The 56651-nt window shown below is 72.0% G+C and carries 53 protein-coding genes and 1 pseudogene; 27 read left to right on the plus strand and 27 right to left on the minus strand.

Going from position 1 to position 56651, the window contains the following annotated elements; genetic code table 11:
* Window positions 1–161 precede the first annotated feature (161 nt).
* A complete protein-coding gene (locus ABGB16_RS20605) occupies window positions 162–512 on the plus strand; it encodes a hypothetical protein (RefSeq protein WP_347669719.1) in 351 nt (116 codons plus the stop codon).
* A gap of 8 nt (window positions 513–520) precedes the next feature.
* On the opposite strand, the gene ABGB16_RS20610 is transcribed toward ABGB16_RS20605, so the two are convergent.
* The 3 genes from ABGB16_RS20610 to ABGB16_RS20620 form a co-directional block, all read right to left on the minus strand.
* On the minus strand, window positions 521–2206 hold the full coding sequence (locus ABGB16_RS20610) for a glycoside hydrolase domain-containing protein (protein ID WP_347669720.1): 1686 nt from the start codon (window positions 2204–2206) through the stop codon (window positions 521–523).
* Between the two features lie 291 nt (window positions 2207–2497).
* Window positions 2498–2791: a hypothetical protein gene (locus ABGB16_RS20615; protein WP_347669721.1), complete on the minus strand. Its 294-nt coding sequence runs from the start codon at window positions 2789–2791 to the stop codon at window positions 2498–2500.
* The gene (locus ABGB16_RS20620) at window positions 2785–3105 is read right to left on the minus strand and encodes a hypothetical protein (protein ID WP_347669722.1); all 321 of its coding nucleotides are present in this window, start codon (window positions 3103–3105) and stop codon (window positions 2785–2787) included. The genes ABGB16_RS20615 and ABGB16_RS20620 overlap by 7 nt, the downstream gene beginning before the upstream one ends.
* 172 nt (window positions 3106–3277) lie before the next feature.
* Here ABGB16_RS20620 and ABGB16_RS20625 point away from each other — a divergent pair, with 172 nt between their 5' ends.
* From ABGB16_RS20625 to ABGB16_RS20640, 4 genes are all read left to right on the plus strand, one after another.
* A complete protein-coding gene (locus ABGB16_RS20625; protein ID WP_347669723.1) occupies window positions 3278–3634 on the plus strand; it encodes a VOC family protein in 357 nt (118 codons plus the stop codon).
* A gap of 196 nt (window positions 3635–3830) precedes the next feature.
* Window positions 3831–6224: an excinuclease ABC subunit UvrA gene (locus ABGB16_RS20630; protein ID WP_347669724.1), complete on the plus strand. Its 2394-nt coding sequence runs from the start codon at window positions 3831–3833 to the stop codon at window positions 6222–6224.
* 122 nt (window positions 6225–6346) lie between these two features.
* Window positions 6347–6793, plus strand: a complete 447-nt coding sequence (locus ABGB16_RS20635; protein ID WP_347669725.1) for a helix-turn-helix transcriptional regulator — start codon at window positions 6347–6349, stop codon at window positions 6791–6793.
* Window positions 6794–6798: 5 nt separating this feature from the next.
* Window positions 6799–7209, plus strand: coding sequence for a VOC family protein (locus ABGB16_RS20640; RefSeq protein WP_347669726.1), 411 nt, complete (start codon window positions 6799–6801; stop codon window positions 7207–7209).
* A gap of 24 nt (window positions 7210–7233) precedes the next feature.
* On the opposite strand, the gene ABGB16_RS20645 is transcribed toward ABGB16_RS20640, so the two are convergent.
* Window positions 7234–7893 (minus strand): TMEM175 family protein, encoded by a 660-nt coding sequence (locus ABGB16_RS20645; RefSeq protein WP_347669727.1) that lies wholly within the window; start codon window positions 7891–7893, stop codon window positions 7234–7236.
* Window positions 7894–8136: 243 nt separating this feature from the next.
* Here ABGB16_RS20645 and ABGB16_RS20650 point away from each other — a divergent pair, with 243 nt between their 5' ends.
* The 4 genes from ABGB16_RS20650 (at window position 8137) to ABGB16_RS20665 (ending at window position 11998) form a co-directional block, all read left to right on the plus strand.
* Window positions 8137–9372, plus strand: a complete 1236-nt coding sequence (locus ABGB16_RS20650; RefSeq protein ID WP_347669728.1) for a S8 family peptidase — start codon at window positions 8137–8139, stop codon at window positions 9370–9372.
* A 69-nt stretch (window positions 9373–9441) separates the two neighbouring features.
* Window positions 9442–10656 carry a S8 family peptidase gene (locus ABGB16_RS20655; RefSeq protein WP_347669729.1) on the plus strand — a complete coding sequence of 405 codons (1215 nt, stop codon included), beginning with the start codon at window positions 9442–9444 and terminating at the stop codon, window positions 10654–10656.
* 185 nt (window positions 10657–10841) lie between these two features.
* Window positions 10842–11447, plus strand: coding sequence for a hypothetical protein (locus ABGB16_RS20660; RefSeq protein WP_347669730.1), 606 nt, complete (start codon window positions 10842–10844; stop codon window positions 11445–11447).
* 179 nt (window positions 11448–11626) lie between these two features.
* Complete coding sequence (locus tag ABGB16_RS20665; RefSeq protein ID WP_347669731.1) at window positions 11627–11998, plus strand: hypothetical protein; 372 nt, start codon at window positions 11627–11629, stop codon at window positions 11996–11998.
* 19 nt (window positions 11999–12017) lie between these two features.
* Here the strand turns inward: ABGB16_RS20665 and ABGB16_RS20670 are convergent, their stop codons facing one another.
* Window positions 12018–12548, minus strand: a complete 531-nt coding sequence (locus ABGB16_RS20670) for a GNAT family N-acetyltransferase (RefSeq protein WP_347669732.1) — start codon at window positions 12546–12548, stop codon at window positions 12018–12020.
* A 113-nt stretch (window positions 12549–12661) separates the two neighbouring features.
* Here ABGB16_RS20670 and ABGB16_RS20675 point away from each other — a divergent pair, with 113 nt between their 5' ends.
* The gene (locus ABGB16_RS20675; RefSeq protein ID WP_347669733.1) at window positions 12662–13312 is read left to right on the plus strand and encodes a pyridoxamine 5'-phosphate oxidase family protein; all 651 of its coding nucleotides are present in this window, start codon (window positions 12662–12664) and stop codon (window positions 13310–13312) included.
* On the opposite strand, the gene ABGB16_RS20680 is transcribed toward ABGB16_RS20675, so the two are convergent.
* The 3 genes from ABGB16_RS20680 to ABGB16_RS20690 form a co-directional block, all read right to left on the minus strand.
* A complete protein-coding gene (locus ABGB16_RS20680) occupies window positions 13313–14686 on the minus strand; it encodes a permease prefix domain 1-containing protein (RefSeq protein WP_347669734.1) in 1374 nt (457 codons plus the stop codon).
* A complete protein-coding gene (locus ABGB16_RS20685; RefSeq protein ID WP_347669735.1) occupies window positions 14683–15057 on the minus strand; it encodes a PadR family transcriptional regulator in 375 nt (124 codons plus the stop codon). The genes ABGB16_RS20680 and ABGB16_RS20685 overlap by 4 nt, the downstream gene beginning before the upstream one ends.
* A 107-nt stretch (window positions 15058–15164) precedes the next feature.
* Window positions 15165–16181 carry an EamA family transporter gene (locus ABGB16_RS20690; protein WP_347669736.1) on the minus strand — a complete coding sequence of 339 codons (1017 nt, stop codon included), beginning with the start codon at window positions 16179–16181 and terminating at the stop codon, window positions 15165–15167.
* Between the two features lie 333 nt (window positions 16182–16514).
* Here ABGB16_RS20690 and ABGB16_RS20695 point away from each other — a divergent pair, with 333 nt between their 5' ends.
* Genes ABGB16_RS20695 through ABGB16_RS20710 form a run of 4 tightly spaced genes read left to right on the plus strand, consistent with a single transcriptional unit; the run spans window position 16515 to window position 21026 of the window.
* A complete protein-coding gene (locus ABGB16_RS20695; protein WP_347669770.1) occupies window positions 16515–18791 on the plus strand; it encodes an FAD-dependent oxidoreductase in 2277 nt (758 codons plus the stop codon).
* The gene (locus tag ABGB16_RS20700; RefSeq protein ID WP_347669737.1) at window positions 18788–19102 is read left to right on the plus strand and encodes an antibiotic biosynthesis monooxygenase family protein; all 315 of its coding nucleotides are present in this window, start codon (window positions 18788–18790) and stop codon (window positions 19100–19102) included. Before ABGB16_RS20695 ends, ABGB16_RS20700 begins: the two co-directional genes overlap by 4 nt.
* Window positions 19099–20322, plus strand: a complete 1224-nt coding sequence (locus tag ABGB16_RS20705) for a cytochrome P450 (RefSeq protein ID WP_347669738.1) — start codon at window positions 19099–19101, stop codon at window positions 20320–20322. Before ABGB16_RS20700 ends, ABGB16_RS20705 begins: the two co-directional genes overlap by 4 nt.
* Before the next feature lie 38 nt (window positions 20323–20360).
* The gene (locus ABGB16_RS20710; RefSeq protein ID WP_347669739.1) at window positions 20361–21026 is read left to right on the plus strand and encodes a TcmI family type II polyketide cyclase; all 666 of its coding nucleotides are present in this window, start codon (window positions 20361–20363) and stop codon (window positions 21024–21026) included.
* A gap of 415 nt (window positions 21027–21441) precedes the next feature.
* On the opposite strand, the gene ABGB16_RS20715 is transcribed toward ABGB16_RS20710, so the two are convergent.
* Both ABGB16_RS20715 and ABGB16_RS20720 read right to left on the minus strand, forming a co-directional pair.
* Entirely contained in the window at window positions 21442–21738 is a 297-nt protein-coding gene (locus ABGB16_RS20715) for a hypothetical protein (RefSeq protein WP_347669740.1), read from the minus strand.
* On the minus strand, window positions 21735–21974 hold the full coding sequence (locus ABGB16_RS20720; RefSeq protein WP_347669741.1) for a hypothetical protein: 240 nt from the start codon (window positions 21972–21974) through the stop codon (window positions 21735–21737). The genes ABGB16_RS20715 and ABGB16_RS20720 overlap by 4 nt, the downstream gene beginning before the upstream one ends.
* Window positions 21975–22180: 206 nt before the next feature.
* Here ABGB16_RS20720 and ABGB16_RS20725 point away from each other — a divergent pair, with 206 nt between their 5' ends.
* The 3 genes from ABGB16_RS20725 to ABGB16_RS20735 all read left to right on the plus strand — a co-directional run bounded on the left by ABGB16_RS20725 (window position 22181) and on the right by ABGB16_RS20735 (window position 23678).
* Window positions 22181–22948: a DUF5753 domain-containing protein gene (locus tag ABGB16_RS20725; RefSeq protein ID WP_347669742.1), complete on the plus strand. Its 768-nt coding sequence runs from the start codon at window positions 22181–22183 to the stop codon at window positions 22946–22948.
* Window positions 22939–23139, plus strand: coding sequence for a DUF397 domain-containing protein (locus tag ABGB16_RS20730; protein ID WP_347669743.1), 201 nt, complete (start codon window positions 22939–22941; stop codon window positions 23137–23139). The genes ABGB16_RS20725 and ABGB16_RS20730 overlap by 10 nt, the downstream gene beginning before the upstream one ends.
* A 272-nt stretch (window positions 23140–23411) precedes the next feature.
* Window positions 23412–23678 carry a hypothetical protein gene (locus ABGB16_RS20735; protein WP_347669744.1) on the plus strand — a complete coding sequence of 89 codons (267 nt, stop codon included), beginning with the start codon at window positions 23412–23414 and terminating at the stop codon, window positions 23676–23678.
* 49 nt (window positions 23679–23727) lie between these two features.
* Here the strand turns inward: ABGB16_RS20735 and ABGB16_RS20740 are convergent, their stop codons facing one another.
* The 4 genes from ABGB16_RS20740 to ABGB16_RS20755 form a co-directional block, all read right to left on the minus strand.
* Window positions 23728–24090 carry a hypothetical protein gene (locus ABGB16_RS20740; protein WP_347669745.1) on the minus strand — a complete coding sequence of 121 codons (363 nt, stop codon included), beginning with the start codon at window positions 24088–24090 and terminating at the stop codon, window positions 23728–23730.
* A gap of 10 nt (window positions 24091–24100) precedes the next feature.
* Window positions 24101–24655, minus strand: a complete 555-nt coding sequence (locus tag ABGB16_RS20745) for a TetR/AcrR family transcriptional regulator (protein ID WP_347669746.1) — start codon at window positions 24653–24655, stop codon at window positions 24101–24103.
* Window positions 24656–25377: 722 nt separating this feature from the next.
* On the minus strand, window positions 25378–25821 hold the full coding sequence (locus ABGB16_RS20750; RefSeq protein ID WP_347669747.1) for a hypothetical protein: 444 nt from the start codon (window positions 25819–25821) through the stop codon (window positions 25378–25380).
* Between the two features lie 315 nt (window positions 25822–26136).
* Window positions 26137–26619 carry a hypothetical protein gene (locus ABGB16_RS20755; protein ID WP_347669748.1) on the minus strand — a complete coding sequence of 161 codons (483 nt, stop codon included), beginning with the start codon at window positions 26617–26619 and terminating at the stop codon, window positions 26137–26139.
* A gap of 156 nt (window positions 26620–26775) precedes the next feature.
* On the opposite strand from ABGB16_RS20755, the gene ABGB16_RS20760 reads away from it, so the two are divergent.
* Complete coding sequence (locus tag ABGB16_RS20760) at window positions 26776–29361, plus strand: tetratricopeptide repeat protein (RefSeq protein WP_347669749.1); 2586 nt, start codon at window positions 26776–26778, stop codon at window positions 29359–29361.
* Between the two features lie 29 nt (window positions 29362–29390).
* Here the strand turns inward: ABGB16_RS20760 and ABGB16_RS20765 are convergent, their stop codons facing one another.
* Together ABGB16_RS20765 and ABGB16_RS20770 are read right to left on the minus strand one after the other, a co-directional pair.
* On the minus strand, window positions 29391–29927 hold the full coding sequence (locus tag ABGB16_RS20765; RefSeq protein ID WP_347669750.1) for a DUF3995 domain-containing protein: 537 nt from the start codon (window positions 29925–29927) through the stop codon (window positions 29391–29393).
* The gene (locus tag ABGB16_RS20770; protein WP_347669751.1) at window positions 29914–30378 is read right to left on the minus strand and encodes a hypothetical protein; all 465 of its coding nucleotides are present in this window, start codon (window positions 30376–30378) and stop codon (window positions 29914–29916) included. Before ABGB16_RS20770 ends, ABGB16_RS20765 begins: the two co-directional genes overlap by 14 nt.
* Before the next feature lie 219 nt (window positions 30379–30597).
* On the opposite strand from ABGB16_RS20770, the gene ABGB16_RS20775 reads away from it, so the two are divergent.
* The 3 genes from ABGB16_RS20775 (at window position 30598) to ABGB16_RS20785 (ending at window position 34602) form a co-directional block, all read left to right on the plus strand.
* Window positions 30598–31473 carry an aminoglycoside phosphotransferase family protein gene (locus ABGB16_RS20775; protein WP_347669752.1) on the plus strand — a complete coding sequence of 292 codons (876 nt, stop codon included), beginning with the start codon at window positions 30598–30600 and terminating at the stop codon, window positions 31471–31473.
* A gap of 363 nt (window positions 31474–31836) precedes the next feature.
* Window positions 31837–32445, plus strand: coding sequence for a hypothetical protein (locus tag ABGB16_RS20780; RefSeq protein WP_347669753.1), 609 nt, complete (start codon window positions 31837–31839; stop codon window positions 32443–32445).
* Window positions 32446–32583: 138 nt separating this feature from the next.
* Window positions 32584–34602 carry a S8 family serine peptidase gene (locus tag ABGB16_RS20785; RefSeq protein ID WP_347669754.1) on the plus strand — a complete coding sequence of 673 codons (2019 nt, stop codon included), beginning with the start codon at window positions 32584–32586 and terminating at the stop codon, window positions 34600–34602.
* Between the two features lie 75 nt (window positions 34603–34677).
* On the opposite strand, the gene ABGB16_RS20790 is transcribed toward ABGB16_RS20785, so the two are convergent.
* The 3 genes from ABGB16_RS20790 to ABGB16_RS20800 all read right to left on the minus strand — a co-directional run bounded on the left by ABGB16_RS20790 (window position 34678) and on the right by ABGB16_RS20800 (window position 41834).
* Complete coding sequence (locus tag ABGB16_RS20790) at window positions 34678–37869, minus strand: hypothetical protein (protein ID WP_347669755.1); 3192 nt, start codon at window positions 37867–37869, stop codon at window positions 34678–34680.
* 272 nt (window positions 37870–38141) lie between these two features.
* On the minus strand, window positions 38142–39542 hold the full coding sequence (locus tag ABGB16_RS20795; protein ID WP_347669756.1) for an MBL fold metallo-hydrolase: 1401 nt from the start codon (window positions 39540–39542) through the stop codon (window positions 38142–38144).
* 186 nt (window positions 39543–39728) lie between these two features.
* The gene (locus tag ABGB16_RS20800) at window positions 39729–41834 is read right to left on the minus strand and encodes a prolyl oligopeptidase family serine peptidase (protein WP_347669757.1); all 2106 of its coding nucleotides are present in this window, start codon (window positions 41832–41834) and stop codon (window positions 39729–39731) included.
* A gap of 482 nt (window positions 41835–42316) precedes the next feature.
* Here ABGB16_RS20800 and ABGB16_RS20805 point away from each other — a divergent pair, with 482 nt between their 5' ends.
* Window positions 42317–42754 (plus strand): hypothetical protein, encoded by a 438-nt coding sequence (locus ABGB16_RS20805; protein ID WP_347669758.1) that lies wholly within the window; start codon window positions 42317–42319, stop codon window positions 42752–42754.
* A 72-nt stretch (window positions 42755–42826) separates the two neighbouring features.
* Entirely contained in the window at window positions 42827–43231 is a 405-nt protein-coding gene (locus tag ABGB16_RS20810; protein WP_347669759.1) for a hypothetical protein, read from the plus strand.
* Window positions 43232–43306: 75 nt separating this feature from the next.
* Here ABGB16_RS20810 and ABGB16_RS20815 read toward each other — a convergent pair whose 3' ends face one another.
* The 3 genes from ABGB16_RS20815 to ABGB16_RS20825 all read right to left on the minus strand — a co-directional run bounded on the left by ABGB16_RS20815 (window position 43307) and on the right by ABGB16_RS20825 (window position 45629).
* The gene (locus ABGB16_RS20815) at window positions 43307–44515 is read right to left on the minus strand and encodes a peptidase M23 (protein ID WP_347669760.1); all 1209 of its coding nucleotides are present in this window, start codon (window positions 44513–44515) and stop codon (window positions 43307–43309) included.
* 185 nt (window positions 44516–44700) lie between these two features.
* Window positions 44701–45078, minus strand: a complete 378-nt coding sequence (locus tag ABGB16_RS20820) for a nuclear transport factor 2 family protein (protein ID WP_347669761.1) — start codon at window positions 45076–45078, stop codon at window positions 44701–44703.
* Between the two features lie 71 nt (window positions 45079–45149).
* Window positions 45150–45629: a hypothetical protein gene (locus tag ABGB16_RS20825; RefSeq protein WP_347669762.1), complete on the minus strand. Its 480-nt coding sequence runs from the start codon at window positions 45627–45629 to the stop codon at window positions 45150–45152.
* Between the two features lie 97 nt (window positions 45630–45726).
* Between ABGB16_RS20825 and ABGB16_RS20830 the strand changes: the two genes are divergently transcribed.
* Complete coding sequence (locus ABGB16_RS20830) at window positions 45727–46041, plus strand: hypothetical protein (protein ID WP_347669763.1); 315 nt, start codon at window positions 45727–45729, stop codon at window positions 46039–46041.
* A 51-nt stretch (window positions 46042–46092) separates the two neighbouring features.
* Here ABGB16_RS20830 and ABGB16_RS20835 read toward each other — a convergent pair whose 3' ends face one another.
* From ABGB16_RS20835 to ABGB16_RS20845, 3 genes are all read right to left on the minus strand, one after another.
* Window positions 46093–47613: a hypothetical protein gene (locus ABGB16_RS20835; protein ID WP_347669764.1), complete on the minus strand. Its 1521-nt coding sequence runs from the start codon at window positions 47611–47613 to the stop codon at window positions 46093–46095.
* Between the two features lie 165 nt (window positions 47614–47778).
* The gene (locus tag ABGB16_RS20840) at window positions 47779–49032 is read right to left on the minus strand and encodes a family 16 glycosylhydrolase (RefSeq protein WP_347669765.1); all 1254 of its coding nucleotides are present in this window, start codon (window positions 49030–49032) and stop codon (window positions 47779–47781) included.
* 179 nt (window positions 49033–49211) lie between these two features.
* Window positions 49212–50246 carry a PHB depolymerase family esterase gene (locus ABGB16_RS20845; RefSeq protein ID WP_347669766.1) on the minus strand — a complete coding sequence of 345 codons (1035 nt, stop codon included), beginning with the start codon at window positions 50244–50246 and terminating at the stop codon, window positions 49212–49214.
* A 708-nt stretch (window positions 50247–50954) separates the two neighbouring features.
* On the opposite strand from ABGB16_RS20845, the gene ABGB16_RS20850 reads away from it, so the two are divergent.
* The 3 genes and pseudogenes from ABGB16_RS20850 to ABGB16_RS20860 all read left to right on the plus strand — a co-directional run.
* The gene (locus ABGB16_RS20850; RefSeq protein WP_347669767.1) at window positions 50955–52040 is read left to right on the plus strand and encodes a zinc-dependent alcohol dehydrogenase family protein; all 1086 of its coding nucleotides are present in this window, start codon (window positions 50955–50957) and stop codon (window positions 52038–52040) included.
* A 491-nt stretch (window positions 52041–52531) separates the two neighbouring features.
* Window positions 52532–53359, plus strand: a complete 828-nt coding sequence (locus ABGB16_RS20855; RefSeq protein ID WP_347669771.1) for a DUF72 domain-containing protein — start codon at window positions 52532–52534, stop codon at window positions 53357–53359.
* Window positions 53360–53460: 101 nt separating this feature from the next.
* Window positions 53461–54188, plus strand: a pseudogene (locus ABGB16_RS20860) (transposase); the annotation flags it as partial.
* Window positions 54189–54564: 376 nt separating this feature from the next.
* Here the strand turns inward: ABGB16_RS20860 and ABGB16_RS20865 are convergent.
* Entirely contained in the window at window positions 54565–54972 is a 408-nt protein-coding gene (locus ABGB16_RS20865; protein WP_347669768.1) for a hypothetical protein, read from the minus strand.
* Between the two features lie 48 nt (window positions 54973–55020).
* Window positions 55021–56409, minus strand: coding sequence for a transposase (locus ABGB16_RS20870; RefSeq protein WP_347669769.1), 1389 nt, complete (start codon window positions 56407–56409; stop codon window positions 55021–55023).
* Window positions 56410–56651: the final 242 nt, after the last annotated feature.

A 56651-nucleotide genomic window follows, 5' to 3' on the forward strand; every position in this document is an offset into this window, starting at 1 on the left:
CACGCGGCGGATCCGCTGGCAGCAACGGCGCCAGAAGCGCCCACTCGTCATCGGTCAGCTCATGCCGTCGAGACACGCCAATCTATCTACCAAAACCCGCCCCGAAGATCCACGAGACACGCCCTAGATCGACGTCCATCAGACACCCTACCCTTCGTCACATGAATATCCGTCGATCGAGCTTGGCGCGGCCCACCCTGGCCTACCTCGCCCTCACCGCCACTCTGCTCACCACGGCCTGCACCGACGACGGCGCCGACGACGCCGCGCCCCCGGCGAGCTCGGCCGCACCCAGCCCGACCGGAGGCGGCCCCACGGCCACCGCCACGGCCCCGACCGCCGCGCCCGGCTGGCTGAACGACCCGGCGCAGGCGAAGGCGGAGGGCAGGGTGGGCGCGGGCGGGAACTGCGGGATACCCGGCAGCTTCGGCCGTGCCGACAAGTGGAGCCCCCCCCCAGGCGCCCCGGCCAGCCGGTGGCGGGCTGTCGTGCCGCCGCCCGCCACCGGCTGACCGTGGCCTCAGACGCGGGTGATGCGGATCGCGTCGGCCACGACGTACCCGGTCCCGCTGGTCCACCGGCTCACGCCCACCTTGTCACCGTCGCCGGCGGCCAGCGTGAACACGCCGAGTGACACCCACTGGCCCCCGTTGACGCGCTGGTTGACGCGAACAGACTGGTTGCCGCCGGTGGTGGCCACGATGTACGGGGTCGAGTCGTTGTATCCGGAGTTGGCCGGGTACCAGACCGAGACCTCGTAGCTCGCGGTCGCCGGCAGGTCCGCCTTGTACCAGGCGACGTCGCTGGCCGAGACCGGGTTGGCGAATCGGTAGTCGGGCCCCATCCGCTGGCTGGAGTAGGTCGAGGTGCCCCAGTTCGCGCTCGCCGTGAACCGGCCCGTGGCGGAGTTGTCGACCGTGACGCTGAACGCCGGCGGTGGCGTGGTGCCGGTCGACACGTCCAGGTAGTCACGGTCGATGTAGATCCGCACGCCGCCCCAGGTTTCGTAGCTGTCACCGGTGTACTGGTGGATGCGCTGGTGGTTGGCGTAGTACGCGTCCGGGCAGTAGTCGCCCGCGTCGGTGTCCGCCACGCCGTTCCACCAGCCGAAGAAGAGATGGTCGACGCGGGTGTAGCGGGAGTCGTTGTACGCGCCGCACAGGTCCCGGACACCGGAGGAGCCGCTGGAGTACATGCCGGACAGGTAGCCGAGCGCGTGCAGCCGTTCGGTCCAGCCGGACAGGTACGACAGCACCGCGGCCCTGCAGGACTCACTCGACGGGTAGTGCTCGATGTCGCTGTAGATCGCGCTTCCGGCGGGGATGCCCAGCGCCTGGGCGGCGGTCACCGCGCTGGTGGCCCGGGCGGCGCCCTGGCTCCTGGCCGTCGCCGGGTCGTACGACATCTTGGGCGTGCGGGTGCCGCACGGGGCCTGGTAGTCCAGCTCGATGGGGATCAGGCGCCAGCCGTTGTTGGTCTGGTTGGTCACCCAGGTCGCGGTCAGGTTGGGCTGGGCGCAGGAGCGGCTGGAGCCGCTGATGTAGACGCCGACCGCGCGGTAGGGCGAGCTGGCGCGCCACGCGTCCATGGTCGACTGGGACGGGGCGGTGCACGTGTCGAAGCCCTTGCCGGTGTACGTGCCCGGCTGCGGCCCGGCCGCCGCCATCGTCACCGGGGCGGACGTCGGCGCCGGCTGAACGGTGTCCAGGGATACCGGGGTGGCGTCCCGGCCGAGGCTGGCGGTGGCCAGGACCCGGCGGACCGCCGCTTCGGTGTCCCTGTTGTGCACGGCCGTGACCAGTACGCCCGCGTCGCGGACCGCGACCTGGATGGCGTCGTCGCGGGACGTCAGCCTGTCCGTGGTCGCCCTGCCCCTGGCGGTGACGGCGGTGTCCGCGGTGAGGCGGTCGGTGGCGACGGCGTCGATCGGCTCGATGATCAGTCCTGCCGTGCGCCCGACCGGGTCGGTGGGGCACCACGGCTCGTCACCGGGGCGGCCCAGGTAGACGGCGGGACGGTCGAACCGGACGCATGCGTGTGGATCGGCGGACAGGTCGACGACCTGCCAGTCGGCGGGTATCACCACGCGGTAGCCGTGGTAGCTGATGGCCCTGCTGTCCCCGGGGGTCGCCGAGGCCGGTGTGGCCACCAGCGCCCAGGCGACGACGGCGGCCGCCACGCCGGCCATGACCTGTTTCGTCTTCATCGGAGCCTCTCGTCGTCAATTTCTTTCGCTCAGGGCGTACCCGTTCGAGCTTTCCTACCATTGACGAGCGTCGTTAGCCAGAGGCCGGGCGACACACCCGCCCAGCCGATGGGCGAGGGGCCCGGCGGGTGGCCGGCGCCGTGATCGACTCCATGGCGGCGACATGAGCGCATCCGCGTCTCGACTCTTCGAGATCTTGGCGAAAATCGGCCCCCGGAGGGGCCGATTTTCACCAAGATCTCCGGCCGACCCGCCAGGCCGGCTGGCGGCGCGGGGCCGCCAGCCGGCGGGTCAGCAGAACCAGCCGTCCTGGACCCAGCCGCGACGGTTGATGTACCCGTAGGCGAAGCCGTAGACGTAGCCGCCGCTGCGGGGCCCCTCGACGAGGAACGTCTGCCCCCGGTAGAGGGTGCCCGTCCAGGCGCCGTTCGGGTCGGTGCGGACGTAGAGGGTCTCGGCGCACACCGTCTCGCGTTCGCCGATCGTGCCGTAGGCGGCCTGCGCCTGCGCCGGGAGGGCGAGGGCTCCCGCCGCCGAGGCGGCGGCCAGCGCCGCGACGACGCGACGGGCTCTCCGGGTCACCATGAGTCGTACCCCCCGATGCACTCGATGCGCATGTAGCCCCAGTCGTTGGGACCGAAGTCGAAGGTCGCGGCCCACCCGTTGTACACCGGGTGCACGTTCGGCGTGTGTCCGATCTTGTCGCCGTACGGCAGCACACGCTTGAGGCCGTACGGACCGCTGGCGGAGTTGTAGTTGGCGTAGAAGCTGGCGCTCTGGCAGATGTTGATGGCGTGCCGGGGCACCACCGTCTCGGCCTGGGCGGCGGTGCCGGCCAGCGGGGCCAGGAGGATTCCGGCGCCGAGCGCGGCGGCCAGGCGCGGTGACGATCGAGGCATATGTCCCTCACCAGGTCTCGGATGAGCGGACACGCTACCAGAAACTTCGACAGTAGTCGATATATCCGGCCCTGCGGCAACCGATCAGGAATCGAGAAGCGCAGGTCACGGCGCCGGAGCTAGCGTGGCGAGACGCACCGGGTCGATCGCGACCCACGACCTCAGGAGTGACATGACCGGCTCTTCCACCCAGGGAATCAGGACCGTGCTGCATCCCGTTTCCGACCTGGCGACGGCCAAGGAGATGTACGCCGCCCTGCTCGGCGTACCGCCGCAGACCGACGGGCCCTACTACGTCGGCTTCGAGGCCGGCGGCCAGCACATCGGGCTGGTGCCGGGCGGCGGGCCGCAGGGCATGACCGCACCGGTGGCCTACTGGCACGTGCCGGACCTGGAGGCGAAGCTGGCCGAGGTGACCGCCGCGGGCGCCACCGTGCGGGAACCCGCACGCGACGTCGGCGACGGCCGTCTGGTGGCCACCGTCACCGACCCCGACGGCAACGTCCTCGGACTGCTTCAGGACCGGTGAGCGCCGACTGTCGGTGAGCCTGGCGCCCCGGCCGGGCGCGCCACCCCGGCCGCCACCGCCGATCAGGTAGACAGGGGGCCGGCGCCGCGACCGCGCCGAGGAGAAGAACCAGACACACCGCTCGAAGCCGGTCAGATCGAGGCAGGCGACGCCGACGGGGACCGCGAAGGCGGCACCGGCCGACAAAGGAGACACGATGAGCACGGCCACGAGGACGGACACGCAGCCGCCTGCGCTGCACGCCGCCGACAGCCACGACCTGATCCGCGTACTCGGTGCGCGCGAGAACAACCTCAAGGACGTCAGCGTCGAGATCCCGAAGCGCCGCCTCACGGTGTTCACCGGCGTCTCCGGCTCGGGCAAGAGCTCGCTGGTGTTCGGCACGATCGCGGCGGAGTCGCAGCGGCTGATCAACGAGACCTACAGCGCCTTCGTGCAGGGCTTCATGCCGACGCTGACCCGGCCCGAGGTCGACGTGCTCGAAGGGCTGACGACCGCGATCATCGTCGACCAGGAGCGGATGGGTGCCAACCCCCGCTCCACCGTCGGCACGGCCACCGACGCCAACGCGATGCTGCGCATCCTCTTCAGCCGGCTCGGGGAGCCACACATCGGCCCGCCCAACGCGTACTCGTTCAACGTCCCCTCGGTGAAGGCCAGCGGCGCGATCACCGTCGAGCGCGGCGCCGGCAGGACGAAGACCGAGAAGGCCACCTTCACCCGCCTCGGCGGCATGTGTCCGCGCTGCGAGGGCATGGGCTCGGTCACCGACTTCGACCTGTCCGCGCTGTACGACGACAGCCTGTCGCTCAACGAGGGCGCGCTCACGGTCCCCGGCTACAGCATGGACGGGTGGTACGGCCGCATCTTCCGCGGCTGCGGCTTCTTCGATCCGGACAAGCCGATCCGCAAGTACACGAAGAAGGAGTTGCACGACCTGCTCCACAAGGAGCCGACCAAGGTCAAGGTCGACGGCATCAACCTCACCTACGAGGGGCTGATCCCGAAGATCCAGAAGTCCATGCTCGCCAAGGACCCGGAGGCGATGCAGCCGCACATCCGCGCCTTCGTGGAGCGGGCGATCACCTTCACGACCTGCCCCGACTGCGGCGGCACCCGGCTCAGCGAGGCGGCCCGGTCGTCGAGGATCAGGGGCATCAACATCGCCGACGCCTGCGCGATGCAGATCAGCGACCTGGCCCGATGGGTCCGCGGCCTCGCCGAGCCGTCGGTGGCGCCGCTGCTCACCACGCTGCAACAGACGCTCGACTCGTTCGTGGAGATCGGGCTCGGCTACCTCAGCCTCGACCGCCCGTCGGGCACGCTGTCGGGCGGCGAGGCGCAGCGCACCAAGATGATCCGCCACCTCGGGTCGTCGCTCACCGACGTCACCTACGTCTTCGACGAGCCGACGATCGGGCTGCACCCGCACGACATCCAGCAGATGAACGACCTGCTGCTGCGGCTGCGGGACAAGGGGAACACGGTGCTCGTGGTGGAGCACAAGCCGGAGACGATCGCGATCGCCGACCACGTCGTCGATCTCGGCCCGCGCGCCGGCACCGAGGGCGGCGAGGTGGTGTTCGAGGGCACCGTCGAGGGGCTCCGGGCCAGTGGCACGCTCACCGGCCGGCACCTGGACGACCGCGCCTCGCTGAAGCCGTCGGTGCGGACGCCGTCGGGGGCGCTGCAGGTACGCGGCGCCAGCACCCACAACCTGCGGGGCGTCGACGTCGACATCCCGCTCGGCGTGCTGGTCGTCGTCACCGGGGTGGCGGGCTCGGGCAAGAGCTCACTGATCCACGGCTCGGTGTCCGGGCGGGACGGGGTGGTGTCGATCGACCAGGGTGCGATCCGCGGCTCGCGTCGGAGCAACCCGGCGACGTACACCGGACTGCTCGACCCGATCCGCAAGGCGTTCGCGAAGGCCAACGGCGTGAAGCCGGCACTGTTCAGCGCCAACTCCGAGGGCGCGTGCCCGACCTGCAACGGTGCCGGCGTCATCTACACCGACCTGGCGATGATGGCCGGCATCGCCACCATCTGCGAGGAGTGCGAGGGGAAGCGGTTCCAGGCATCGGTGCTGGAGTACCACCTCGGCGGCCGCGACATCAGCGAGGTGCTCGCGATGTCGGTGACCGAGGCCGAGGAGTTCTTCGGCGCCGGCGAGGCGCGCACGCCGGCGGCCCACGCCATCCTCGGCCGGCTCGCCGACGTCGGCCTCGGCTACCTCAGCCTCGGCCAGCCGCTCACCACGCTCTCCGGCGGCGAGCGGCAGCGACTCAAGCTGGCCACCCACATGGCCGAGAAGGCCGGCGTCTACGTCCTCGACGAGCCGACCACCGGCCTGCACCTCGCGGACGTCGCGCATCTGCTCGGCCTGCTCGACCGGCTCGTCGACTCCGGCAGGTCGGTCATCGTCATCGAGCACCACCAGGCGGTCATGGCGCACGCCGACTGGATCATCGACCTCGGCCCCGGCGCCGGCCACGACGGCGGCCAGGTCGTCTTCGAGGGCGCCCCCGCCGACCTCGTCGCCGCCCGCTCCACCCTCACCGGCGAGCACCTCGCGGCCTACGTCGGCAGCTGACCGGGATCCCCACGGGCACCGTGGGACGCGTCCTCCCGTCCCGCGGGACCGGCGGCGGCACCGCGGGCGCGCGGGGCGGGTCCACTGGGTCGAGCGGGCGCGCACGTGGCAGGATTTCGCAGGTGACCAGCAGATTCGGGGCGGAGCAACGCCTGAGCGACCTCGTCCGGCTGCGCCGCGTCCGCGACCGGATCGACCGGGAGTACGCGCAGCCGCTGGACGTCGAGGCGCTCGCCCGTGGCGTGCACATGTCGGCCGGGCACCTCAGCCGCGAGTTCCGGCGCGCCTACGGTGAGTCGCCGTACGCCTACGTGATGACGCGGCGCGTGGAGCGCGCGATGGCGCTGCTGCGCCGTGGCGACCTCAGCGTCACGCAGGTCTGTTTCGCGGTCGGCTTCTCGTCGCTGGGCACCTTCAGCACCCGCTTCACCGAGCTCGTCGGGGTGCCGCCCAGCACCTACCGGCGCGAGGCGGCGCGCGCGACGGCGGGGATGCCGTCGTGCGTGGCGAAACAGGTGACCAGACCCGTCAGAAATCGGGAAGCGGTCACGGATCCCCAACTAGGGTGACCGGCATGAAGATCACCATTCACGCGAGCTTCCTCCCGCAGGACGACCCGGACGCCGCCCTGGCCTTCTATCGCGACGCCCTCGGCTTCGAGGTCCGCAACGACGTCGGGTACGGCGGGATGCGCTGGATCACCGTCGGCCCCGCCGATCAGCCCGGCACGTCCATCGTCCTGCACCCGCCGGCCGCCGACCCCGGCGTCACCGACGACGAGCGCCGCACCATCGTCGAGATGATGGCCAAGGGCACCTACGCCGGCATCCTCCTGGCGACCGCCGACCTCGACAGCACCTTCGCCCGGCTGCGGGCCAGCGGCGCCGAGGTCGTCCAGGAGCCGATCGAGCAGCCGTACGGCGTTCGCGACTGCGCCTTCCGCGATCCCGCGGGCAACCTGGTCCGCATCCAGGAACTGCGCTGAGCCGTCCGGCGATCGGGGCCACCGTCACCCGCGGCGTGACCTGGCGACGCCGGCGGCGACGAACCGTGCCAGCGGCAGCGCGACGAGTACCAGCAGCCCGCCGCCCGGCGAGGCGAACGCGACCAGGGTCGCGACCGCCAACGTCGCCGACAGGGCCACCGGCTGCAGCAGCGCCGGCGACCTCCGCGGCTCGTTCGGCGCGCGCAGCCCGGGGTGCCTGCGGACCCACCAGGTCTGGGCGAGCGCGATCAGGCTGACGACGAGCAGGTTGCTGAGGTAGAAGACGGCGGAGTCGGCGCGCAGCCGGGTCTCGACGAACAGCCGTGCGGTGGGGAACGGCAGGAAGACCACCGCCAGCAGCCAGCCGGTGTTGAGCAGGAGCAGCGGCTCGTCGTAGTCGACGAGCCGCTCGTACAACTGCCGGTGGGTGTGCCAGAACAGTGCGATGGCCAGGAACGACACCGCGAAGGAGAGGATGTCGCCCAGGTGCCGGGCGATCAGGTCGGCCACGGACTGCCGGGCGGTGCTGGCGTCGGCGAGGTCGACGAGGGGAAGCACCAGCGCGGTCAGGGCGATGGCCACGATCGCGTCGGTGAGGTTGATGGTCCGCTGCAGCGTACGGTCCCTGCGCCGGTCGTCGTCGGGGCGCCGGCGCGGGCCGGCTCCGACCGAATCGTCGTCCATGCCCTGATTGTGACGACCGAGTCGGCTCCGTCGGGCCGGGCGGGAAATCCGGGCCGGGGCAGTTGAGGGCGCCGGGGGCTGGTGCCGCCCGACCCCGTGGCGGTCAGCCATAGGGCCGCGTTATGGATCCTTTGCTATATCCATCGCCATAGATGGCGCTTGTAGGCTCCGTCCTAATGGTTCGGACCGACTCCCACCGGGACCCCGCCCGTGGGAGCGGCCAGAGCAAGGGAGGACCGGGAGATGACACTCCCCCACACCAGCCGCCGCCGGCTGGCCGCCTTCGGCGTCTTCACCGCCTCGGCCATGGCCGCCGCCATGATCGGCGGCCCGGCCAGCGCGGCCCCGGCCAGCGGTGAGATCCTGCACGCCGACGGCGCCGCCGCGGTCCCGGGCAGCTACATCGTGGTGCTCAAGGACAGCGCCGTCGGCGGTCGGGCGGGCACCCAGGAGGCCGCCGTGGCCGCCTCGGCCCGGAGCCTCGCCGCCCGCTACAACGCCACCCTCGGCCACGTGTACGGCACGGCGCTCAACGGCTTCGAGGCGCGGCTGTCGGAGCAGGCCGCCAAGCGGCTCGCCGCCGACCCGTCGGTGGCCTACGTCGAGCAGAACCAGACCGTGCAGGCGACCGCGACCCAGACCAACCCGCCGTGGGGCCTGGACCGGATCGACCAGCCGAACCGCCCGCTGTCGGCCACCTACAACTACACCACCACCGGCAGCGGCGTCACCGCGTACATCATCGACACCGGCATCCGGACCACCCACACCCAGTTCGGCGGCCGGGCCGTCGACGGCTACGACGCGATCGACGGCGCCCTGCCCGCCGCCGACTGCAACGGCCACGGCACCCACGTCGCCGGCACCGTCGGCGGCTCGACGTACGGCGTCGCCAAGAGCGTCCGGCTGATCGCCGTGCGCGTGCTCAACTGCTCCGGCAGCGGCACCTGGGCGCAGGTCATCGCCGGCGTCAACTGGGTGACCTCGCACCACCAGGCCGGCCAGCCGGCGGTGGCGAACATGAGCCTCGGCGGCGGCCTCACCAGTTCCCTGAACACCGCCGTGGCCAACTCGATCGCCGACGGCGTCAGCTACGCGGTGGCCGCCGGCAACAACGGCGCCAACGCCTGCAACTACTCGCCGGCCTCCGTCTCGACGGCGATCACCGTCGGCGCGACGGACAGCACCGACACCCGGGCGAGCTGGTCCAACTACGGCTCCTGCCTGGACATCTTCGCCCCCGGCGTGAGCGTCCTGTCGGCCTGGTACACCAGCGACACCGCCACCAACACCATCAGCGGCACCTCGATGGCCTCGCCGCACGTGGCCGGCGTGGTCGCCCGCGTGCTGCAGAGCAACCCCACCTGGTCGCCGGCCACGGTGCACTCCCACATCGTCTCCACCGCCACCGCCGGCGTGGTAATCAACCCGGGCACCGGCTCGCCGAACCGCCTGCTGTACCGCTCCCCCTCACTCTGATCCGATGACGATCCGCCGGCCCCGGGGCGACCACACCCCGGGGCCGGTCCCGTTCGAGAGGACCGGACCATGCTCGCTCCTGGTATCCGGCGCCGGCGGACGCTGGCGCTCGCCCTCGGGGCCGCCCTCACGGTCGGCGCCGCCCTGACCGCCGGCCCGCTCCCGGCCGCTGCGTCGGGCCAGATCCGGCACGCCGACGGCCCCACCGCCGTGCCGGGCAGCTACATCGTGGTGCTGCGCGACGGCGTGACCGCCGGCACCGCCTCGGTCGCCGCCACGGCCGACCGCCTCACCGGCAGGTTCGGCGGCACCCACGGCCACGTCTACGACGCCGCCATCCGGGGCTTCGAGGCCCGGCTGTCGGAGCCGGCCGCCCGCCGGCTGGCCGCCGACCCGGCCGTGGCGTACGTCGAACAGAACCACCTGGCCCCGCTGGCCGCCGGCGTGCAGCTCGACCCGCCGTCCTGGGGTCTGGACCGCATCGACCAGCGCTTCCTGCCGCTGGACCAGCGGTACGCCTACCCGAACACCGCGCCCGACGTGCGCGCCTACGTCGTCGACACCGGCATCCGGGCCACCCACGTCGACTTCCAGGGCTCCGTGGGCGGAGGGTACGACGCCGTCGACGGCGCCCTGCCCGCCGCCGACTGCAACGGCCACGGCACCCACCTCGCCGGTACGGTCGGCGGCCACCTGCACGGCGTGGCCAAGGACGTCCGGCTGGTCCCGGTGCGGGTGCTCGACTGCTTCGGCAGCGGCAGCTACGCCCAGGTCATCGCCGGGGTGGACTGGGTGACCCGGAACGCGGTCAAGCCGGCGGTGGCGCTCACGGGCGTCGGCGGCGGCGCCAGCACGGCGCTCGACTCGGCGATCACCAACTCGATCAACTCGGGCATCACCTGGGTCGTCGTCGCGGGCAGCTCGAACAGCAACGCCTGCAACTTCTCCCCCGCGCGGGTGCCGGCCGCGCTCACCGTGGCCGGCACCGGGCCGACCGACGCCCGGATGGGCTCCGGCAACTACGGCTCCTGCCTCGACCTGTTCGCCCCCGGCCAGGGCATCACCTCGACCTGGAACACCAGCGACACCGCGACCAACACGATCAGCGGCACCTCGATGGCCGCCGCCCACGTCGCCGGCTGCGTCGCGATGGTGCTCTCGGCGCACCCGACCTGGACACCCTCCCAGGTGGTCGCCCACCTCCTGGCCAACGCCACCACCGGCGTGGTGGGCAACCCGGGCACCGGCTCGCCCAACCGGCTGCTCTACTGCGGCACCGTCTGACACCCGCCGCCCCGGCGCCGTCTCCGACGGTGCCGGGGCGCGTACCGGCCCAAAGCTGGCGGCCCCCTCGCCGCGCGTGCCGGGCCGACCGCCGGCGCAACCGTCTGGGTCGCGGCCAACGTCCACGGCGGCGAGAAGAGCGGCACCGACGCGGCCTGCGGGTCGACGTGGACGGCGGCAGTCCGGTGGGGTCGGGTCGCCCGGCCGAGGACTTCGTGTTCAACAACGGTGATCCGATCCTGAGTCCGAGCAGCACCGGCGCCAACGTGCTGCGGTACCCGACCGGCGACACGTTCTGGTCCAACGGCTACACCGTGCACGCCGACGCCCTGAAGGGCAGTGTCGCGTTGGTGGAGGAGCCGACCGGGGCCGGCCGGGCGGTGCTGTTCGCGTTCAACCCGCTGTTCCGGGCGTACAACGAGAACGGGCTGCACCTGGTGGCCAACGCGCTGCTGGCCGCGACGACCGGCGCGGCGGCGCGCACCCCCGCGCCGCGGCAGGCGGGCGAGGTCGATCCGGCCCGCTCCGCCGCGGCGGCCGCGCCCGTGCCGGACGACCTGGGCGGCCAGTGGCGGCCGATCACCATCGAGGTGGCCGCCGGGGACCTCGCCCGCACCGAGGCCGTGGTCGACCGGTTCACGAACGCCGCCCGGGTCTCCGTGGCGGACGGCTCGGCGTACCTGGTGATCCCGAACCCGGACGGCCTGCTGGTCGACGAGCACCCGTTCCTGGGCGACTTCGTGCGCGCCCTGCGGGCCGAGCAGGTCCCGCTGCGCTCCGTGGTGGGGTGACGACCGGGGTTCCGGCGGGCCGCTGCCGGGTGGTCTCCACCGCCCACCGCAAGATCCGCGCAGTTTCACGGGAAGTGTGGCCTGGCGCCGCGCCGAGGCCGCATTTTCCGGGAAACTGTCCGGATCTCGGGGCGGCCCCACGCCTCCGGGCCCGCCGCCGGTACCCGAACCTGCGGATCGTGCACCTGTCCAGCCGCACCTACGGCGACTACGCCAACGCCACCCGCGGCAAGGGCGCCTACGAGCAGGCGTTCGCCGTCAAGTGGCTGATCGAGGACCAGATCGCCGGCGATCCGCGGCTCGCGTACGCCGGCACCGGCGCCCCCGCGCCGTGGCTGGCCTGGGGCCCCTACCTGTGGGCGGACGGCCTCGGCGCCGACGACGCGATCGGCGGCGTTCCGGGACGCAGCGACGGCCTCGAGTGGTCCTGCGCCGACTACGAGGGCGACGGCGTCCACCCCAGCCCCTCCGGTGAAGCCAAGGTCGCCCGGGCCCTGGCCGCGTTCTACAAGAACGACGCCACCGCGGCACCCTGGTTCCGCCGGAGCTGACCACCGCCGGCGGGGCGGCTCACCCGGGCGCCCCGCCGGCCCGCCGCACCGGCACCGGCCCCTGCGCCGCCCCCAGGTCCCGGACGTGCCGCAGGGCCGGCTTCCCGCTCAGCAGCACCTCCCCCACTGGGGTGAACCCGGTACGCCGCAGGACCGTCAGCGAGGCCGGGTTCGACAGCGCCGCCTCGGCGGTCAGCCGGCGCAGCCCGTACGCGTCGCGGGCCAACTCGCAGACGCGGCGGACGCCCTCGGTCGCCAGCCCGCGCCCGGCGGCCCGCTCGGCCACCCGGTAGCCCAGCCCGGCGTGGCCGTCGACGGCGTCCACCAGGTTGAACCTGCCCAGCACCTCCCCCTCGTCGTCCAGCAGCACGTGGAAGTGGCACAGGCCGGCGGCCTGCTCCGCCAGCAGCGCGGCGTGCCGCCCGTCGAACCCGGCGAAGTAGGCGTCGCCCCGGTCCGGCACCGACCGCGCGAAGTACGCCCGGTTCTCCCGCTCGAAGCGGAGCAGGGCCGGGGCGTGGTGTTCGGCGAGGCGGTGCAGCTCGGGCATCCCGCCACCCTAGGGCGGGCGTCCACGCAACGGGAACTGGCTCGCCCACCGGGGGCCGGGTCCTGGGACGATCGGATCCGCGAGTCCGGCACGCGGGAAGGCGGTAGCGCAGCATGGGAAAGACGTACGAGCACATCACCGGGCGACTGCGCGACTTCATCGGGGCGCAGCCGATGTTCTTCACGGCGACCGCGCCGCTCGCCGCCACCGGCACGATCAACCTGTCGCCCAAGGGGCTGGCGGGCTCCTGGGCCGTCCTGGACGAGCTCACCGTGGCGTACCTCGACTTCGCCGGCAGCAACGCCGAGACCATCGCGCACCTGCGCGAGAACGGCCGGATCACGCTGATGTGGTGCGCCTTCCAGGGTCCGCCGAACATCGTGCGGGTGCACGGCCGCGGCGAGCCGGTGTTCCGCGACGACCCCCGGTGGGCGGAACTGATCACCCACTTCCCCGCCGTCGACACCGGCTCGCACGGGCTGCGGGCGATCATCGTGGTCCGTGCGGAGCTGATCCGGGACACCTGCGGCTACGCCGTCCCCCTCATGTCGTACGACGAGGACCGCGACCTGCACGCGAGGCGGTTCGCGCGGGAGACCGACGACTCGCTCAGCGACTACTTCGCGGGGAAGGAACACGTCGCCACCAGCATCGACGGGTTGCCGGGCCTGCCCCTCCCGCTGCCCCCGACACCGCCAGCCTCCCCGGGCGGGGAGGCTGGCGGTCGGAGACTGCCCGACGGGGAGACCCGGGTATCGAGCTGATCAGAGGTAGTTGAACACCGGAGGGAAGACCAGGACCACGATCCAGGCCCAGACCGCGTACACCGGGAGGTAGTTGGTCTGCCAGCGCTCCAGCGCGGCGAACGGCTTGTGCCCGCGGACGAAACCCAGCACCAGCCATGCCGACCAGGCCAGGTTGGCCAGCAGGACGACGTTCTCCCCGAGCGCCGCCGCCTTGTTGGGGGTGGTGCCGTACTCGGTGATGCGTCCGGTGATCTCCACCAGCACCAGCACGTCGATGGCCAGCGCGCTGAGCACCAGGGCGAACTGCAGTTTGTCGAACAGGCCGGGCGGGGCCAGCGGGTCGCGGGCCGACATCGAGTAGAGCAGCAGCCCGAGCACCACCACCAGCAGGAGGTCGAACAGGATCAGCGCCTCCCGTTCGACGTCGATGCCGGCGCGCGTCCAGGCGTAGGCGACGAGGAAGGCCAGCAGCGCCGCGGTGAACAGCGGCGTGAACAGCCGCGTGAGGACCGGGGCGATGTTCTCGACGACACTCTGCTTGGCCTCGACGAGCCATCCGGCCACCACCGTCGCGGCGGCGGCCCCGCAGGGAACCAGCCACTGCGAGACGAAGCCCTCCGGGGAGATCCCGATGGCCTCGAAGGTCTGAAACGTGAACGCGGTCAGCACGCCGCCGCCGAGGGCGATGAGGACGTAGTAGACGAACCACTCGCCGGTGAAGCGGATGAAGTCCATACGTCGTCGGGACGAGCGCAGGTCGTCGGCGACATAGGCCAGCCCGACCACGAGCCACAGCGCGATGGGCAGATGGATGCTGGTCAGGACCACCGACTGGGAGTCCTCCGCGAGCGGGTAGGCGTTGGCGGCGACGGCGCCGAGCGCGAACAACGCGAACAGCACCCCGATCACCGCCCTCGTGGCACGACGGCGCCAGGCCAGGAAGGCCGCCAGCCAGGGCAGCGCGAGCAGGCCCGCGTTGGGGCCGTAGAACGCGGCGTCGTCCTGCAGGCTCATCCCGAACAGCTCGGGCACCTTGACGGACGCGGCCGCGCCCACCGCGCAGACGACCATCGCGGTGAGGTCGCGCCGCGACCGGGAATCCGCCGCCGGGTTGTCGGTCTCGCCGGTCAGCACCAGTTGCTTCCACAACCGCTCCGAGTGCTCCCGGGCGAACTCGCGGGACAGCTCGTCCAGGCTGCCCATGCGTTTGACCGCGACCAGGAACGCCTCGTCGGGGCGCAGGCCGGCGGCGACGAGCTCGTCGACGGAGCCCCGCAGATGATCTTCGAGTTCCTCGGTGTCGGGCCGCCGCAGCTCTCGGCGGCGCTGCACGTAGTGGCGCCACTGCGCGAACTGGGCCTCCAGCTCGTCCTGGCCGTCCTGCGCCGTCATGCCTGGCCCCCCATCGGGATCGCTCCGAACGGCCTGAAGTCGCCGGAGCCGACCCAGATCTCCTTGAGCGTGGCCACGACCGTGTCCCACTGGCGGCGTTGCTCCGCGAGCTCCGCCAGGCCCGTGTCGGTGATGCGGTAGTACTTGCGTCGGCGCTCGCCGGTCACCGACTGCCAGCTCGACTCCACGTAGCCGAGGCGCTCGAGCCGGTGCAGCAGCGGGTAGAGCAGCCCCTCGGTCCAGTCCAGCTCTCCACCCGACAGCTCGTTGATCCGTCTCAAAATGGCGTAGCCGTAGCTCTCCCCCTCGGCCAGGATGCCCAACACCATCGGTGTCGCCGAGGCGGCCACGAGATCCTTCGCGACCCTCACCAGACCTCCCCCACATTCCATACCCTAGAACTGCCATGCATAGTACTACTAGGTATCGGCGTGACGCCAGGGCCCCGGTGAGCGGATGGAGAGCTCCTCGATCGTCGTCACGGCCGGTCACCAGCGGCCGGCATGGCCAGGACGACGAGGCCCAGCGCGAGGACGACCAGGCCGCACCACGAGACGACCGGCAGGCGCTCACCGAGGACCGTGACGCCCAGGGCCGCCGCGACGGCGGGCTCGGCGAGGGTCAGCGAGGTGGCCACCGACGCGGAGGTGCGGCGCAGGCCGTACCCGAAGAGCCGGTACGCCAGATAGACGGTGACCAGGGCGAGGTACAGGGCGACCACGGCGCCGCGGGTGGTCCCGAGCCACCGCATGTCGACGAGCGGAACGAGCGGCAGGACCAGCACCCCGGCCGCACCGAACAGCACGCCCATCACCGCGTCGGAAGGGTGTCCGCGCGTGATGAGCCTGCCGCCGATCAGCGAGTAGGCGGCGTACGACAGTCCGGCGCACGCGGCGAGCGCCACGCCTGTCAGGTCCACGGGCGTAGCGCGCCCGGCAAGCTCTGGACCGAGCACCAGGAGGGCGCAGCCCAGCACGGCGGCCGCGGTCGCGCCGGTCCAGCGGGCGGTCGGCCTGGCCTGCCCGGTGAGCCAGGACAGCAGGCCGGCGAAGACGGGCGCGCTGCCCAGGGCGATCACGGTGGCCACCGCCACGCCGGTCCGGGCCACGGCAGGGTAGAAGGTCAGCGGATACCCGGCCACCGCCGGCGCGCCCAGGAGCAGCAGCCACCGCTCGGGGCCGGTGCAGGTGGCGGGCAACGAGCGGGCGCGCCGAGAGGTGAGGAAGAGCAGGATGCCGCCGAGGGTGAGACCGGCGCAGCCGACGGCTGCCGCCGACGCCCCGGATGGGGCCAGAGAACTCGCGGTTCCCGTCGTCCCCCACAGCACGGCTGAGGCGAGGATGGGCGCGGGGTCGCCGCGGAAAGGGCGCCGGCTGGCGGCGACCGGGCGGCTCAGGGTCGAAGAAACAGCGTGATTCAGCACGAACGTGGTCTTCCGTCGTTGGATGGGCCTGGACTCGATCCGAAACGGGCGCACCACGAGAGCTGACCCCACCGGAGGTCGGTGCGTGGGTCAGGGACGAACCGTCGTCGTGTGCGCCCGGTCAGGCGCTAAGCGGCGGCAGAACGACGTGCCAGTAGGTGTTCACCGGGCGATTTTAGCTGTCGGAAACACGAGTGCTGCGGGCGCCCTCGCCGCGTCGGCGGCACGCGGGTGTCAACGGGCTGTCACAGGAGACGCACAGATCCCCACGCGCGGTGACGTCCGGATGACGGCGGGTCCGCAGACTCGCTGCTGAGGCGAGCGGTATCCCGTGCAGCTCAATCCCCGTCCCACCAGGTCCATCGTCTCGCGCACGCCGTCGAAGGGGACTTCATGATCAGGACAATGGTCCGGATGCGCGCTCGCCCAGGGTGCGAACACGCCGTGGAATCCGCGTGGCGGGCGATCGCCGGGCAGGTCGGCGGCCTGGCCGGCAACCTGCGGCGGGAACTGCTCCAGGACGCGGGCGATCCGCGATCGTTCGTCGTCGTCACCGAGTGGGCCGACGAGTCCGCGCTACGCGACTACGAGAACGGGCCGGTCGCCGCGCGCCTCGCCGACGCCGTACGCCCACTGTGCGAGGCGCCCGCGCCGGACGACCGCCGCGCGATGCGCGACCCCGACGGCCACACCCCGTCGATGATCTTCGTCGACGTCGAGGTCACCGTCCCGGCGCCCCGGCGCGCCGAGTTCGAACGCGGGTACGCCGAGGTCACCGGGCGGATGGCGGGGGTGCCCGGGTACCTGCGCGAGGAGCTGCTGCGCTCCCCCGACTCGGACATCCACCACATCTTCGCCGAGTGGCGCAGCGAGGCGGAGTTCTACCGCTGGATCGGCAACCCGGCGCACGCGCAGGAGGAGGCCGGGCCGATCGCCCAGTTCCTCCTCAAGGACTTCCGGCGCCGCCTCTTCCACCCGGCGGCCCCGCCCGACGACAGCCGAGCAGAACCCAGTACGGGCAAGGAGATCGACGTGCACACGACAACGGACGTACTCATCGTCGGCGCGGGGCCCACCGGGTTGACCGCCGCCGTCGAGCTGGCCCGGCGCGGTGTCGACTGCCGGGTCGTCGAGAAGCTGGCCGTCCCGTCCGGGCAGGCCGACAAGGCGATCGGCATCCACTGCCGCACGATGGAGATCTGGGAGGACCAGGGCATCGTGCGGGACGCGATGAACACCGGGATCTGGCTGACCGGCAACATGGTGTTCGTCAACGGCGTCCAGACCCACCGGATGAGCTGGGAGCTGCCGGAGCTGCCGTACGCGCACCTGGGCCTGCCCCAGTACGAGACCGAGCGCCTGCTCACCGAGCGGCTGGCCACCCTCGGCGTGCGCCCCCGGCGGGGCGCCGAGCTGACCGCGTTCACCCAGGACGACGACGGCGTGCTGGCCACGCTCGCGCTGGCCGACGGCGGCACCGAGACGGTACGCGCGAAGTACCTCGTCGGCTGCGACGGCGCGCACAGCAGGGTCCGCGAGCTGCTCGGGCTGACGTTCACCGGCGGACTGGGCCGGTTCCCGCAGCTGTTCATGCTCGGCGACGTCGACGTGGACTGGGACATGCCGGAGGGCCACCTGCTGCGGTTCCTGCACGAGACAGACGGCCGGATGGACGGCATGCTGGTGTGCGTCCCGCTGCGCGGCGAGTCCCGGTACCGCATCGCCACCCTGGCCCCGCCCCGCTTCTTCGCCCAGACCGGCGGGCAGGACGCCCCGCCCGGATTCAGCGAGGAACTCGCCGCGCCCACCCTCGCCGACGTACAGGCCGCGCTGGACCACCTCGCCCCGCCCGGCACCCGCGCGTCGAACCTGCGCTGGTCGTCGGTGTTCCGGATCAGCCACGGCATCGTCGACCGGTACGGCGACGGACGGGTGTTCGTGGCCGGCGACGCGGCGCACCTGCACCCGCCGGCGGGCGGCCAGGGCATGAACACCGGCATCCAGGACGCCTGGAACCTCGCCTGGAAGCTCGCCCTCGCCGTCCGGGGCGTCGCCGCGCCGGGGCTGCTGGCCAGCTACGAGACCGAGCGGCGCCCGGAGGGCGAGGAGATCGTCGGGCGGGCGGTGCGGATGGCCTTCACCGAGGAACTGGACCGCGACGACCTGAAGCGGCAGTTCCTCCAGGAGATGGGCATGCTGCTCAGCTACTCCCGCAGCCCACTCGTCGGCGAGTCGCTGTCCGCCCCGGACGCCCTGCGCGACGGCCCCGGCCCCGGCGACCTCGCCCCCGACGTGGGCGGCCTGCAGCGGCGGGGCGTCGGCCACCCGCTGCGGCTGCGCGACCTGACCCGCGGCACCGGGCACACCCTGCTGGTGTACGCGGACCGTACGGCCGGCGAGGCGGAACTGACGGCCGTGGAGAAGCTGTGCGCCGACGCCCGCCAACTGGCCTGCGGGGAGATCGAGGCGTACCTGCTGGCCAGCCCGGACGCCCAGGTGCCGGCGATGCTCCACCCGCCGGTCGTGCGGGACGCCGCGGGCGGGTTCCGCGCGAGGTACGGCGCCTCCGGCAGCGCCCTGTACCTGATCCGCCCCGACGGGCACGTGGGTTTCCGCAGCCAGCCGATCGACGCCGACGCGCTGCGCAAGAACCTGCACCTGGTGTTCGGGGGTACGCGGTGACCGCCGTGCGGACCGTGCTCGCGATGCGCGCCAGGGAGGGCTGCGAGCAGCGGTTCGAGGCGGAGTGGCTGGCGGCGGCGGAGAAGATCCGCGGCCTGGACGGCTGCCTGCGCCAGGACCTGGTCCGTGACGCCGACGACCCGCGCAGCTACCTGATCATCAGCGACTGGGCCGACCGGGAGCGGCTGGACGCCTTCGGCCGCAGCGAGCACCGCGACCACCTGCTGCGGGTGATCCGCGACCTGCGCGAGTCGGCCCAGCGGAACACCTACCAGGTGCTGCACAGCGTCCGCAGCGAGGAGTCGTCATGACCGAGCCGGTTCTGCCCGCGTCCGAGTACTACACCGACGAGTTCGCCGTCGACCCCTACCCCACCTTCGCGGAGTTGCGGGAGAACGCGCCCGTCTGCCTGGTCAAGGGGCCGCGGTTCGACTCGTACCTGATCACCAGGTTCGACGACGCGAAGGCGGCGCTGACCGACCCCAGGCTGTCCAAGGACCTGTACGGGCCCGGCCAGCACTACCTGCGGATCTTCGGGCCGAACTCCGAGGCGCTGAACCGGAACATGCTCAACTCCGACCCGCCCGAGCACAGCCGGCTGCGGCGGATCGTGTCCCAGGCGTTCGCGCCGCGCCGCATCGAGGCGCTGCGCCCGCGCGTGGCCCAGATCGTGGACGACCTGCTCGACAAGGTCGTTCCGCGGGGCGAGGCCGAGCTGATGCACGACTTCGCTATCCCGCTGCCGATGAAGGTGATCTCCGAACTGCTCGGGATCCCGAGGGCGGACCACGACCAGGTCCTCGACTGGACGCAGGCGATCCGTACGTCCGGGTCGTCGAAGAACCCGGAGCGGGACCGGGCGGCCGTGCAGGAGGCACAGCTGCGGCTGTACCACTACCTCGCCGACTTCGTGCAGGCCAAGCGCGTGCGGCCCGCCGACGACATCGTCAGCGACCTGATCGTCGCCTGCGACCGGCAGGGAACGCTGTCGGAGTCCGAACTGGTCACCACCACTTTCCTGCTGCTGTTCGCCGGGCACCAGACCACCGCGGACTTCCTCGGCAACGCGACGGTGGCCCTGCTGACCAATCCCGACCAGCTCGCCCTGCTGCGCGCCGACCCGGAGCTGCTGCCGGCGGCGATCGAGGAGCTGCTCCGGTTCGACGGCCCGCTGCCGGTGGCCAGCCCCCGCATCGCCGCCGAGGACGTCGACTACCAGGGGGTACGCATCCCGCGCGGGTCCGTCGTCGGCGTGGTCATCAACTCGGCGAACCACGACCCGGCGCACTTCGCCGACCCGGACCGGCTGGACCTCACCCGCGAGCGCGGCCCGCACATCGGCTTCGGCCACGGCGTGCACTACTGCCTCGGGGTCTCGCTGGCCCGGATGGAGGCCCAGATCGGCATCTCGGCGCTGCTGCGCCGGCTGCCCGACCTGCGGCTGGCGGTGCCGGCCGAGGAACTGCGCCGGCTGCCGGCGGCGTCGCCGTTCCGCGGCCTGCTGGAGCTACCCGTCCGGTTCACCGCCTGAGCCCGTCCCCCGCTTCCCATCCCAGTCAAGGAGTCGTCATGGTCTTCCGCAACGTGATCGTCTGCCGCATGGTCCCCGGCAGCGAGGACAAGGTCGGCCCGGTCTTCGGGCACTACGACAGGGCCACCCGACCGCAGGACCTCGGCGTCATCGGGCGGCGCCTGCTGTCGCACCACGACCTCTACATCCACGTCATCGAGCGCGAGCAGGATCCCAGGATCTCGGGCCAGACCCGCGGACTGCCCGCGTTCCAGAAGATCGCCGAGGAGATCGCGCCGTACGTGACGCCGTACCCGAGGTACTGGCAGAACCCGTCGGACTCGGTGGCGAAGGAGTTCTACCACTGGGCGCCGGACGGTCAGGAGCCTCCCGAAGACACGACGCTGACGGTGGTCGTGGGCCGGATCAAGCCCGGCGCCGAGTCCGACGTGGCGCGCGTCTTCGCCGAGTCCGACGCCGGATCGCTGCCGAGGGACCTGGGCGTCAGCGGGCGCTGGCTCTACTCGATCGACGACGTGTACGTCCACCTGCTGGAGCAGGACACCGCCGCCGCCGAGGACATGCGGCGCCACCAGGACGAGCCGGCCTTCGCAAAAATCATGGCGGACCTGAGCCCGTACATCAGCCCGTACCAGCCGGAGACCTGGCGCGGCCACCAGGACTCGCTGGCCAGGGAGTTCTACCGCTGGCGAGCCGAGGACTGACGGATCGTCGGCGGGCGGCGACGCCCGGCGCGCCGGGACGGGTAGGTAGGGGTGTTTTCGGCTCCTGTGGAGCTGCCCCGTCTGTGCTACCGCCACCGCAGAACCCACGGGTCACCGCCCCGCGCCGTCCAGGAGCTGGACAGCGCGGGGCGGTCCCGTGCGGGGTTCGGGTCACCCGCGCGGGCGAATCCAGCCGAGGAAGCGGTCCGCCAGGTTCGCCGGGGGCGTACCCGGGTCCAGCTCGGCCAGTTGCGCGGCGGCCTCGACCATCAGGCCGGCCAGGTGGACGCCGAGGGCGACGCGGTCGCCCCGGTACTCGCCGAGGAGGCGCAGCTTCGCGGGCGAGCACGGCCAGGCGATCCCGCACGCCTGGCAGCGCCAGGTGGGGCGGGTCGGCAGGTGCTCCCGGCGGGCCTCACCCTGACACCCGTACCCGGTTCGCGCCCCGCAGGGGCCGGCGGACCGCCGGGGCCGTCGGCTGCGGGGCCGGTGCCGGCCAGCTCAGCCCCTCGCGCCGGACGAACAGCTCGCGTTGGCGCGTCGCGTCGCCCCGGCCGTTCAGCTCGTACGCCAGGATCCACGTCCACCCGTGGTAGGTGTGCCGGTCCCCCAGCTCGCGGATCACCCGCACGACAATCGGGCGTACGAACTGCGGGCTGGCGGCGCGGGTCAGGTGCAGGACGTCGCCGGCCTTGATGGCCCGGGCGGTCACCGGGCGCCCCCGTGCCCGCGCAGGATCTGGGCGGGGGTACGCAGCTCGCCGGCCAGGTGCCAGAGGACCTGGGTCGCGACGTCGTAGCGGGGCACCCGCGGCGGCGGAACCATCGGGCCGACAAGCGGCGGACGGTAGCGGTCTGGTGGACGCTCGGGGTTCGGCCTGCGCTCGTCCCGGCGTACCTCGCGCGGCGCCCGGTGCCGGCCGCCCCGGAAACGGTGACGCCCTCCCATCGAGTCCCCTCTCTGTCGACTGGAGAGGGGGCCGCCGCGTCGTCGGCGGGAACACGGCGGCCCCCGGTGACAGGGCGCGCCCGCCGGGTTGTGGCCTCCACCGAACGCGCCGTCCTGGGACCACACTTTGCCGAGAGTTGTGATACAAACACACCGCGTAGCATTTTGATCCTGAGCCAAGTTGGACATTCCGCAGGAGATCCGGGATGAACCGAGCTGTCGCCGAAGCCATGGCCGCCACCGGCCAAACCGCTGAGAGTCTTGCGGAGCAGATAGGAGTCGACCCCAAAACCGCTGCACGGTGGGCAAATCCGGGGCACATTCCACAGTCTCGGCACCGGGCGAAGGTCGCGGCCCTCCTCGAACGTGAAGTCGCCGAGCTCTGGCCGGACCTCCTGAAGCGACGCGAGCCCGGATGGTTCCGCCCGTGGATGGAGATCGAACGCGAGGCCGTCAGCCTGCGGGCCTTCCAGCTTGCGTGGGTGCCGGGCATTCTCCAGACCGAGGCGTACGCGCGGGCGACGGTCGAAGGTGAAGGCCTGTCACCAGAACGCGTTAACGAGGTAGCGTCAGCGCGCAACGCCCGGCACACAATCCTCCGCCGCCAGGGCGGACCTCTTTACATCGCAGTGATCGACGAAGGGGTTCTAGGCCGAAGCGCGTACGGCAGCAGGGCCCTCATGGCTGAGCAGCTGGACTATCTCGTCGAGTGCGCGCAGCTTCCCTCCGTGCAGATACACATCGTGCCGTCCGACGTTGGTATGTACCCGGGCCTCGGCGGGCCGTTCACCATCGCGGAGATGCCCGACGGGGCACGCGTGGCGTACGTGGACAGCCAGATGACCGCGCAGATCTTCGAGCAGCCGGCCGACGTTGCTACGCTGGAGCGACGCTGGGAACGCATCCGCGGCGAGTCTCTCCCCCGAAAGCGCTCACTAGACCTTCTGAAAGAAGCGGCACGATCATGGACCTGAGCGGCGCCCGGTGGCGCAAGAGCACGAAGAGCGGGAACAACCAGGGCGACTGCGTCGAGGTGGCCGACAACCTTCCCGGCGTCGTCCTCGTCCGCGACTCCAAGGATCGGGACGGCGGAACGTTGACCTTCACACCGGCAAGCTGGCGGGGCTTCGTCGACCTGGCGAAGGAGGTCGGCCCCCTCGGCTGACCGCGTCCACAATCTCTCAGGCCCTCGACACTGTCGGGGGCCTGCCGCATCCGTGGAAGCTGACGACGCGACGACGCGTACGGGATCATCCGCGGTCGCCGGCGAATGATCCCTGCTCCGGCGGCGCCATCCGCACCGATCGTGTATCGCCGGCACATGATCTGCCCTGGTTGGCACCGACTACCCCAGGGGTAGGGGCGGAAGTTAGGGTGATCGATGAGGCTTTTGCCGAGTTCGGGGGGTGCGCTGTGTGGTGGACTGGTGGCGGGATCGTGGCCCTCGTGTTTCCCGCCATCGCAGTCGCCGTCGGCTACCAAGTTCTGGGCTATCCCGGGGTGCCCTTCGGGTTCATCCTGGCCGCCATTGCGACGTGGTACGTCGGGCGCCTCATGAACCGAAGCTCCGACGGGCCCGACGAGTACCACAACGAGCACACCTTCTTCTCGATCCCGGTGCAGTACTGGTCCCTCCTCTGGCTGTTCTTCGCGCTGGCGCAGCTCATCAACATGGCGCTCGGGACCGCCGGCTGGCAGCAGTAGCGGGGTGGCCGCCGCTGGTTACCGCACCTGATGGTGGCTGATCCTTGGATCAGGTGGCGGAGCGGGTGATGGCGTGCTCGACGAGGTCGACCGTGGCCCGGGGGTCCGCGACTTGGACGATGAGCCGGGCGTAGCGCTCGTCGCGCAGTTCGATGACGACGGCCTTGGCCGGGTCGCGGACATCCCAGAAGATGCGCTCGCCATCGATGTGAAAAGTGCCGGCGGTGATGACGCCGGGCAGGTGGGCGCCCGGCGCGCGGATGCCCTTGGGCTCCCTGGTCACGCCGGCGTCGGCGGTGGCGCCTCGGACGTTGGGCAGCGGGATCTCCAGGCGGCTCTTGAGGGCCCAGAGCTTGTCCAGTCCTTCGATCTCGATGACGAGGGTGTCGTTGTCGATGTACACCTTGGCCATGGAAGCTCCTTCAGGGTTGCGGTTGGTGAATCCGGTCGAACAGGACCGTGCCGGCGCCGGCCGCGTCGACGCCGGTGCGGGTTCGCAGGCGTAGGCCGAGGATCGCCGCACTGAGCGCGTAGGCCAGGGGTGAGGGCGCATCGTCGGCGGCCGCCGCGCCGTCGCCCAGGGCGAGATCGATGGCAGCGTCGAAGCCGCGCATGGTGCGGGCGACCTCCTCTGCCACCTCGGGGTCCACCGGCGCGCGTTCGACCATCGCGAGCAGCAGCAGGTCCATGTCAGGGTTGGCGGTGCCGGCCACGAACATGTTCCGCAATGCTCGTATCGGGTCCGGGGCCGCGGTGACCTTCGCCAGCAGTGGCCGGACCTGATGTTCCAGGTGCCACCGCAGGGCGGCCAGGTACAGCCCGCGTTTGCTGCCGAAGACCTTGTACAGGCTGTTGCGGTGCACACCGAGGTGCGTCACCAGGTCGTCGACGGAGATGCCGTCGTAGGCCCGGCAGGCGAACAGGCTCACCGCCGCCCTGATCACTTCCGTCTCGTCGAATGCTCTCGGACGACCCATGGATGAACCGTAGCCGATTCAGGAACGATCAGTCAAGAACGAGCGTTCCTAAATAAGGTCGCATTGTTCCGCCTCACGCTCAACCCCGACCCACGCTCGCCCTGGCGCGCCTTGACCACCGCCGATCATGGAGGTGCGGTGCCCCGCACAACAGGCATTGGCATCCTTCTCGCCCACCATGACTCCATGATCGACGGGGCGGGGCGGGGTGGGGCAGTCCAGCCATCGGCGCGGGCTACGAGCTGAGCGACGCCGACCCCGCCCGGCTCGGTGGACGCAGCGCCGATGCTGGATACGTCGATCGCATCCGGGCGGCGCATGGCGGGATCGACGACTGGGTGGACGACTGCGTCGCAATGGTCCGGCCCTGGTGCTTCGACCTGTCCAGTGTCTCGGTGACGACGAGCGTCTGGCACGGGTTGGATGACGCACCGTGCCCGCACGGACATGCCGAACATCTGGCCAGCAAGATCCCGTATGCACAGCACCAGCGGTTGCCGGGAGGGCACTACCTCGGCGTGGAGGACATCCGTCGGATCCTCGGATGCCTGAGTGCCCTGGTACGCCGGCCATAGTCGGCCGTCGACCCGGGGACCGGGCGGGAGTGTGGGCGGGCGAACGGAACGGCCGGCCTGGTCACCAGCGCTGCCGGCGCGCAGGAGCCTCTGACGGGCGCCGAAGCCGTGCACCCTCGCACGGCTTCGGCACCCGTCAGGCCGGGCCTAGAACTGACCGGTGGTGCACACGGAGTTGGTTCTGCCGCAGTAGGCGTACCCCGTCACGTAGTGGTAGTAGTCATCGACGTAGACCTCGACCTTGGTGATCCCGCCGGACACCTGGCTGCCGTCGAGCGGGATGTTGCCGATGGTGAACCACTGACCGGTCGAGCCGCCGCAGTAGAGGCCGGTCTCGTAAGTGTCGAGCAACGTCGATCCCTGCCAGCCCCACGCCGTGAGGTATCCGCATTCGCCGGCGTTGGCGTAGAACTTCACCGAGGTGAGAGTGACCGACCTGCTGTACCAGGCCAGCCCACCGGTGCCCTGGACCCCGAGCGCACCGGCCCCGTTGGCGTGGACCGCCTTGGCGACGAAACTGGCGGGGGAGGCGCTTGCGGCGGGGCTGAACCCCAGTACGGCGACCGCGAGCATGCCGATCGCGACACCCACTTGCGCCAACCGTCGTCTGAGCACTGCCATCTCCTCCTGATTTCGAGTGGGACATCCGGCTCCGCCGCGACGAGGCGCAGCGGGTGCCGTCTCGACTGAACCCGATGCGGCGACCAGGGCGGCGCAAGCCGACCGAATCCGAATGCCGCCGGGATGGACCGCCGATAGCCTGGGGCGTTCCTGCTCCGCCCATCGGCCGCCTTCCACCAGCCGCCCGATCGCTGGCGCGGTCACCGGCGCTGCCGGCTGGCATGATCTTCTGGTGGCGCCGAAGCCGCGCACCTCGCCCGGCTTCGACGCCCTGTCAGGCCGGGCCTAGAACTGACCGCTGGTGCACGCGGAGCTGGTTCTGCCGCAGTAGGCGTACCCCGTACCGTCGTGGTAGTGGTCGAAGACGTAGACCCTGACCTGGGTGATCCCGCCGGACACCTGGCTGCCGTCGAGCGCGATGTTGCCAACGGTGAACCACTTGCCGGTCGAGCCGCCGCAGTAGAATTCGCCTGACCCCGGCGGATAGAACTTGAAGTCGATGAGGGTCGATCCCTGCCAGCCCTCCGCGCCGAGGTATCCGCATTCGCCGGCGTTGGCATAGAACGTCACCGAGGTGAGAGTGACGGACCTGCTGTACCAGGCCAGCCCGCCGGTGGCCTGGACCGCCAGCGCACCTGCCCCGTTGGCGTGGACCGCCTTGGCGACGAAACTGGTGGGAGAGGCGCTCGCGGCGGGGCTGAACCCCAGCACGGCGACCGCCAACATGCCGATCGCGACACCCGCTTGCGCCAACCGTCGTCTGAGCACTGCCATCTCCTCCTGCTCTCGAGTGGGACATCCGGCACCGCCGCGACGAGGCGCAGCGGGTGCCGTTGCGACTGAACACGACGCGGCGACCAGGGCGCCGCAAACCGACCGAATCCGAACGCCGCCGGGGACGGTCCGGTCGATAGCCTGGGGACCGTGCCTGCTCCGCCGAAATCGGCCGTCTTTCACCAGCCGCCCGATCCCGGGCAGGCCGCCACCCTCGACGACATCGTGGAGCAGCTGCGGCTGCTGAAGGTCTGGGCTGGGAATCCGTCCTACGAGGTCATCAAGGACCGGATCAACGCGGCGTGGTCCAAGACGGGCCGGCCCGCCGTCGAGTTGACCCGCAAGACCACCGTGGTGGACTGTTTCCGGCCCGGCCGCCGCCGGCTCAACACGGATCTGGTCGTCGCCATCGTCGAAGCGCTGCATCCCGACGTCGGCTACGTGAGCCAGTGGCGGCAGGCGCTGCGGATCATCGGCGGCGAAGCCACCGCCGCGTCCCAGGTACGCGTCCACGATCAACTCCCGCACGATCTCGCGGACTTCACCGGCCGCACCGGCGAACTCGATCGGCTACGCGCCGCACTCCGCCGCCGTATCCCCACCGGAATGGTCGGCGTTATCGAGGGAATGGCGGGGATCGGCAAGACGCGCCTGGCCGTCCGCGCCGCGCGGCTGCTCGCCGCGGAGCGGCCGTTCGACCACGTCCTGTTCGTCAACCTGCGGGGATTCCACCCGGATCCGGCCCAGCCTCCGGTCGACCCGGACGCTGTCCTCGACGGCTTCCTGCGTCTGCTCGGCGTACCCGCGCACCAGATCCCGCACGCTCTGCCGAATCGCGCAGCCGCGTACCGCCGGCGGGTCGCCGGAACGCGGGCGCTGGTCGTCCTCGACGACGCCGCGGACGCCGATCAGGTCCGTCCACTGCTCGCCGAGGTTCCCGACTGCGTCACCCTGATCACCAGCCGGCGGCGCCTGGCGCCGCTGCCGCCCGGGGTTCGGCTGCGCCTGGACGTCTTCACCCCGGACGAGGCCGTCGCGTACCTCGCCGACGCCGTCCCCGGCACCCCGGTCGGCACGGACCCGCAGGCCACGGCCCGAATCGCCCGGCTGTGCGGCCACCTGCCCCTCGCTCTCGGCCTGGTCGCCGCCCACATCCGCAGCAGGCCCGGGTGGACGCTCACCGACCACGCCGACCGGCTCGCCGAGCGCCATCGGAACCGCCGCCTGGACACCGGCGTCGAGCTGGCGCTCGACCTGTCCTACCGCCGCCTGCCCAACGGCCACCGCCGAACGCTGCGACTCATCGCGCTGCATCCCGGGCAAGACCTCGACCCGTACGCCGCGGCGGCGCTCGCCGACGTCAGTCTGCCGGCGGCGCGGGCGCACCTGAACGAGCTGCACCGCGACCACGTGGTGCAGTCGGCCGCGCCGGGCAGGTACGCGTTGCACGATGTCCTTCGGGCATATGCCCTGAACCAGGCCGGGGACGAGGACCCGCCGCCGGTACGCCGCACCGCCCTGACCCGGCTGTTCGACTACTACCTGAGCACAGCCGCTGCCGCGATGGACGTCCTGCACCCGGCCGAAGCGCACCGCCGCCCCCGGATCAGCGCGCCGACCACCCCGATGCCGGCCCTGCCCGACGCCGCGACCGCCCGGGCCTGGCTGGACGCCGAACGGGACACCCTTGTCGCGGTCGCCGTCCACACCACGGCCCAGGGCTGGCCCCACCATGCGACGCGGTTGTCGGCGACGCTGTTCCGCTACCTCAATGGCGGGTACTACTCCGAAGCCCTCATCGTGCACGGCCGCGCCCGCGACGCCGCCCGCGACCTGGGAGACGTGGCCGGGCAGGCGACCGCCCTGACCAACCTCGGCGCCGCATGCGTGCAGACCGGACGGTTCGAGCAGGCCACCGACCACCTGGAACAGGCCCTGAAGCTGCATCGGCAGATCGACGACGACACCGGGCAGGCGCGCGTCCTGACCAATCTGGGGGTCATCGAGGCGCGCCTGGGCCGCTACCGGCAGGCGGCCCGACGCCACGAGGCCGCGCTGGCCGGCTACCGGCGGGCCGGTGATCTCACCGGCGAGGCCCGCGCCCTGGGCAACCTCGGCTTCGCCGAGGCACGACTCGGTGACCACCTGAACGCCGCCGAACGATATGCGCAGGCCAGGGACCTGTGCCGGCGGACCGGGGACCGCACGGGCGAGGCGTCCATGCTGGGCAACCTCGGCGACGTGGAGCTGCAGCTCGAACGCTACGACGCCGCCCGCGAACACATCGAACAGGCCCGCAGCGTCTACCAGGAGCGCGGCGACCGTGACGGCGAGGCATGGACGCTGACCAGCCTGGGCGTTCTCGAAACGCTCCTCGGCCGACCGGGGCCGGCCACCGATCATCATCGGCGGGCGCTGGAGGTCTTCCGCCGAGCCGGCGCCCGGGACGGCGAGACGTACGCGCTCAACGGCCTCGGCGAGGCAGCCGAGGCGTACGACTCGCTGGCCCACCACGGCGCCGCCCTGGACATCGCCGCCGAGATCGGCGCGGCCGACCAGCAGGCCCGGGCGCACGCCGGCCTCGGCCGCGCCTGGCACCGTCTCGGTGACGCCGACCAGGCCCGGCGTCACTACGGTGCGGCGCTGGCGCTCTATGGCCAGCTCGGCATGCCGCAGGCCGAGGACATCCGGACCCAGCTCGAAACCATTGCCGCGGAGGGGACAGCGTCGTCATGACGCCGCACTGCAGACGGCTTTCGCTAGTCTCATGGGCCTGGCCGTAGCTCGCCTGGCGTCGATTTCCCTCGCCTGCCCAGCCGCCATCCGGCCACCGTCCAGCAGGCGCCCGAGAGCAGGAAGAACGGCGACCAGAGCAGCAGATCCCAGCGCGCCAGGGTGCGAGCCAGCGCGGCGTGCCCGCCCGGCGGCGGGCGAACCCCGGTCAGCAGCAGGGCGTCGCCGACGAAGCCGAACCCCAGCACCCCGAGCGACCGGACGACCATGAGGACCCCCAGCGTCCAGGCGACCGCGACCAGCAGCCGGCGCGGGACGGCCGTACCCCAGGGGCGGACGGTGGCCAGCGCGACGATGACCCCGACCACCGCGGCGGCGGCCAGCACCCAGTGGCTCGCCACGAACAGCGGATCACGCGCGAGCAGCCGTTCGCGCAGCTCCGGGGGCAGCGGATCCCTGTCGGCCAACGCATTGGCCCCCAGCGCCTGGGCCAGCTTCATCGATCCGTAGGCCGCGGCGCACGCCGCCGCCCCGTACGCGCCGATCCGCGCCCGATCAGGCCGCGACACGTCGTCTCGTCGCCTTCGCGTACGACTGGATCATCGCCAGGTGCAGCCCGATCACGACGATCCCGAGGACTGCGTGATACCACTGCCAGCCCACGCCGATGCCGACGAACCCGTCCACGATCATGATCAACGCGCCGGCGCCGACGGCCAGCAGCATCCCGGCCAGCAGCAACAGCATCAACGTTCTCGACACCCTGCGCCCCAGCGGTGTGACCGTGGCGAGGGCGAGGCAGGCACCCAGCACGCCGGAGGCGGTCGCCCACCACTGTGCGGTCGCCGCGTCCATGAACTGGCGGGCGTAGCGTTCGGTCTCGGCAGCCGACACGACCGGGCCGCCCGGGAACCCGAGCCGGGCCTGCAGGGCGAAGACAGCCTTTCCCACGGCGTAACCGAGGAACAGCACCGCCACCGCGTACGCCGGCCAGCGGCGCGGGCGAGCAGAATCAACCATGGTCGTGACCGTAGGCGTCGCGCGTCGGGCACCGACTCCCGAAAGCGGGTGAGGCGCCTACCGCGCAGGAGGGAGCACCAGCCGCCCTCCTGGGAACGGGCGGAACTTCACCTCGGACTGATCGGCGCCAACCGTCAGCGTCCGGAGTGGAAGACTGCCTTCTCCGACGCCGGCCGAATATCGGTCGATAGTCGCCCACGGGGCAGGCAGACTCGGGCGGTGATCGAGATAACCCCCGGCCTCGCGCACGCCCTGGTCGCCGAGCAGTTCCCGCAGTGGAGCCACCTCCCCGTGGCGCCCGTCGCCCGGCAGGGCTGGGACAACCGGACGTTCCGGCTCGGCGACGAGTTGGCCGTACGCCTGCCGAGCGCCGAAGGGTACGTACCCGGCGTCGACAAGGAAGACCGGTGTCTGCGCGTACTGGTCGGTCACGTGCCGCTGCCGGTCCCGGAGCCGGTCGCGACCGGCCGCCCGGCCGCCGGCTATCCGTTCCCCTGGTCCATTCGGCGCTGGCTGCCCGGGGAGACCGTCGAGGCGGCCACGGACGTCGACCGGGCCGCGTTGGCACGGGATCTCGGCGCCTTCCTGACCGCGCTGCGTCAGGCTCCCACCGAGGCGGGGCCGGCCTGCGGCCGTCATTCCTTCTTTCGCGGCTGCCACCCCAGCGTCTACAGCGACGACGTCGAACAGTCCCTCGACCGGCTCCGGAACGTCGTCGATGTCGCGGCCTGCCGGGCGGTCTGGGCGCAGGCGCTCACCTCGGCCTGGCCGTCGGCGCCCACCTGGTTTCACGGCGACGTCGCCGTCGGCAACCTGCTCACGACCGGCGGAAGGCTGTCCGCGGTCATCGACTTCGGCACCTGCGGGGTGGGCGACCCCGCGTGCGGCCTCGTCATGGCCTGGACGTACTTCGAAGGCGACGAGCGGAACCTCTTCCGCGAAGCCGTGGGCCTGCCCGACGACGCGTGGCGCCGGGCCCGCGGATGGGCGTTGTGGAAGGCGCTGGTGACCATGGCGGGGCAGTCCAGCCCGGATCCCGAGGGCGTGCAGAACCGGATCCTCGTCCAGGTGCTCGAGCACCGGATGACCGCCTGACCGGCCTGCCGGCTCCTGCGTCCGCGCCCGCAGTCTGTCGGAGGGGGCTGCCATCATGCTGCTCACAACACGGCGAGGAGCGGGACCGGACGGCATGGCAACGGTGATGATTCGGGACGAGACGGCGACGGGACGGGCCATCGACAGTTGGCCGCTGGCCGGCATGCCGGAGCGCATGTCCGCCCGGGAGCTGGTCCGGTTGCGGGTACGCGAGGAGGTCGCACGGTTCAACGCGAGCCAGGCCGAGCACTTCCGGGGCCTGGTGCAGCCGACCGACGCGCGTGGCGCGCGTCCTTCCACCACCAGCTCGCGCACACCGGGGACGATCCCGGCCACGAGGCGTTGTACTGCTCCACGGACCAGGTGCGGTTCGCCCGACGCGACGGCGCGACGTGGCAGCCGGCGCCGGTCGCCGAGGTGCCACCGCTGGTCTTCACCGAGGCCATGCGCGACGTGGATCTGTTCGTGGGTGTCACCTCGATCGCCACCGACCCGCAGTGGGCCGACCGCGGCGACGACCGGTTCGGCCGGTACTGGCGTAGCAGCGTCGGTGCCGCGCTGACCCCGTCGGCGCAGGTGCGCCGCGACGCGCTGGCCCGGCTGCTGCCCCGGCTGCGGATCGCCGACCGGGTCAGCCTGTCGGAGCGCCACCTGCACGTGCGGGGCAACCTCCGCGGGTACCGGATCCACCTCGGCTCGGGAAACATCATGATGGAGCCGGACGACGCGTACCTGTGCATCGTCGCGGCCCGCGACCGGACCCAGCGGCTGCACCTGCCGTTCGAGGACGATCCGATGCTGTCCACGATCCTGTCCAAGGCGATCATGCTCGCGGCCGACGACAGGATCACCGACCCGACCGTGCTGCGGCAGCTCACCCGGCGGCCGGCCCCTGACGACACCCCCGCGCCAGCGCGTCGCGGGCGGCGCGACAGACGAGCACAAACAGGATCTTCCTGGCCGATGGGGTGATCAAGGACCTCCTTACATAGATTGATCTACCTATTTTCCTTTGATCGACAGAGCCATATCCTCACCCCGATCGACCCACGTCACCGATGCGGTGGCCAGCGCCCACGCGGGCCGGCGTCGATCTGAGGAAGGATGAGGATGAGTCACCCGAACAGCACGGGCCGGCGCGGCAGGCTCGCCGCGCTCGCCATCGTCTCGGCGGCGGCCACCGTCGCCGTCATGGCCACCACCCCTGCCCAGGCCGCGCCCGCCGCCGGCACCATCCGGCCGGCCGGTTCCGCCGACGTCGTCGCCGACAGCTACATCGTCGTGCTGAACGACACCGCGACCCTGCGCGGCCGGGGCGTCGCGGACACCGCCGCCGACCTCACCGCCCGCTACGGCGGCTCGGTGGGGCGCACGTACCAGCACGCGCTGCGCGGCTTCGAGGTGGCGCTGCCCCGCGCCGCCGCCGAGCACCTGGCCGCGAACCCGGCGGTGGCGTACGTGCAGCAGAACGGCATCTACACCATCAAGGGCACCCAGAGCCCGACCTCGTCGTGGGGCCTGGACCGGATCGACCAGCGCAACCTGCCGCTGAACAACTCGTACACCTACCCGGTGACGGGCAGCGGCGTGCGGGCGTACATCATCGACACCGGCATCCGGTTCGCCCACAGCGACTTCGGCGGGCGTGCGGTGACCGGGTACGACGCCATCGACGGCGGCAGCGCTGACGACTGCAACGGGCACGGCACGCACGTGGCCGGCACGGTCGGCGGCTCGTCGTACGGCGTGGCCAAGGGCGTGCAGCTGGTCGGCGTCCGGGTGCTGAACTGCTCCGGCAGCGGCACCACCGCCCAGGTCGTCGGCGGCATCGACTGGGTCACCGGCAACCACACCGCCGGGCAGCCGGCCGTGGCGAACATGAGCCTCGGCGGCGGGGCGGACACCGCGATCGACAACGCGACGGTCAACTCGATCAACGACGGCATCACCTACGCCGTCGCCGCGGGCAACGAGAACACCAACGCCTGCAACTCCTCGCCGGCCCGCGTCGCCGCCGCGATCACGGTGGGGGCCACCCAGAACAACGACGCCCGCGCGTCGTACTCGAACTACGGCTCCTGCCTGGACATCTTCGGGCCGGGCACGAACATCACCTCGGCCTGGTACACCAGCGACACCGCCACCAACACCATCAGCGGTACGTCGATGGCGACGCCGCACGTGGCCGGTGTCGCCGCGCTGGTGCTGGCCCAGAACGCCTCCTACACCCCGCAGCAGGTGCGCGACTACCTGGTCAACAACTCCACCGCCAACGTGGTGACCAGCCCGGGCACCGGCTCGCCGAACAGGCTGCTGTACGTCGTCAACGGCACGGCCACGAACGACTTCTCCGTCTCGGTCTCCCCGGCCTCCGGCTCGACCACCCCGGGCGGCTCGGTCACCACGACGGTGAACACCACGACCACCTCCGGCAGCCCGCAGACGGTGAACCTCTCGGCCAGCGGCCTGCCCAGCGGCGCGAGCGCGTCGTTCACCCCGTCGTCGGTGACCTCCGGCAGCTCGTCGAGCCTGCGGATCACCACGTCCGCGTCCACCCCGGCGGGGACCTACACCGTCACCGTCACCGGTACCGGCTCGGTGACCCGCACCGCGACGTACACCCTGACGGTCGGTTCCGGCGGCTCGTGCGCCAGCCCCGGCCAGAAGATCACCAACCCGGGCTTCGAGTCCGGCACCACCGGCTGGACGCAGACCTCCGGGGTGATCGGTCAGCACGGCGCCAGCGGCCAGCCGCCGCGGAGCGGCACCTGGAACGCCTGGCTGAACGGGTACGGCACCAGCCACACCGACTACCTGTACCAGAACGTCACGCTGCCGGCGGGCTGCACCAACTACACGTTCAGCTTCTGGCTGCACATCGACAGTGCCGAGAGCACCACGACCACCGCGTACGACACCCTCAGGGTGGAGGTGCTCAACACGTCCGGCACCGTGCTGCAGACCCTGGCCACCTACTCGAACCTGAACAAGGCGACGGGCTACAGCCAGAAGTCGTTCAGCCTGTCCTCGTACGCCGGGCAGACGATCCGGCTGCGCTGGTACGGCGTGGAGGACTCCTCGCTGCAGACCTCGTTCGTCGTCGACGACACCGCGCTCAACGTGTCCTGATCCGCGCTGACTGAACCGGCCCCCGCCCGGTCCGAAGATGTTTCGGACCGGGCGGGGGCCGCCTGGTGAACTGGCTCAGCTGACGGTCACGGAGACCGTCTTCGGCGGCTGTTGCAGCTGCCCGTAGTTGTCGACCGCCCTGATCACGACGGTATAGGCCCCCGCCGGGACCACCGGTGACGTGTAGGCGAAGTTCGACCCCGGGGAGCCCGGGCTGGTGAGGAAGGTCGAGATCCACGGCGCGGTGCCCGCGACGAACGCGCCGGAGGCGTTCATCCCCTGGCCCGCGCCGTTGACGATCTGGACCTCCACCTTGGACATGCCGACGTCGTCCACGGCGCGCCCGCTGACCACGATCCTCGACTCGGTGTAGACGGCGCCGTCGGTCGGTACGAGGAGGCTCGGCTCCAGCCGCGGGTCGAGGTCACCCGGGTACACGAGGTACCGGGCGGTGGCGCCGGAGGTCGAGCCGTCCTGCTGACCGGCGGTGTCGACCGCCCACGCCTCGACGCTGTACTCACCCTTGGTGGGCAGGTCGATCGGCAGGGTGAATGTCGTGCTCGTCGCGCCCGGCGAGGCGAGCGTGGCGTCCACCGTGGCGAAGCTGGCCGCCATGGTGCCGTTCGGCTGCACGTACCGGCCGGTGTCCAGGTCGCGCAGCGCCACCCGCACGCCCTGCACGCCATTGTCGTCGGTCGCGGTGCCGGCCAGGTCGAGGTGCAGCGCCTCGACGTTCTGGTCGACGCCGGTGAAGCTCAACAGGCCGTTCGGGAAGGTGTCGCCGGGCACCTGAGCGGTGACGGTGAGCCGGCCCAGGTTGGCCGTCGTCGTGCTCAGGCCGAGGTTGTCGGTGGCCCGCACCGCGAAGTCGTACACCCCGGGCGTGAGCGGCGCGGTGGTGTAGGACCAGTCGTACGTCGCGGCGTTCAGGTTCGTCGGCGAGATCCGGTAGAGGCCCGCGATCGCGTCGACGCCCCAGGTGCCATCGGCGGCCAGCGCCTCGCGGGTGCTGTTGTTGCGCAGGTAGATCTCCACCGACTTCAGGGTGTCGTCGTCGCCGGCGGTGCCGGAGAACGTGATCGGGCTGCCCGGCGCGACGGTGACCGGCGCGGCGGGGGTGGGCGGGGTCATCGGCACGGGCGTGCTGATGGCCACCGAGGGCGCGACACCGGTCGTCGAGACGATCCAGTCCCGGGAGTCGCCGCGCAGGTCGCTCTGGCCGGCGATGTCGATGGCGGTGGCCGTCATCTTCCAGTCGCCCTCGGTCGGCAGGGTCACCTCGAGCTGCCAGGTGGTCGAGAGCGCGCCGATGATGTCCGGATCGCCGCGAAGCGTGTTGTAGACCGGGGCGACCGTCCCGTCGTCCTGCAGGTACTGGTTGTCGGAGCGGCGGAACGAGTACGTCATCGCGCTGACGCCCTTGTCGTCGCTGGCGGTGCCGGTGGCGACGAAGGTGGTGGCGGCGACCAGGCCGGTGGCCGGGGAGGTGATCCTCGTCGCCGGCGGCAGGTCGTCGAAGCTGAAGGTCTCGATCTTCTTGATGGCCTTCGTGGCGTCGGCCTCGCCGTTGCCACCGAACGTCTTCGCCTGGACCTGGTACTCGCCGACGGGCATCGACAGCGTGAGGGACCAGGGGGTCGAGGGCGCGTTCACCGTGGCGACCGTCGCGTTGATGCTGTTGGCGGCGCCCCACGTGACGAGGTCGTCCTGCAGCCACTTGCGGGAGTTCCGGTCCTGGATCTCGATGCCGACCTTGGTGACGCCGGCCGGGGAGGTCGCCTGACCCTCCAGCGTGAACGGCTCGTTGGCCTGCCTGACCGCGCCCTCGATGGGCGTGACGATCGTCGTGTCGACCGGCGAGGGCGCCGGCACCCGGGAGAGGTCGAAGAACCCGACCCGCCCCACCGGCAGGCCGCCCTTGGTGTTGCCGTCGCCGCCGACGAAGAGACCCCGCGGGGTGGCCAGCATGGCCTTCTCCCCCTCGTACGAGCTGGAGCCCGGGTTCCACTCCAGCGCCGTGCCCGTCGCCGGGTCGAGCGCGCCGATGTGGTCACGGCGGACCACCTGGTCCCCGAGGGCGTAGCCGCTCAGGCCCTGACCCGTGCCGTACCCGACGTTGTCCAGACCCGGCCAGGGGACGTTCGAGGTCGGCGACTCCTGCCAGCTGAAGTGGCCGCCGACGTACACGGCCGTCTCGGTGATGGCGACCGAGTAGACGCTGTCGAAGTGCCGGGACACCCAGATCGGCTCGACGTGGTCGTCGCCGGCCACCGGGAACGCCATCGCGGTGTCGTTGATCGGCGGACGGTCGCCGCCCGAGCCGCTGGTGACGACGAAGTAGGAGTCGTCGGGCGCGATGTCACCGGCGAAGACCCGCTGGATCCCGCCGACGAAGGAGAGGTTGTCCTCCCACAGGCGCGTGCGCCACGGCAGGAGGGTCTTGGCGGCGGTGTCGACGAGGCCGACGCCGTAGCGGTCCTGGCCGGCGATCTGCCGACCGGTGTGCACGACCAGCAGCTTGCTGTCGTCGTGCGTCAGCTTCAACTGCTGCACGGTGAGCATGCCGCCGACACCGATGCCGCCGGACAGCGGCAGGTTGAAGCCGCTGTCCACCGCCCCCGTGGTCGGGTTGAGCGCCGCCAGCGCGGGGCGGCTCACACTGTTGATCTTCGTGAACTGGCCGCCGACGTACACCGCGGTGTTGCTGACGGCCAGCGCGGTCCCGCGCCCGTTGCCCTGCGCCGTGAACCCCGCGACCGGAGCACCGGTGACCGGGTCGAGCCGGGCGACCTTGCGCTTCGTCAGGCCACCGACGGTGTTGAACGAGCCGGCGACGTAGAGCGCCGAGCCGTCCGGCGAGGCTTCGACGGCCTCGACGGATCCGTCGAACGTCGGCCGGAAGGTAGTGTCGACCCTGCCCGTGTCGATGTCGTACGACGCCAGCGACGGCTGCGCGAGCGGCGTCTCGCCGACGTTGGCGATCGACGTGAACGAGCCGGCGACGAAGACCCGGTTCCCGATCACCTCGATGTCCGTGATCTCGCCGTCGGTGATCCTCGGTACGTCGTTGCGCGGCGTGCCGGGAACCAGCCCGGTGTGTCCCGGGACGGCCCGGGCAGCGACCGCGACCGTACGTGTGGCGGCGCCGCCTGTTCTCGCGGCATCGTCGGCGGGCCTGCCCGCAGCCGCGCTCGCAGCCGCCGGTTGGCCCAGCAACACCACCGCCCCGGCGACCAGACCCGCGACGGCGCGGCTCCGAATGTGCATCGAGACAACCCCCTGTAAACGCCCGCATCGCGTCACCGGGTCGGCTCCCGGCAACGTTCACCCGCCGACGTGCCGGAGATCACCGTAGGAGGGTCGTCCCTTTGTGGATAGTGGACTGCCAGAAACCGACTGATCGACAAGGGAAGCCCGTCCACGCGGGCCGGCCGCGCCGGTCTTGGCATCCGGGCGCGCTCCGCCGATCGGGTCGGCGCGGGACCGCCCGGAGGGCCGCCGGAAAGAGTCGAGGGACGGCGACCGGGATCGGCCGGGCCTCAGTCGGTCCCGACCATGGCGACGCCCGCCGCGGCGGCCCGGTCCAACCGGTCGTCGATGACGACCACCTCACGGCCGGCGTTGGCCAGCAGCGACGCGGCGGCCGTGGCCCGGTAGCCGGAGCTGCAGTGCACCCACACCACGCCGGGCGGCACCTCGGCGAGCCGCGCCGGCAGGTCCGGCAGCGGGACGTGCACGGCGCCGTCGACGTGGCCGGCCTTCCACTCGCTGGGCAGCCGCACGTCGAGCACCACGTCGGCGGCGGGCAGCCCGGCCGGGGCGGCCCCGGCACGGGCCGCGGCCAGCGCCGGGAAGTCGGCCAGCCGCAGTTCGCGCCGCTGCGCGGGGTCCGCGGCCCACTCGTCGGCGCCGCCGGTGGCCTGGGCGGCGGGCCGGTCGATGCCGATGCGGACCAGTTCGCGCTGGGCGTCGGCCACCTGGTCCGGCGTCTCGGCGAGCAGGGTGACCGGGGTCCCCCAGTCGATCAGCCAGCCGAGCCACGTCGACATCGGCCCGTCCAGGCCGAGGCTGACCGTGCCGGCCAGGTGCGCGGCCGCGTACGCCTTGCGGTGCCGCAGGTCGACCACCCACTCCCCCGCGGCGATCCGCTCGCGCAACTGGCCGGCGTCGGCCCGGGTGACGGGGGTGAGGTCGACCGGCGCGGCTCCGGCGGCGTTCACCACGCCCACGTGCGCGTAGTACGCCGGGTACGCGTCCAGGCCGGCCAGCGTCTGCGTGACGAACTCGTCGGCGGCGAGCCGGAGCACCGGGTTGGCCTCCCGCTCCCGACCGATCGTCGACTCCGCCACGTCCGCCTGGCCGGCCGCGCAGAAGCTGCCGAACCCGTGGGTGGGCCACACCTGCGTGCCGTCGGGCAGCAGGTCGGCCAGCCGCCGCGCCGAGGCGTGCTGCCGCCGCGCCAGCTCGCGGGTGTGCCGCCGCCCGAGCAGGTCGGTGCGGCCGGTGCTGCCGAACAGCAGCGACCCGCCGGTGAACACGCCCACCGGGGACCAGCCGTCGTCGCCGGCCTCGTCGAGGACGTACGACAGGTGGTGGAAGGTGTGTCCCGCCGTGGCGACCGCCCGCAGCCGCAGCGTGTCCCCGACGGGCACCTCGTCGCCGTCGGCCACCGGCGTCCGGTCGAAGCCGACCTCGTCGGCCGCCGCCACCAGGTACGCCGCGCCGCTGACCCGGGCCAGTTCGAGCCCACCGGAGACGTAGTCGTTGTGCAGGTGCGTCTCCACCACGTGCGTGACCCGGACCCCCCTGTCCCCGGCCAGGTGGAGGACCCGGTCGATGTCACGCTGGGGGTCGACGACCACCGCCACGCGCCCGTCCGAGGCGAGGTAGCTGCGGTCCCCCAGCGAGGACGTCTCGATGACGGACACCTCGACTGCCACGACGCGCTCCCTTCCACCCGGCCTGGCCCGACGACCGCTTCGTCCCCTCCTGCCGGGGTTACCCGCCCTCCCCGCGGCTAACCGGATCACCGCACCCAGCCCGGCGAGCGACCCGAGCGGCGTGCGGTCGGGCAGAGCGCCGTGGGCCACCCGTCAGCGCGCGTCTCGTGGCGTCCCGTGTCCCGGTCAGCGGCGGGTGCTGGGGCGGATCGCCCGCCCCGCGTCGACCGCGGGACGCGGACGGGGCAGGGCGGGGTCGGCCCGTCCGGTCAGCGTGCGCCACAGGAACTCCAGCATCAGCGCCGAGACGAAGGCACGCTGCTCGTTGTTGGAGGCGCCACCGTGCCCGCCTTCGACGTTCTCGTAGTACGACACGTCGTGGCCGTGCTCGCGCAGCCGGGCCGCCAGTTTGCGCGCGTGCCCCGGGTGTACGCGGTCGTCGCGGGTCGAGGTGACGATCAGGGCCGGCGGGTACGGCCGCCCGCCGCGGACGTTGTGGTACGGCGAGTACTCCCGCAGGTAGGCCCAGTCGGCCTCCCGGTCGGGGTCGCCGTACTCGGCCATCCACGAGGCGCCGGCCAGCAGCCGATGGTACCGGCGCATGTCCGTCAGCGGCACCCGGGCGACGACCGCCCCGAACAGCTCCGGACAGCGGGTCAGCATCACCGCCGTCAGCAGCCCGCCGTTGCTGCCGCCGACGATGCCCAGCCGCCCCGGCGTGGTGATCCCCCGGGTCACCAGGTCGGCCGAGACCGCCGCGAAGTCCTCGTACGCCCGGGGTCGGTTCTCCCGCAGGGCGGCGCGGTGCCACCTCGGGCCGTACTCGCCGCCGCCACGGATGTTCGCCACGGCGTACGTGCCGCCCCGGGCGAGCCACCCCCGACCGATGACCCCGTCGTAGTGCGGGAGCAGGCAGTGCTCGAACCCGCCGTACCCGGTCAGCAGCGTCGGCCCGCCGCCCGCGGCCGGATCCCCCACCACGAAGTACGGCACCCGCGTGCCGTCGGCGGAGGTGGCGAAGAACTGGCGTACGGTCAGGCCGTCCGCGTCGAAGAACGCGGGCTCCCGCTTGAGGGTCTCGACGGGGCCGCCGACCTGGCCGAGCCGCAGCGTGCCCGGCTGGAGGAACCCGTCCGAGGCGAGCAGGTACGCGTCGCCGTGGTCCGGGTCGGTCTCCAGGATTCGACTGTGGTCGAACTCCGGCGTCCCCGCCAGCGGCTCCCGGCGCCAACCGGTCTCGCCCGGCGTCAGCACCTCCAGCCGGCTGCGCACATCGGCAAGGGTGGCCAGGATCAGGTGATGGCGGGTCCAGGCGTGGTAGCTCAGCGCCGTGCGGTCGTCCGGGCGGAACAGCACCGTCAACTCCCGCACGCCGGCGAGGAACGCGTCGAACCGGGCCGCCAGCAGAGCGCCCGCGGGATGGGTCACCCCGCCGACCGCCCACGGCGAGCGCAGGCGGATCAGCAGCCACTCCCGGCGTACGTCCCACTGGGCGTCCTCGGGCACCGCGATCCGGATCCGCTCGCCCGCCTCGGTCAGCAGGTGCTCCTCCGTGCGGAAGAAGTCCAGGCGGCGGCCGACGAAGTCGCGCCGGAAACCGGGCGTCGGGTCGTGCCAGGCGTGCACCTCGACGTCGTCCGTCTGCCCCTCGTAGACGGTCTCGGCCTCGGACAGCGGCGTGCCCCGCCGCCACCGCTTGACGACGCGGGGATACCCGGAGGAGGTCAGCGAGCCGGGGCCGAAGTCGGTGCCGACGTAGACGTGGTCGGCGTCGATCCAGCGGACGTGGCTCTTCGCCTCGGCCAGCGTGAAACCGTCCCGGACGAAGGCGCGACGGGCCAGGTCGAACTCGCGCACCACCGCGGCGTCGGCGCCACCGCGGGACAGGCTGATCAGGCAGCGCCCGTGGCCGGGGCGCAGCACGGTCACCGCCTGCCAGACCCAGTTCTCGCCCTCCTCGGCGGCCAGTGCGTCGACGTCGAGCAGCACGTCCCACTCCGGCTCGCGGCGGCGGTACTGGTCGAGCGTCGTCCGCCGCCACAGCCCGCGCGGGTGGGCCGCGTCGGTCCAGAAGTCGTAGTAGTGGCCGTCCCCGTACCAGCGCGGAACAGGAATGCGGTCGTCGGCGTCGAGCACCCGCCGGATCTCGGCCCGCAGGCCGGCGAACGCCTCGCCGCCGCTCAGCGCGGCGACGGTCTCGGCGTTGCGCTCGCGCACCCAGCCGGCGGCGTCCGCGCCGTCGATGTCCTCCAGCCAGCGGTACGGGTCGTCGCCTCCGTTGAGTGTTGCCACCTGGCAACTATCCCCGACGGCCCGGCCGCAGGAATCCCCGAACGGTGTCGGCTTGGCGACCCTCCGTACCGGTCTCCGCCGTTCCGACGGCCGACCGGCGGGCCCGGACGGCGGAGCACCCGGCCAGGGCGTACCGGCGCGGGGCGCCGGAGGCGTGGCGGGCCTCCCGCACAGGCCCCTCGCCGTCCTGTCGCAAACTCGACAACGGATTCGGCCGCTCACCGCCCACACTCGCCCCTTCAGCGGGCCACAGTGGCTTTGACCTGGGTATATGTTTGAACCAGGCGGGCCGGCCCCGCAGGCTTGCCGGACAGCTGCCGTGACGGGCAGCGGTCACGGCAGGACCGCCGCCGGTCGACGCCCGCACCGCATGGCGACAGAGGGGAGAGCGCCATGGGGATCAGGAAGCGGAGCCGTGACCGCGGGCCGGCCGCCGCCGGCCCGACGCGTCGCCTCCGGACGAGCGGGCCCGAACCACGACCATGACCACCGAGCAGGCGCCCGGCTCTCCGCAGTGGGCGCAGATCCTGATCTCCGCGCTCGGGCTGCTCGGCGGCGCCGGCGGCCTGAGCGTGCTCGCCACCGTCCTCGTGCAACGACGCAAGCTGCGAGCGGACGCCGCCGGCGCGCTGACCGAGGTGGCACTGACGCTGGTGCAGCCGCTGCGGTCCCGGGTGGCCGAGCTGGAGGCCGAGGCCCTGGAGGTCAGGGAGCAGATGGCGGCGTCACAGCGCGAGATCCAACGCCTGCGCGCCACGGTCTGGGAGCTGACCCGGACACTCGAACGGTGGCGCGCCGCCATCATGGCACCGCACGCGACGGTGCAGCGGATCCGGCTCGCGGTCGCCGATGAGGACCGCCACCCCCACCCCCCGCGCGACCCCACCGGCCAGCATCCCGACGACGACAGGACGGACTGAGGCCCGACGGACGAGCGCTCCTCCGCCGGGCGATCCCCCGCAGACCCCGACACCCCGCACCGGGAGGGATCCATGAAAGCGTTCGCCACGAGGTACGGCAAGGCCATCGCGTCGGCCCTGTTCTTCGTCCTCACCGCCCTGTACGCCAAACTCTCCGGCGACAATCACCTCGACCCCGAGGAGTGGGTGGCCGTCGCGATCGCCGCCGTCAACGCCGTGGGCGTGTACCTGGTGCCGCTCGCCCCGGAGTACCCGTGGGCCAAGTCGGCCGTGGCCGCGCTGCTGGCCGTACTCCAGGTCCTCGCCACGGTGATCCTCGGCGGGCTCGACCCCGACGAGTGGATCCTGATCGTGCTGGCGGTACTGCAGGGGCTGGGCGTGGCCGCCGCGCCGGCGGTGTCGGACAACGGGGTCGCCGGCGACTCCCTCGTCGGAGGCCCGCGCCTGCCCCGATCCCCCAGCCCCGGCCAGCCCTGACCGCCCGGCTCGCCGGCAGGTCGGATCGGCCGGCGCGGGTGCCGCCCGCGCCGGCCGGTCCGGGTGCGACGGTGCTCAGCACCAGCCGTTGATCGGGCCCGAGCTGCCGGTCCACATGTAGGCGTCGGTGACCCAACTGCCGTCGGTCAGCCTGTTCCACAGCGAGGTGGTGCCCCACCGTCCGCTGTGCGTGGTGCCGTTGGCCGAGCAGGCGACCGTCACGGTGGCGCCGTCGGCGACCGAGCCGGCGATCGCGTAGCCCGTGCCGGGGCCGGTGCGCCGGTTGACGGATCCGCCGCCGTTGGAGTCGATGACGCCCTGGTTCAGCCCGAGCGCGCCGTAGTTGTACAGCGCCCCGCCGACGTTGACCCACGTGGAGCCGTGCAGCGCGTACCCCTGGTAGGTGCCGCTGCCCGGCATGATGACCCACTTGCCGAGGTTGTGGCCGCGCATCGGCACGTACACGTTGTTCTGCCGCAGGGCGAAGTGCACGTGCCGGCCGTTGGCCGCGCCGCCGCAGGTGACGTCGGTACCGGTGTCGCCGAGGTAGGCGCCCTCACCGACGCCGGCTCCGTTGACGTTGATGTTGTTCCACAGGTGGTAGTAGTCGGTGGCGTAGCCGCGGTCGTGGATGACCCGGATCCAGCCCCGGCACATCGTGTAGGCCGTGCCGCCGCGCGCGGCCAGCACCCGCTGGTCGCCGCCGGCGAGGTCGATGGAGCTCCACGGCGAGTCGCTGCCCGCCCAGCCGTGCGGGCCGCCGCTGAAGTACCACGACTGGCCCACGCCGTACGGCAGCCGCATGCCGGTGCGGTAGTCGCCGTTCGCGTACATCGGGCTGGGCGTGGTGAAGACGCCCCGCTCCTGCTGTGACACCACGGTGGACGGGGCGGCCTCGGCGAGACCGGCGAAGGCCCCCTCGCCGTCGAAGCCGACCCGCCAGCCGGCACGCTCGCGGTGGGCGACGAACACCCAGCCGGCCGGGTACATCCCCTCCTCGTGCGGGGCGAGGATGACGGCCGTACCGAAGGCCCACTGCTGGCCGTCCCGCCGGCTGATCGTGACGCGGGTGTCGTCCGCCTCGGCGGCCCGCAGCCGCGTGTCGGCGGCGTTCGCCGCCTGGTCGAGCAGCTTGGCGGTCACCGCCGCCGTGACGCCACCGGCGGACGGCGCCGGGGCGGGGGCCCCGCTCGGCGCCGCGACGGCGGTGGCGGGAACGGCCAGGACGAACGCCGCGGCCAGCGCCACGACGCAGGCCCGTCCGCGGGAATGACTCTTGGACACAGCCACCTCCAAGGGATAGATGATTATCCATAACAGGTGACGCAGCACAGTATCCGTAACGTCGACGTTTGTCCATGCGCTACCAGGCAGGCCGGACGATGCCCTCTCCGCCGCCACGGCGGATCACCAGTCGCGGTGGTGGCAGGCGCCGGCAGAGGCGGGGGCCGCTCCCCGCCAGAACCCGGTCAGGCCGGGCTGATGTGCGCCGCGAGGACGCGCCAGCCGCGCTCGCCGTCGTGGACCCACGTGCGCGTGTACCGCAGCCTCGCCGCGAACGACGAGCCGCCGAACGTTCCCTTCACCTCAGCCAGCAGGAACGTCGCCCCGGTCGTCCCCTCGGCGACCAGCGCCAGGTCCTCCTCGGCGAGGCTGTCGACGACCGACGTCCCGCTACGGTAGGCGTCCAGGTCGTCCTGCTTGGTGTACCGGGCACCGTCGGGGCCGATCGCGATCAGGTGGTCGTCGAGCAGGCGGTCGAGCGCCGCCACGTCCCCGGCCCGCTGCGCGGCCTGCAGGTGACGCTCGGCGACGAGCAGTTCGGCCTCGAGTTCGCTGTCCGGCATCCCGCCTCCTGATCACGCGCCGCACCCAGTCTGTCGCGTCGCCGTCTCCGGCGCTGTCACATCGCGCCGGTTCACCCGGCAAGACCCGGCCGGGCCGGCAACGTCACCGCACCGGACACGGCCCGGTGCGGTGATCCGCAGCGGCGCCAGGCCCGCCCCCGCGTGCCGGGCTGGTCGCGTTCTTCCTGGTCTCCTCGCTGGGCCTGGCCACCATCGGACTCGACCTGATCGGCATCGGCCCCACCCAGATCGCCGCCAGGCTCAGTGGCCAGCGCGACGGGGCGGCGCTGCTCGCCGCGTACGCCACCGACATCGGGATCTGGCTCATCAGCCTGCTCGTCATCGGCCTGATGATCCTCGGCTTCCGGGCGTACCGGTCGGCCGAGACCCGACGCGTCGTCGCGGTCCTGTGGGACCTGGGCACCTTCTGGCCGCGCACCGTCCATCCGTTCGCGCCGCCCTGCTACGCCGCCCGCGCCGTACCCGAGCTGGCCAAGCGGGTGTCCGCCCTCGCCGCGCACGGGCCGGTGGTCATCTCCGGGCACAGCCACGGCTCGGTCCTGGCCGCGGCCACCGTCCTGCAACTGCCGCGGGCCGTCCTGCCCAGGGTGGCGCTGCTGACCCACGGCTGCCCGCTGCACCGCGTCTATGCCCGCCTCTACCCCGCCTACCTCGGCCAACCGACGCTGTGCGACCTGGGCGAACGGCTCGACTGGCGGTGGCGCAACCTCTGGCCGGCACACCGACCCGATCGGCGGCCCCGTCTTCGGCCACGACCCGGCCGAGTGGTCGTCGCGCGGCGCGCCGGCGGCCGCTTCGGTCGACGTACGGCTCCGCGACCCCCGCGCCGTCACCATCGACCCGGCGGACACGGTGCCGCCGCCGGTCGAGCGCCACTGGCCGTACCACACGGATCCGCAGTACCAGGCGGCCGTCCAGGAACTGGTCGACCGGACCCGCTGACCGCGACCGGCCGGGCGCGGTCAGCGGGGCGCGGTCAGCGGGGCACGACGGTCAGCCGGCGAGCACCCGGTGCAGGCGGCGCGCCTCCGTCACCACCCGGCCCGTCCCGCCCCGCCCGGCCGCCTCGGCCAGCCCCGCCACGTCCAACCGGACGCCCGTGCTCGTCGCCGTCTCCGTGGCCAGGGTCAACAGGTCCGGCAGACCCCGCGGTGGCGTGCCGGCGGCGAGCATCGGCGGCAGCGCAGCGGCCAGCAACCGCCACACGCTCAGCGGCGCGCCGGCCGCAGCCGCGTCCCGCAGCGGCTCGATCGCCCGGGACAGCTTCACCGACTGCCCGGCCACCAGCCGGCCCAGGTGCCCGCCCACGCCGGCGGCGTCGAGCCGGCCGGCCGCGGCGAGCCCGAGCAGGGCGTCGAGCGCGGCGACGCGGTCGTGACCGTGGCGGGCGCCGAGACCGTAGGCGAGCGCGAGGTCGAGGGCCGGCCCGCCGGGGCCGGCGGACTCGGCGAGCAGGGGCAGCACCGCCGCGCCGTCACGCTGGTCCATGTCGGCGGTGGCGGCCACCCCCGGCAGCGCGTACGCGGCCACCACGCCCGGGTGGCCGGGCAGCACCGACGGCCACAGCCGCGCCCAGCCGGAGTATCCGACCCCGATCGGCGCCGGTTCGACGGTCAACAGGCCGTGCCGGTCGTCGTACCCGGCGGGCGGCCGCAGTTCCACCACGACGCGCTGCGCCGGCAGGCTGTCGTACTCCCAGTCGTACCCGCTCCGGCGGGCCCGGCGTTCGACGGTCGTCACCCGGGCGACCGGCTGCGGGAACCCGCCGGCGCGCAGCCAGGCGGCCAGGCGGTCGCCGGCCGGCGTACCGAGCGCCTCGGCCTTGCCGGCCACCGCCTCGTCCGCGTCGGCGGGCAGGCGCAGCAGCGCCTGGCTGAGGTCCCAGTGCCAGGGCGCCGTGTCGCCGAGCGCGGCGAGCCGCTCCACCAGCGCGAGCGGGTCGAGCCCGCCGTCGGCCGAGGTGGGCGCGGCGAGCAGGCCGGGACGGCCCGGGACGCCGAGGTGGTGGCCGATCTCGGCGAGCCGAGCCCGCAGCAGCCGGTGCGGTGCCGGCACCCGGGGGTCGGTGGTGGCCAGCGCCGGTTCCGCCGCCGGGCGGGCGGTGCGCCGGACGGCGGCGAGCAGCGCGCTCCACCGGCCGCGTCGCGCCGGGTTCTGCATCCCGACGGTGGCCGCGACCAGGTCGACCACGTCGCCGCACAGGCAGCACGGGTCGTAGTGGTGCTCGCCGTGCCAGGACCAGTGCCGGCGGTCGACGACCGCGCCGAGCGCGTCGCGCACCCGCGGACCGTCGCTCGCCGCGAGCCGGACCAGCCCGTCGAGGATGCGCTCCAGCGGCTCGCCGTTCCACGGCGAGCCGAACAGCGCGGCGACCTCCTCGGCGAGCTCGTCGGCCCGGTCCGGGTGCCGGCGGGCCAGCCGGTCCAGCCAGGTGAGCTGGCCGCGCACCAGGGCCTTGTCGGGCCGCAGCAGCACCTCGCGGGACGCGGGGACGATAGGAGACCCCTCCGACATGCCACGGAGCGACGGTGGCGGCAGGGCGGACGCCTGGGGCGCGGGCGGAACTCTTCGACGCCCACGCCAACACCTGGCCGTGAGTCCGGGGCACCCACCGCGACGCGACAGCACGGCGGGGCCGGCCCTCGACGGAGAGCCGGCCCCGGTCTCGCGCGACGGTGGTCAGTAGCGGGACCACTTCTGGTTCGCGCCGCCCGTGCAGTCCCACAACTGCAGCTTGCCGCCGTTGGTGGCAACCCAGTCCCGCACGTCGACGCACCGGTTGGCGTTGAGGTTCACCAGGTCACCCGCGGCGTTGAGGGTGAAGCGCTGCGCCGGGTTGCCGTTGCAGGTGACGAGGTTGACCTCCGTGCCGTTGGCGGTACCGGCCCAGGCCGGATCCATGCACTTGCCCATCGCCCGGATCGTGCCGTCGGAGGCGAACGTCCACGCCTGCGCGGCGGTGGTGTTGCAGTCCCAGATCTGCAGCTTCGCGCCGTCCACGGGGTTCGCGCCGGGGATGTCGATGCAACGGCCGCTGTGCGCTCCCCGCAGCCGGGTCGTGGTGCCGGGATCGCCGCCGGAGGTGTAGCCGGAGACCCGGACGTAGTCGACCAGCATCTGCTGCGGGAACTGGGTGGTGGCGTCGGGGTAGCCGGGCCAGTAGCCGCCGACGGCCACGTTGAGGATCATGAAGAACGGGTGGTCGAACACCCACCGGTTGCCGCCGAGCCGGCCCGGATCCACCCGGAAGTACTCGACGCCGTCGAGGAACCAGATGATCGAGTTCGGCTCCCAGTCCACCCGGTAGGTGTGGAAGCCGTCCGCGAGCGGGGCGCCGATCGTACGGCTGCCGCCGATGCCGCCCGCGCCGGAGTAGCCCGGGCCGTGGATGGTGCCGTGGACGGTGTTCGGCTCGCGGCCGATGTTCTCCATGATGTCGATCTCACCCGAGTTGGGCCAGCCGACGCTGCCGATGTCGTTGCCGAGCATCCAGAACGCCGGCCAGATGCCCTGCCCGCGGGGGATCTTGATGCGGGCCTCGAAGCGACCGTACGCCTGGGTGAACGTCGCGGCCGTCAACAGCCGCGCCGAGGTGTACTCGCACCGGCCGTAGTGGCACTGGTAGTTGTTCGGGTTCTCCCGGCGCGCCGTGATGACCAGGTTGCCCTGGCCGTCGTGCACGGCGTTGCTCGTGCTGTTGGTGTAGTACTGCAACTCGTTGTTGCCCCAGCCGTGGCCGCCGATGTCGAACCGCCACCTGCCCTGGTCCACGGGCGTGCCGGCGGGCGCGTTGAACTCGTCCTGCCAGGTGATGCCGCCGATCGCCGCCTGGGCCGGGTCGGCCCGCCCGGGCCCGACCAGGGCGACGGTGAGGGTGACCAGCGTGATCGCGGCCAGGGCGAGCGCACGGCGGAGGGGTCTTGTTCCGTTCATCGGGTCTCCTTGCGCGAGGGGTGGGGGCGGCGCCGGGGCCGGCCATCGACGCAGAGAGCGCTCTCTTAGCGAAGTGTGTCGATATTACGGGAATCTGTCAAGACTGTTACCAGTTCACCCCATGCACGTCGGGGCGCCGGCGGCCGAACCGCCGGCGCCCCGACCCGGGACCGGGCGGGTCAGCCGTCCAGCCGCCGGACCATGTTCATGATCGTCTCCACCTGCGCGCCACCCTTGATCGGGTAGTTGGTCGCACCGAGGTAGCCCCACCAGTCCCAGCACCCGTTCGGGTTCACACCGGACGAGATGGCCTGCGGGTAGAGGACGATCAGGTTGTTGGTGTCGGCGTACTGGTTGAGGTTGGCCCGGTCGACGAAGGCCGTGCCGACCCTCGCGTACCCCTGGGCGCAGCCGTGCAGCGCGACCAGCAGCCGGCACGACTGCCCGGCGGCGCAGGCCGACGGCACGTACGCGAAGCCGCTGGCGTCCATGCTCAGGCCGTTGGCGAAGCCGTTCACCGCGAACGTGTTCTGGCTGAACCTGATCAGCGTGCCGCCGAGCGGGCCGGTGTTGGGCGCCCGCACGCTGCCGAGCAGCTTGCCCAGGAACGCCCCCTGCGGGTCGGTGCCGCAGTCGTTGAGGAACGGCGACGCGGTCGCGGTGCAGCCGGCCGTGCCGTACGGCGTGACCCAGGCGTGGCCGGCGGAGCCGGCGCTGTCGTACCGGACGCTGGCGCCGAAGCGCTGGTAGTAGCTGACCAGGTCGTCGGTGACCGACTTCTTCACGACGGTGTCGCTGTTGCCGTGGTAGACGTACACGGGCTGGCCGGACAGGTTCCCGACGCCGTCGATCCAGCCGTACGACGCCCAGGTGCGGGTGTATGCCTCCAGGTTCGACACGTACGTCGGGTAGATGTTGTCGCCGCAGGCGTACAGCGCCTGGCTGACGGTGTTCTGCGCGCAGTAGTACGGCCCGGCGGCGAAGACCGCGGCACCCCGGACGCGCGCGGAGTAGGCGACCTGGAGCTGGGTCGCCATGTAGCCGCCGGAGGAGACCCCGGCGACGTAGACGCTGGACACGTTGTACGTGCCGAGCGATCCGGAGACCGGCGTCTTCGTGTACGGCGTGCCGGCGGCGTGGGCCGCGGCGCCCGACGACACGACCACCGCCAGCGCCACCGCGACGGCGGCGACGGCTCTCGACAGTGCCCGCATGGCATCCTCCCGTCCACGTCGGCGACCGCGCCGACGCGCGACGACGCTACCGTGACATAGACCACAGCAGATATCCGTGGAATCGACACCTACGGCCCGGCCGGCGTGGCGGCGACAACCACCCCGACCGGCGCGGGCGCCGCGCGACACCGGCGGGCGGCCGAGCCGGGCTCGGCGCCCGTCGGTGTCGGTCGTCAGCTGGAGATGTTCCGTACAGTGTTGTACAGGCTCGCGCCTTCTCGGGTATCGGTGGTGGCAACCCACGAAAATCGCCGACGGCCCGCTCACCGGGCAGGCGCCACCGGCGGATTCCTGAATTCATCCGAGCGGAGCCTGTCCGCACAGGGCTGCGGTTGACGCCGAGCCCCGCCCGCCCCGCGCCATACGTGCCGGTCCGCGTGTCCTGGACCGCGGATCCCGATGCTGCCATCCCTGCCTCGTGGTGCACACCTCGGGACAGCTCCCGCTCCGGGCCGGCCGGCTGCTTCAACGGGGCAAGTTCGGCCGGGAAGTGACGCTGAAGAGTGCCACAGTTTGGAGAGGATCCGTGGGGGAAAGCCCGGCGCGGCGATCCTCGGCGGCATGCAGGTCAGCAAGCGCGGGGCCTCTCGAACCGGGTGATACCCGGCAAATGTCGTCGGATGCCCAGGCAAACGACATGCCGGTCCCGACCAGAGGCGGGATCTGTGGCTCTGTGATCGGTTGAGGTTGGAGCGCGGTACCAGGAAGACAAGTGCCAGGAGGCGACTGGAGATGCGAGCGCTGGTTTATCACGGTTCGGGCCGCAAGAGCTGGGACGAAGTCCCGGACCCGACAATTCAGCAGGACACCGATGCCATCGTCCGGGTGGACGCGTCAACCATCTGTGGCACCGATATGCACATCCTCAAGGGGGACGTGCCGACGGTCACGGAGGGGCGGGTCCTGGGCCACGAGGCCGTCGGCACCGTGGTCGAGGTCGGCGCCGGTGTGAAGAACGTGAGCGTGGGTGACCGGATCCTCGTGTCCTGCATCACCGCCTGTGGCCGCTGCCGGTTCTGCCGTGGCAGCCGCTACGGGCAGTGCGTGGGTGGGGGTGGTTGGATCCTTGGCCACCGCGTCGACGGAACCCAGGCCGAGTACGTACGGGTGCCGTTCGCCGACAACTCGACCTATCACCTGCCGGCCGGGGTCAGCGACGAACAGGCCCTCATGCTCGCGGACATCCTCCCGACCGGGTACGAGGTCGGCGCGCTCAACGGTGCCGTCCGTCCGGCTGACACCGTTGCGGTCGTCGGGGCCGGCCCGATCGGACTGGCCGCGATTATCGGTGCGAAGCTCTTCACGCCGAGCCATGTGGTCGCAATCGATCGCGCCTCCGAACGGCTCGAGGCGGCCAAGCAGTTCGGCGTGGACGTGGTGGTCAACAGCAGCGGCGAGGACCCGGTCGCTGAGCTGATGCGGCTCACGGACGGGCTCGGCGCAGACGTCGCCATCGAGGCGGTCGGGATCCCCGAGACGTTCGAGCTGTGTACCCGCCTGGTACGTCCCGGTGGACGGCTGGCCAACATCGGCGTGCACGGCAAGCCGGCGACACTGCACCTGGAAGAACTCTGGAACAGGGACATCACGATCACGACCGGCCTGGTCGACACGTACTCGACCCCTACGCTGCTCAAGCTGGTCTCCACGAACCAGATCGACTCGGCCCGGCTCATCACCCACCGCTTCGCGCTCGGCGAGTTCATGCAGGCCTACGACGTCTTCGCGCGGGCCAGCGAAACCGGCGCGCTCAAGGTCGTCCTCAGCCGTTGACGTTCTCTCCGCCCTAGCTGCGACGTGCAGTGGCCACGAGGTCTCCGGTCTGAAGTTCTTCTTGGTCGATGAACTACCTACCGGAGACCTCTTCACTTACCGATCAACGACACACCACAGCCGCACCCACCAGCGCACCCACCTTTGAAACGCGGCCTAGCCCGCTGTCGCGCTCGCGTGGCCCACCGTTCCGGGAATGCTATGCAGCTCGATCCGGCCGGTCGAGCCGGACGGTGCAGTCAGCGCGGCGGTTTTCCCGGGACACCCCCCGGTTCGGGTGATATCGGCTGGTCAGGGTCAACGACATTCCTTCGCCTGGCTTTGTTTCCGCTCCCGACCGGCTCCGGAGAGCCAGCGTCCCCGGGTCGGGCGGGCGCCCGTACTATTCGGTGCAGTCGACGACCAGGGGGTCGAACTCCGTCACGCTGCCGCCCCAGGCGCGGCTCGTTCGTGGAGAGGTCGGAGTCATGCGTCTTCATGTGGGATGCCCGATGTGGGCGCACAAGTCCTGGCAGGGCCGTCTTCTGGCGCACCCGCTCCCCGCTCACGAGCGCCTGCGGCACTACGCCGGCTGGTGCAACGCCGTCGAGGGCAACACCACCTTCTACGCCACTCCGCCCAGGGAAACCGTGGCGTCGTGGGCGCAGCAGACCGACCCCGACTTCCGGTTCGTGATCAAGCTGCCGAAGCCCGTCACGCACGAGCGTCGCCTCACCGACGTCGACGAGCCGCTGCGCGTCTTCCTGGACGCGATCGAGCCCCTCGGCCCGCGGGCCCACGCCCTGTGGATCCAACTGCCGGGATCGTTCGCCCCCTCCGACGTGCCCACGCTGGCCCGCTTCCTGCGCCGGCTGCCGGAGTCCCACCGGTACGCCGTGGAGGTCCGCCATCCCGCGTTCTTCGACGACCCCCGCTCGGCGCGACTCCTGGAGGGCGTGCTCTCCGCCGTGGCCGCCGAGTGGGTGCCGTTCGACACCACCGCGTTCTTCCGGACCCCGCCGACCAGCGACGCGGAACGCGACGCCTGGATCAAGAAGCCACGCCTGCCCCGGCGATCCGTCGCGCTGACCGACCGGCCGCTCGTCCGCTACCTCGGCCGCGACGACACCGCGCTGACCGTCGGGGGCTGGCAGCACTGGGTCGACGTCGTCGCCGGGTGGCTGCGCGAGGGACGCTCGCCGACCGTGTTCATCCATACCCCGGACAACGCCGACGCGCCGGTGCTCGCCCGCCGCTTCCACGACGAGGTACGGGCCCGCGTACCCGGAGTCGAGCCGCTGCCCGAGCCGATCCCGGCCGAGCCCCTGACCCTCTTCTGACCCTCGTCGCCTGTCCGGGAATCCGCCGGACAACACGGAAGGTAGGACACCAACCGTTCCAGGGCGCGCGGGCAAGCGCCGCCCGACGAAGAGGGCATTCGAAGTGGCTGATGGCCCTGGAAATGCTCGACGAACTGGCAGGCTGGGGCCTGCGTCCTCCGCTGCTGACCGCCGATGCCGGCTACGGCCAGGTCGCCGAGTTCCGTCAGGGCCTGACCGAACGCGGCATCCCCTACATCGTGGCGACCACGTCGTCCACCACCGCTCAACCCGGCGACGCCCAACCCGTCGAGGTCCCCTACGCCGGCGTCGGCAAGTACCCCACACCGAAGTACCCGCAGCCGGCCCGCAGCCTGAAGGACCTCGCCCTCGCCCACGGCGCCGACGCGGCACACCTGGTGCGCTGGCGTGCCCGGCTACCCACACCCGACCGCACCCCGCCCGGCCCGCCGGTGAACTGTCCAGGCACTTCTTCGCCCTGCGGGTGCGTCCCGCCGGCCGGGTGATACGCCACGGACCCCACCGCGGCGACGACGGTGTCCTGCCCGACTGCTGGCTGCTCGTGCAGTGGCCTCCCGGCCAGGACGAACCCAGCGACTACTGGCTGTCCGACCTACCCGCCGACACGCCCTTGACCGAGCTGGTACGCCTGACCAAGAGCCGCTGGCGAGTCGAGCACGACTACCGCGAACTCAAAACCGCCCTCGGACTGGACCACTTCGAAGGACGATCCTGGATCGGCTGGCACCGCCACGTCACCCTCGCCGCAGCCGCCCAACTGTTCCTCACCCAACTACGGCTGACACGCCCAAAAGCAGCGGGGCGCTCCCGATCGAAGGACCTTCTGCCGAGCGGCGCCGTCGTCGCCGCTGCCAGCGGCATCATGGCGTCACAGGCTGGTGACCACCGCCAGTCCGTCGCGAGTTGGTCAGCGGGGGTGTGCAACGTGCAGGGTGTGGCTGTCGCGCCGGTGGATGTCGGCGCAGTGATGCCAGGTCCGGCGGAGCGTGTTTGAGACCATGACTAGCACCCAGGCAGCGGTCGTGGTCGGCGCGGACGGCTCTGACAATGCACTCCGCGCCGTACGCTACGCTGCCCGGGAAGCCGCCCGGGGACACCGGCCCCTGCGCATCGTGCACGCCTTCATCTGGCCCCTGTTCCACGTGCCCCTCGGCCGCCCCGACACCGGGCCGCCCGAGGCCGGCCTAAGCAACCAGGCCCAACACATCGCCGACCAAGCCGCTGACACCGCGACGACAGCAGAGCCTGGCATCGACGTCACCCGCGCCGTCGTTACCGGCACTCCCGCTCAGGTGCTCACCGCCGAGTCCCGCGCCGCCGCCATGATCGTCGTCGGCGACCGCGGCCTCGGCGGCTTCACTGGCCTGCTCGTCGGGTCCGTCGCAGTCCAGACCACCACCCATGCCGCCTGCCCCGTCCTCGTCGTCAAAGGCGCCACCGATCGCACCGGCCCTGTTGTCGTCGGCGTCGACGGCTCCAGCCGCAGCCAACAGGCCATCGACTACGCCTTTGCCGCAGCAGCCTCGCGCCAGGCATCCCTGCGCGCCGTACACGCCCGGCAACCAGGCGGTTACATCGGCGACGAGCGGCACCGCGATGCCGAACCTCGCATTCTCACCGAATCCCTAGTGCTGTGTCCACTAACGTTCACCGGATTCCCGGTGGGTTGTTGTGGATCCTCGCTTGTTGGGCGAGCGACTCCCCACCGGTTGGTGGGGCGGGCCACAGCGGGCCATCTTGATCCTCGCGCCGCGCTGGGGTGGGCGGCGGGGGTCACGTCGGGACCGGCTGGTGCCGGGGAGGTGCCGGCCGGCTCGACGGTGCGTGACCACCCCGGGTAGCACCACGGTTGTGGGGGTGGTGGGTCCGCCGCCCGGGGTGCGGGTGGCGATGCTGGCCGCGGCGATGAGGTCGCGGTGGCCGGAGAACTGGCAGTGCGGGCAGGTCAGGGTCCGCCCACGCGGCTTCGGCACACGCCGGCGGCAGGTGGGGCAGGTGGAGGAGGTGCCACGCTCGTCGACGAGGTGGACGGTGATGCCGGCGAGGGTGGCCTTGTCGGTCAGGATCTGCAACAGTCGGCCGATCTGCCACTGCCGCAGCCGCAGGTTGTGCCGCCGTCCGGCTGGTAGGTTGAGGACGCCGCGGGGGTCGCCGACGTGCAGTACGCCGATCCGTTGGTCGACGGCCCAGGTGACGACGGTGCGGGCGGCTTCGTGTTGGGCTTGGCGCACCCGCCGCCGGTGCCTGCCCTCCACCCGGCGTGCCCGGGCGCGGTATTGGCGCCACCGCCGTGACCCGCGCTGGCCGGGTTTCGGTGCCCGGTGGGCGACGGCACGGTGGCGGGCTTTGGTGTCGGCCAGGTGCATGCGGTGCTCGGCGCGGATCGCCCGCCCTGACACCAACAGCGCCGCGCCGCCGGGGCCGGCAACGGCGTACGGGTGGATGACACCGACGTCCACGCCCGCCACCCGGCCCGGGTCTGGCCCCTCACCCGCCGGGTACACCGTGATCGGGACTTCGGCGGTGACGTCGAGGAACAGTTGGCCGGCCTCGCACAGCAGGGTGATCGAGCGGACCTGCTCCACCGGATACGGCACTTCCCGGGCCAGGCGCACCCACAACGCCGGGGTGCCCTTCGCGGTGGGGATGCGCAGCCGCCGGTCGTCGAGGGTGAACGTGCCGTGGTACCAGCGCACCGGCACCAACCCCCGCCGCCGGCGCGGGAACCGCGCCGACGCGTCTCCCGCCTTGCGGCGTTTCGCCGCCGCGAACCACGCGTCGGAGAACCGCCGCAACACCGACCGCGCCCCGGTCGAGTCCAACTCGGCGAACGTGCCCGGCCCGGAGGCTGACAACTCGCGGCACAACTCCTGATAACCCGCCAGCGGCGGGTGTTGACGGCGACGTCGCCACGCGTTGATCTCCACCACGCACGCCCACACGTCACCGGCCGAACGCAGCAGCCCGAAACACCGCCGCCGCTGCCCCGCCGTCACCCGCAGCGCGACACGAGCGGTGCGATGCACCACCCGGGGCGCATCCGGATCCCGACGACGAGGCACAACCAGCACCCAACACCACCGGTACGACATTTTTCACCGCCGGCGAACCCGGCAAACGTTTGTGGACACAGCACTAGCTTGTTTTTTAACCTTCGGCTCTCTGGCCTGATGTTTCGCGCTGTCGTGGGTGGACACGAAGACGGCCTTCGGTGATCATGTCGTCTCGCCAAAGAAGAACATGACTCACAACCGAAGGCCGTGATGAGCAG

It is taken from the genome of Micromonospora sp. B11E3, assembly GCF_039871625.1.
GTDB lineage: Bacteria > Actinomycetota > Actinomycetes > Mycobacteriales > Micromonosporaceae > Micromonospora.

Coding starts and splice junctions, on each gene's coding strand:
- ABGB16_RS20605 (WP_347669719.1), top strand. CDS start 162: ATGAATATCCGTCGATCGAGCTTGGCGCGGCCCACCCTGGCCTACCTC.
- ABGB16_RS20610 (WP_347669720.1), bottom strand. CDS start 2,206: ATGAAGACGAAACAGGTCATGGCCGGCGTGGCGGCCGCCGTCGTCGCC.
- ABGB16_RS20615 (WP_347669721.1), bottom strand. CDS start 2,791: ATGGTGACCCGGAGAGCCCGTCGCGTCGTCGCGGCGCTGGCCGCCGCC.
- ABGB16_RS20620 (WP_347669722.1), bottom strand. CDS start 3,105: ATGCCTCGATCGTCACCGCGCCTGGCCGCCGCGCTCGGCGCCGGAATC.
- ABGB16_RS20625 (WP_347669723.1), top strand. CDS start 3,278: ATGACCGGCTCTTCCACCCAGGGAATCAGGACCGTGCTGCATCCCGTT.
- ABGB16_RS20630 (WP_347669724.1), top strand. CDS start 3,831: ATGAGCACGGCCACGAGGACGGACACGCAGCCGCCTGCGCTGCACGCC.
- ABGB16_RS20640 (WP_347669726.1), top strand. CDS start 6,799: ATGAAGATCACCATTCACGCGAGCTTCCTCCCGCAGGACGACCCGGAC.
- ABGB16_RS20645 (WP_347669727.1), bottom strand. CDS start 7,893: ATGGACGACGATTCGGTCGGAGCCGGCCCGCGCCGGCGCCCCGACGAC.
- ABGB16_RS20650 (WP_347669728.1), top strand. CDS start 8,137: ATGACACTCCCCCACACCAGCCGCCGCCGGCTGGCCGCCTTCGGCGTC.
- ABGB16_RS20655 (WP_347669729.1), top strand. CDS start 9,442: ATGCTCGCTCCTGGTATCCGGCGCCGGCGGACGCTGGCGCTCGCCCTC.
- ABGB16_RS20670 (WP_347669732.1), bottom strand. CDS start 12,548: ATGCCCGAGCTGCACCGCCTCGCCGAACACCACGCCCCGGCCCTGCTC.
- ABGB16_RS20675 (WP_347669733.1), top strand. CDS start 12,662: ATGGGAAAGACGTACGAGCACATCACCGGGCGACTGCGCGACTTCATC.
- ABGB16_RS20680 (WP_347669734.1), bottom strand. CDS start 14,686: ATGACGGCGCAGGACGGCCAGGACGAGCTGGAGGCCCAGTTCGCGCAG.
- ABGB16_RS20695 (WP_347669770.1), top strand. CDS start 16,515: ATGGTCCGGATGCGCGCTCGCCCAGGGTGCGAACACGCCGTGGAATCC.
- ABGB16_RS20705 (WP_347669738.1), top strand. CDS start 19,099: ATGACCGAGCCGGTTCTGCCCGCGTCCGAGTACTACACCGACGAGTTC.
- ABGB16_RS20710 (WP_347669739.1), top strand. CDS start 20,361: ATGGTCTTCCGCAACGTGATCGTCTGCCGCATGGTCCCCGGCAGCGAG.
- ABGB16_RS20720 (WP_347669741.1), bottom strand. CDS start 21,974: ATGGGAGGGCGTCACCGTTTCCGGGGCGGCCGGCACCGGGCGCCGCGC.
- ABGB16_RS20725 (WP_347669742.1), top strand. CDS start 22,181: ATGAACCGAGCTGTCGCCGAAGCCATGGCCGCCACCGGCCAAACCGCT.
- ABGB16_RS20730 (WP_347669743.1), top strand. CDS start 22,939: ATGGACCTGAGCGGCGCCCGGTGGCGCAAGAGCACGAAGAGCGGGAAC.
- ABGB16_RS20740 (WP_347669745.1), bottom strand. CDS start 24,090: ATGGCCAAGGTGTACATCGACAACGACACCCTCGTCATCGAGATCGAA.
- ABGB16_RS20745 (WP_347669746.1), bottom strand. CDS start 24,655: ATGGGTCGTCCGAGAGCATTCGACGAGACGGAAGTGATCAGGGCGGCG.
- ABGB16_RS20770 (WP_347669751.1), bottom strand. CDS start 30,378: ATGGTTGATTCTGCTCGCCCGCGCCGCTGGCCGGCGTACGCGGTGGCG.
- ABGB16_RS20785 (WP_347669754.1), top strand. CDS start 32,584: ATGAGTCACCCGAACAGCACGGGCCGGCGCGGCAGGCTCGCCGCGCTC.
- ABGB16_RS20790 (WP_347669755.1), bottom strand. CDS start 37,869: ATGCACATTCGGAGCCGCGCCGTCGCGGGTCTGGTCGCCGGGGCGGTG.
- ABGB16_RS20805 (WP_347669758.1), top strand. CDS start 42,317: ATGACCACCGAGCAGGCGCCCGGCTCTCCGCAGTGGGCGCAGATCCTG.
- ABGB16_RS20810 (WP_347669759.1), top strand. CDS start 42,827: ATGAAAGCGTTCGCCACGAGGTACGGCAAGGCCATCGCGTCGGCCCTG.
- ABGB16_RS20820 (WP_347669761.1), bottom strand. CDS start 45,078: ATGCCGGACAGCGAACTCGAGGCCGAACTGCTCGTCGCCGAGCGTCAC.
- ABGB16_RS20830 (WP_347669763.1), top strand. CDS start 45,727: ATGCCCGCCTCTACCCCGCCTACCTCGGCCAACCGACGCTGTGCGACC.
- ABGB16_RS20835 (WP_347669764.1), bottom strand. CDS start 47,613: ATGTCGGAGGGGTCTCCTATCGTCCCCGCGTCCCGCGAGGTGCTGCTG.
- ABGB16_RS20840 (WP_347669765.1), bottom strand. CDS start 49,032: ATGAACGGAACAAGACCCCTCCGCCGTGCGCTCGCCCTGGCCGCGATC.
- ABGB16_RS20845 (WP_347669766.1), bottom strand. CDS start 50,246: ATGCGGGCACTGTCGAGAGCCGTCGCCGCCGTCGCGGTGGCGCTGGCG.
- ABGB16_RS20855 (WP_347669771.1), top strand. CDS start 52,532: ATGTGGGCGCACAAGTCCTGGCAGGGCCGTCTTCTGGCGCACCCGCTC.